General features: G+C 41.3%; 54 protein-coding genes. 16 read left to right on the top strand and 38 right to left on the bottom strand.

Annotation, left to right across the window (positions count from 1 at the left end; translation table 11 throughout):
* Window positions 1-319: 319 nt before the first annotated feature.
* From CYL18_RS15205 to CYL18_RS15225, 5 genes are all read right to left on the bottom strand, one after another.
* Entirely contained in the window at window positions 320-730 is a 411-nt protein-coding gene (locus CYL18_RS15205; RefSeq protein ID WP_104850381.1) for a VOC family protein, read from the bottom strand.
* Window positions 731-831: 101 nt separating this feature from the next.
* Complete coding sequence (locus CYL18_RS15210) at window positions 832-2,973, bottom strand: heavy metal translocating P-type ATPase (protein WP_104850382.1); 2,142 nt, start codon at window positions 2,971-2,973, stop codon at window positions 832-834.
* The gene (locus CYL18_RS15215) at window positions 2,966-3,334 is read right to left on the bottom strand and encodes an ArsR/SmtB family transcription factor (RefSeq protein ID WP_104850383.1); all 369 of its coding nucleotides are present in this window, start codon (window positions 3,332-3,334) and stop codon (window positions 2,966-2,968) included. Before CYL18_RS15215 ends, CYL18_RS15210 begins: the two co-directional genes overlap by 8 nt.
* A 136-nt stretch (window positions 3,335-3,470) precedes the next feature.
* Window positions 3,471-5,036: an acyl-CoA synthetase gene (locus CYL18_RS15220; RefSeq protein ID WP_104850384.1), complete on the bottom strand. Its 1,566-nt coding sequence runs from the start codon at window positions 5,034-5,036 to the stop codon at window positions 3,471-3,473.
* Window positions 5,037-5,334: 298 nt separating this feature from the next.
* Window positions 5,335-6,513 (bottom strand): acyl-CoA dehydrogenase family protein, encoded by a 1,179-nt coding sequence (locus CYL18_RS15225; protein ID WP_104850385.1) that lies wholly within the window; start codon window positions 6,511-6,513, stop codon window positions 5,335-5,337.
* Between the two features lie 317 nt (window positions 6,514-6,830).
* On the opposite strand from CYL18_RS15225, the gene CYL18_RS15230 reads away from it, so the two are divergent.
* Window positions 6,831-7,172 carry a zinc ribbon domain-containing protein YjdM gene (locus tag CYL18_RS15230; RefSeq protein ID WP_104850386.1) on the top strand — a complete coding sequence of 114 codons (342 nt, stop codon included), beginning with the start codon at window positions 6,831-6,833 and terminating at the stop codon, window positions 7,170-7,172.
* 354 nt (window positions 7,173-7,526) lie between these two features.
* Here CYL18_RS15230 and CYL18_RS15235 read toward each other — a convergent pair whose 3' ends face one another.
* Both CYL18_RS15235 and CYL18_RS15240 read right to left on the bottom strand, forming a co-directional pair.
* Window positions 7,527-8,120 (bottom strand): MEDS domain-containing protein, encoded by a 594-nt coding sequence (locus tag CYL18_RS15235; protein WP_104850387.1) that lies wholly within the window; start codon window positions 8,118-8,120, stop codon window positions 7,527-7,529.
* A 166-nt stretch (window positions 8,121-8,286) separates the two neighbouring features.
* Entirely contained in the window at window positions 8,287-9,045 is a 759-nt protein-coding gene (locus CYL18_RS15240) for an SDR family oxidoreductase (RefSeq protein WP_104850388.1), read from the bottom strand.
* A gap of 182 nt (window positions 9,046-9,227) precedes the next feature.
* Between CYL18_RS15240 and CYL18_RS15245 the strand changes: the two genes are divergently transcribed.
* Entirely contained in the window at window positions 9,228-9,824 is a 597-nt protein-coding gene (locus tag CYL18_RS15245; RefSeq protein ID WP_104850389.1) for a TetR/AcrR family transcriptional regulator, read from the top strand.
* A 156-nt stretch (window positions 9,825-9,980) separates the two neighbouring features.
* On the opposite strand, the gene CYL18_RS15250 is transcribed toward CYL18_RS15245, so the two are convergent.
* The 5 genes from CYL18_RS15250 to CYL18_RS15270 form a co-directional block, all read right to left on the bottom strand.
* Complete coding sequence (locus CYL18_RS15250) at window positions 9,981-10,697, bottom strand: DsbA family oxidoreductase (protein ID WP_104850390.1); 717 nt, start codon at window positions 10,695-10,697, stop codon at window positions 9,981-9,983.
* Window positions 10,698-10,781: 84 nt separating this feature from the next.
* Window positions 10,782-11,564, bottom strand: coding sequence for a Cof-type HAD-IIB family hydrolase (locus CYL18_RS15255; protein WP_104850391.1), 783 nt, complete (start codon window positions 11,562-11,564; stop codon window positions 10,782-10,784).
* A gap of 29 nt (window positions 11,565-11,593) precedes the next feature.
* Window positions 11,594-12,553: a LacI family DNA-binding transcriptional regulator gene (locus CYL18_RS15260; RefSeq protein WP_104850392.1), complete on the bottom strand. Its 960-nt coding sequence runs from the start codon at window positions 12,551-12,553 to the stop codon at window positions 11,594-11,596.
* Between the two features lie 150 nt (window positions 12,554-12,703).
* Window positions 12,704-13,054 carry a hypothetical protein gene (locus CYL18_RS15265; RefSeq protein WP_104850393.1) on the bottom strand — a complete coding sequence of 117 codons (351 nt, stop codon included), beginning with the start codon at window positions 13,052-13,054 and terminating at the stop codon, window positions 12,704-12,706.
* Between the two features lie 66 nt (window positions 13,055-13,120).
* On the bottom strand, window positions 13,121-13,585 hold the full coding sequence (locus CYL18_RS15270) for an NUDIX hydrolase (RefSeq protein ID WP_104850394.1): 465 nt from the start codon (window positions 13,583-13,585) through the stop codon (window positions 13,121-13,123).
* Window positions 13,586-13,748: 163 nt separating this feature from the next.
* Here CYL18_RS15270 and CYL18_RS15275 point away from each other — a divergent pair, with 163 nt between their 5' ends.
* Window positions 13,749-13,970 (top strand): hypothetical protein, encoded by a 222-nt coding sequence (locus CYL18_RS15275; protein ID WP_104850395.1) that lies wholly within the window; start codon window positions 13,749-13,751, stop codon window positions 13,968-13,970.
* Window positions 13,971-14,156: 186 nt separating this feature from the next.
* On the opposite strand, the gene CYL18_RS15280 is transcribed toward CYL18_RS15275, so the two are convergent.
* The 3 genes from CYL18_RS15280 to CYL18_RS15290 all read right to left on the bottom strand — a co-directional run bounded on the left by CYL18_RS15280 (window position 14,157) and on the right by CYL18_RS15290 (window position 16,977).
* The gene (locus tag CYL18_RS15280) at window positions 14,157-15,056 is read right to left on the bottom strand and encodes an acetamidase/formamidase family protein (protein WP_104850396.1); all 900 of its coding nucleotides are present in this window, start codon (window positions 15,054-15,056) and stop codon (window positions 14,157-14,159) included.
* 150 nt (window positions 15,057-15,206) lie between these two features.
* Entirely contained in the window at window positions 15,207-16,100 is an 894-nt protein-coding gene (locus tag CYL18_RS15285; protein ID WP_104850397.1) for a patatin-like phospholipase family protein, read from the bottom strand.
* A gap of 295 nt (window positions 16,101-16,395) precedes the next feature.
* On the bottom strand, window positions 16,396-16,977 hold the full coding sequence (locus tag CYL18_RS15290) for a TetR/AcrR family transcriptional regulator (protein ID WP_104850398.1): 582 nt from the start codon (window positions 16,975-16,977) through the stop codon (window positions 16,396-16,398).
* 149 nt (window positions 16,978-17,126) lie between these two features.
* Here CYL18_RS15290 and CYL18_RS15295 point away from each other — a divergent pair, with 149 nt between their 5' ends.
* Complete coding sequence (locus CYL18_RS15295; RefSeq protein ID WP_104850399.1) at window positions 17,127-17,861, top strand: glucose 1-dehydrogenase; 735 nt, start codon at window positions 17,127-17,129, stop codon at window positions 17,859-17,861.
* A 153-nt stretch (window positions 17,862-18,014) separates the two neighbouring features.
* Here CYL18_RS15295 and CYL18_RS15300 read toward each other — a convergent pair whose 3' ends face one another.
* From CYL18_RS15300 to CYL18_RS15335, 8 genes are all read right to left on the bottom strand, one after another.
* Window positions 18,015-18,569, bottom strand: coding sequence for a cysteine hydrolase family protein (locus CYL18_RS15300; RefSeq protein ID WP_104850400.1), 555 nt, complete (start codon window positions 18,567-18,569; stop codon window positions 18,015-18,017).
* A 27-nt stretch (window positions 18,570-18,596) separates the two neighbouring features.
* Window positions 18,597-18,875, bottom strand: a complete 279-nt coding sequence (locus CYL18_RS15305; RefSeq protein WP_407984582.1) for a DUF3784 domain-containing protein — start codon at window positions 18,873-18,875, stop codon at window positions 18,597-18,599.
* A gap of 187 nt (window positions 18,876-19,062) precedes the next feature.
* Window positions 19,063-19,479 (bottom strand): arsenate reductase (thioredoxin), encoded by a 417-nt coding sequence (gene arsC, locus CYL18_RS15310; protein WP_104850401.1) that lies wholly within the window; start codon window positions 19,477-19,479, stop codon window positions 19,063-19,065.
* A 28-nt stretch (window positions 19,480-19,507) separates the two neighbouring features.
* Window positions 19,508-20,563, bottom strand: a complete 1,056-nt coding sequence (gene arsB, locus CYL18_RS15315; protein ID WP_104850402.1) for an ACR3 family arsenite efflux transporter — start codon at window positions 20,561-20,563, stop codon at window positions 19,508-19,510.
* An 11-nt stretch (window positions 20,564-20,574) separates the two neighbouring features.
* Complete coding sequence (locus CYL18_RS15320) at window positions 20,575-20,883, bottom strand: ArsR/SmtB family transcription factor (RefSeq protein ID WP_104850403.1); 309 nt, start codon at window positions 20,881-20,883, stop codon at window positions 20,575-20,577.
* 138 nt (window positions 20,884-21,021) lie between these two features.
* Window positions 21,022-21,267 carry a hypothetical protein gene (locus CYL18_RS15325; RefSeq protein WP_104850404.1) on the bottom strand — a complete coding sequence of 82 codons (246 nt, stop codon included), beginning with the start codon at window positions 21,265-21,267 and terminating at the stop codon, window positions 21,022-21,024.
* Window positions 21,268-21,619: 352 nt separating this feature from the next.
* Complete coding sequence (locus CYL18_RS15330) at window positions 21,620-21,820, bottom strand: cold-shock protein (protein ID WP_066102120.1); 201 nt, start codon at window positions 21,818-21,820, stop codon at window positions 21,620-21,622.
* Between the two features lie 286 nt (window positions 21,821-22,106).
* Window positions 22,107-22,364: a TetR/AcrR family transcriptional regulator gene (locus CYL18_RS15335; protein WP_161497153.1), complete on the bottom strand. Its 258-nt coding sequence runs from the start codon at window positions 22,362-22,364 to the stop codon at window positions 22,107-22,109.
* Between the two features lie 433 nt (window positions 22,365-22,797).
* Here CYL18_RS15335 and CYL18_RS15340 point away from each other — a divergent pair, with 433 nt between their 5' ends.
* Window positions 22,798-23,502, top strand: coding sequence for a YwaF family protein (locus CYL18_RS15340; RefSeq protein ID WP_104850406.1), 705 nt, complete (start codon window positions 22,798-22,800; stop codon window positions 23,500-23,502).
* 61 nt (window positions 23,503-23,563) lie between these two features.
* Here the strand turns inward: CYL18_RS15340 and CYL18_RS15345 are convergent, their stop codons facing one another.
* Complete coding sequence (locus CYL18_RS15345) at window positions 23,564-25,330, bottom strand: glycoside hydrolase family 3 protein (RefSeq protein WP_104850407.1); 1,767 nt, start codon at window positions 25,328-25,330, stop codon at window positions 23,564-23,566.
* A gap of 472 nt (window positions 25,331-25,802) precedes the next feature.
* Complete coding sequence (locus tag CYL18_RS15350) at window positions 25,803-27,695, bottom strand: heavy metal translocating P-type ATPase (RefSeq protein WP_104850408.1); 1,893 nt, start codon at window positions 27,693-27,695, stop codon at window positions 25,803-25,805.
* 606 nt (window positions 27,696-28,301) lie between these two features.
* Here CYL18_RS15350 and CYL18_RS15355 point away from each other — a divergent pair.
* Window positions 28,302-28,817 (top strand): hypothetical protein, encoded by a 516-nt coding sequence (locus CYL18_RS15355; RefSeq protein ID WP_104850409.1) that lies wholly within the window; start codon window positions 28,302-28,304, stop codon window positions 28,815-28,817.
* 151 nt (window positions 28,818-28,968) lie between these two features.
* On the opposite strand, the gene CYL18_RS15360 is transcribed toward CYL18_RS15355, so the two are convergent.
* Complete coding sequence (locus tag CYL18_RS15360; protein ID WP_104850410.1) at window positions 28,969-30,375, bottom strand: SpoVR family protein; 1,407 nt, start codon at window positions 30,373-30,375, stop codon at window positions 28,969-28,971.
* 73 nt (window positions 30,376-30,448) lie between these two features.
* Window positions 30,449-31,402, bottom strand: coding sequence for a M14 family zinc carboxypeptidase (locus CYL18_RS15365; protein ID WP_104850411.1), 954 nt, complete (start codon window positions 31,400-31,402; stop codon window positions 30,449-30,451).
* A gap of 125 nt (window positions 31,403-31,527) precedes the next feature.
* On the opposite strand from CYL18_RS15365, the gene CYL18_RS15370 reads away from it, so the two are divergent.
* Window positions 31,528-31,773, top strand: a complete 246-nt coding sequence (locus CYL18_RS15370) for a YhdB family protein (RefSeq protein WP_104850412.1) — start codon at window positions 31,528-31,530, stop codon at window positions 31,771-31,773.
* A gap of 110 nt (window positions 31,774-31,883) precedes the next feature.
* Here CYL18_RS15370 and CYL18_RS15375 read toward each other — a convergent pair whose 3' ends face one another.
* The 3 genes from CYL18_RS15375 to CYL18_RS15385 form a co-directional block, all read right to left on the bottom strand.
* Window positions 31,884-33,611 carry a phospho-sugar mutase gene (locus CYL18_RS15375; RefSeq protein ID WP_104850413.1) on the bottom strand — a complete coding sequence of 576 codons (1,728 nt, stop codon included), beginning with the start codon at window positions 33,609-33,611 and terminating at the stop codon, window positions 31,884-31,886.
* Between the two features lie 119 nt (window positions 33,612-33,730).
* Window positions 33,731-35,272 carry a bifunctional GNAT family N-acetyltransferase/carbon-nitrogen hydrolase family protein gene (locus CYL18_RS15380; RefSeq protein ID WP_104850414.1) on the bottom strand — a complete coding sequence of 514 codons (1,542 nt, stop codon included), beginning with the start codon at window positions 35,270-35,272 and terminating at the stop codon, window positions 33,731-33,733.
* 402 nt (window positions 35,273-35,674) lie between these two features.
* Complete coding sequence (locus CYL18_RS15385; protein ID WP_104850415.1) at window positions 35,675-37,360, bottom strand: glycoside hydrolase family 13 protein; 1,686 nt, start codon at window positions 37,358-37,360, stop codon at window positions 35,675-35,677.
* Window positions 37,361-37,563: 203 nt separating this feature from the next.
* Here CYL18_RS15385 and CYL18_RS15390 point away from each other — a divergent pair, with 203 nt between their 5' ends.
* The gene (locus CYL18_RS15390; protein ID WP_104850416.1) at window positions 37,564-37,998 is read left to right on the top strand and encodes a disulfide oxidoreductase; all 435 of its coding nucleotides are present in this window, start codon (window positions 37,564-37,566) and stop codon (window positions 37,996-37,998) included.
* Window positions 37,995-38,459 carry a thioredoxin family protein gene (locus tag CYL18_RS15395; RefSeq protein ID WP_104850417.1) on the top strand — a complete coding sequence of 155 codons (465 nt, stop codon included), beginning with the start codon at window positions 37,995-37,997 and terminating at the stop codon, window positions 38,457-38,459. The genes CYL18_RS15390 and CYL18_RS15395 overlap by 4 nt, the downstream gene beginning before the upstream one ends.
* A 41-nt stretch (window positions 38,460-38,500) precedes the next feature.
* Here the strand turns inward: CYL18_RS15395 and CYL18_RS15400 are convergent, their stop codons facing one another.
* Window positions 38,501-39,565 carry a sulfite oxidase gene (locus tag CYL18_RS15400; protein WP_104850418.1) on the bottom strand — a complete coding sequence of 355 codons (1,065 nt, stop codon included), beginning with the start codon at window positions 39,563-39,565 and terminating at the stop codon, window positions 38,501-38,503.
* Window positions 39,566-39,784: 219 nt separating this feature from the next.
* The gene (locus CYL18_RS15405; protein WP_104850419.1) at window positions 39,785-40,177 is read right to left on the bottom strand and encodes a DUF5365 family protein; all 393 of its coding nucleotides are present in this window, start codon (window positions 40,175-40,177) and stop codon (window positions 39,785-39,787) included.
* 107 nt (window positions 40,178-40,284) lie between these two features.
* Between CYL18_RS15405 and CYL18_RS15410 the strand changes: the two genes are divergently transcribed.
* A complete protein-coding gene (locus tag CYL18_RS15410; RefSeq protein ID WP_104850420.1) occupies window positions 40,285-41,178 on the top strand; it encodes an RluA family pseudouridine synthase in 894 nt (297 codons plus the stop codon).
* A 73-nt stretch (window positions 41,179-41,251) separates the two neighbouring features.
* On the opposite strand, the gene CYL18_RS15415 is transcribed toward CYL18_RS15410, so the two are convergent.
* On the bottom strand, window positions 41,252-41,506 hold the full coding sequence (locus CYL18_RS15415; RefSeq protein WP_104850421.1) for a GlsB/YeaQ/YmgE family stress response membrane protein: 255 nt from the start codon (window positions 41,504-41,506) through the stop codon (window positions 41,252-41,254).
* Window positions 41,507-41,882: 376 nt separating this feature from the next.
* Window positions 41,883-42,710: an aldo/keto reductase gene (locus CYL18_RS15420; RefSeq protein ID WP_104850422.1), complete on the bottom strand. Its 828-nt coding sequence runs from the start codon at window positions 42,708-42,710 to the stop codon at window positions 41,883-41,885.
* 306 nt (window positions 42,711-43,016) lie between these two features.
* Between CYL18_RS15420 and CYL18_RS15425 the strand changes: the two genes are divergently transcribed.
* The 5 genes from CYL18_RS15425 to ald all read left to right on the top strand — a co-directional run bounded on the left by CYL18_RS15425 (window position 43,017) and on the right by ald (window position 49,780).
* The gene (locus CYL18_RS15425) at window positions 43,017-45,002 is read left to right on the top strand and encodes an LTA synthase family protein (RefSeq protein WP_104850423.1); all 1,986 of its coding nucleotides are present in this window, start codon (window positions 43,017-43,019) and stop codon (window positions 45,000-45,002) included.
* A 322-nt stretch (window positions 45,003-45,324) separates the two neighbouring features.
* Window positions 45,325-45,945: a DUF47 domain-containing protein gene (locus CYL18_RS15430; RefSeq protein WP_104850424.1), complete on the top strand. Its 621-nt coding sequence runs from the start codon at window positions 45,325-45,327 to the stop codon at window positions 45,943-45,945.
* A gap of 20 nt (window positions 45,946-45,965) precedes the next feature.
* Window positions 45,966-46,964: an inorganic phosphate transporter gene (locus tag CYL18_RS15435; protein WP_104850425.1), complete on the top strand. Its 999-nt coding sequence runs from the start codon at window positions 45,966-45,968 to the stop codon at window positions 46,962-46,964.
* Window positions 46,965-47,288: 324 nt separating this feature from the next.
* Entirely contained in the window at window positions 47,289-48,527 is a 1,239-nt protein-coding gene (locus tag CYL18_RS15440; RefSeq protein ID WP_104850426.1) for a PucR family transcriptional regulator, read from the top strand.
* A 122-nt stretch (window positions 48,528-48,649) separates the two neighbouring features.
* Window positions 48,650-49,780: an alanine dehydrogenase gene (gene ald / locus CYL18_RS15445; protein ID WP_104850427.1), complete on the top strand. Its 1,131-nt coding sequence runs from the start codon at window positions 48,650-48,652 to the stop codon at window positions 49,778-49,780.
* A gap of 49 nt (window positions 49,781-49,829) precedes the next feature.
* Here ald and arcA read toward each other — a convergent pair whose 3' ends face one another.
* Window positions 49,830-51,062, bottom strand: a complete 1,233-nt coding sequence (gene arcA / locus CYL18_RS15450; protein WP_104850428.1) for an arginine deiminase — start codon at window positions 51,060-51,062, stop codon at window positions 49,830-49,832.
* 335 nt (window positions 51,063-51,397) lie between these two features.
* Between arcA and CYL18_RS15455 the strand changes: the two genes are divergently transcribed.
* Entirely contained in the window at window positions 51,398-52,774 is a 1,377-nt protein-coding gene (locus CYL18_RS15455; RefSeq protein ID WP_104850429.1) for a peptide MFS transporter, read from the top strand.
* 58 nt (window positions 52,775-52,832) lie between these two features.
* On the opposite strand, the gene yhbH is transcribed toward CYL18_RS15455, so the two are convergent.
* The 3 genes from yhbH to CYL18_RS15470 all read right to left on the bottom strand — a co-directional run bounded on the left by yhbH (window position 52,833) and on the right by CYL18_RS15470 (window position 56,413).
* A complete protein-coding gene (yhbH, locus tag CYL18_RS15460) occupies window positions 52,833-54,002 on the bottom strand; it encodes a sporulation protein YhbH (protein WP_104850430.1) in 1,170 nt (389 codons plus the stop codon).
* Between the two features lie 217 nt (window positions 54,003-54,219).
* Window positions 54,220-54,414 carry a hypothetical protein gene (locus CYL18_RS15465; RefSeq protein ID WP_104850431.1) on the bottom strand — a complete coding sequence of 65 codons (195 nt, stop codon included), beginning with the start codon at window positions 54,412-54,414 and terminating at the stop codon, window positions 54,220-54,222.
* Window positions 54,415-54,517: 103 nt separating this feature from the next.
* A complete protein-coding gene (locus CYL18_RS15470) occupies window positions 54,518-56,413 on the bottom strand; it encodes a PrkA family serine protein kinase (RefSeq protein ID WP_104850432.1) in 1,896 nt (631 codons plus the stop codon).
* Window positions 56,414-57,671: the final 1,258 nt, after the last annotated feature.

Here is a 57,671-nt window from a genome sequence, read left to right on the forward strand (position 1 = left end):
ATAGATCAATGGAGAAGTTTTATTTTCACATCCAATAAACATTGTTTTTAATTTTACACAAGAATATGGACTTGACTCCCTTTCCCCACCTTTCATACCCCTTGCATGGGCATAGGGTGGGCTTTCTCTGACGATGACCACCTTTTGTCCACCCTTTCCCCACCCTTCATACCCTTTGCATGGGCATAGGGTGGGCTTTGCCTGGCTTTTCCCACCTTTCATACCCCTTGCCTAGGCATAAGGCAGGCTTTCTGTTATCCACACTAAAAAGAACGCAGAGTTTCTGCGTTCCCATCTATAAACTAGTTAATTAATTCTTTTAATTTTGTGCCTGCTTAAACACCGGACTCAGTACGCTCCATACATCAAAAAGATTGCCATCCGGATCAGCAAAAACAAAGTTATTGCCGGCATGTCCCCTGTCTTCTATTTCACCGACAGGCATTTTTCGCCTCTTGAAATCCTCATGAAGGTCAGTAAGCGCTTTCTCTCCATCGACTTCAAAGGTAAGAATGAAGTGTTTTTCTCCTTTTTTATCTACAAAATTCGTCGTTTGCCCTACGTTTGAATGAATTAGAAAGAAGCTATGTCCAGCCAAGTCTACAATAGCTTTTTCTTCATCAAGATGCTTTAATTCTGCCCCTAAATGATTAACATACCATTTTTGTGACCTGTCTACATCTGTTACGGGAATATAGATAGTACCTATCCTGTTAAGTTTTTCATGCATGCTCATTCATCCCCTTTTTCTCTGTTCTACAATAATAATTCGCTATTTCAGGCAAAGATTCCTTCAATTTCAACAAAAAAAAGCGGGCAACCCCACTTTTTTTATTTCTCTTTTATCTTTAATAATCGCATGCTGTTGAGCGTTACAATCAAGGTAGCTCCCATATCGGCAAAGATTGCGATCCAAAGGGTAAGCCAGCCTGGTATAACAAGAATGAGAGCGAATGCCTTAATACCGAGTGAGAAGATAATATTTTGCTTAATAATCTTAAGGGCTTTTCGGCTCAATTGGATTGTGTAGGGAAGCTTATCAAGATCGTCAGCCATTAAGGCAATATCGGCTGTTTCTAAAGCGGTATCTGTTCCTGCTCCTCCCATTGCGACACCGACGCTTGCGGCTGCCAAGGCTGGTGCGTCATTCACCCCATCACCAATCATGGCGACATGGTTATATTCTGCTCGCAGTTCTTTTATATAAGTCAATTTCTGCTCAGGAAGCAAATCAGAACGAACATCTGTTACACCCACCTGCTTTGCGACGGCTTCAGCGGTACGTCTATTATCACCCGTCAACATGACGGTTTTTTGGATTCCGGCTCGGTGCAGTCGCTTAATCGCCAAGTTGGCCGATTCCCTTATATGATCGGCAACCGCTATTAATAGCAGAACATTTTGCTCTGTTGCCAGTACCATCACCGTTTTTCCTTCAGCTTGAAGGACAGAAATCTGGTCATTAATCTCATCTGTGAGCAAATCGGCCTTTAACTCCTTAAAAAGGCTCGGACTGCCGACATAATAACATTGTTCGTTAATGGTGGCTGAAATTCCCTTCCCAGTAATGGATTGTACATCCTCTGTCTCAATAGAACTCAGATGAAGCTCTAATTGCTTTGCTTTTTCGACAATCGCTGAGGCAAGCGGATGACCCGAGCCCTTCTCAATAGCTGCCGCCAATGCCAAGGCATCGTTTTCCGTAATGCCAAATGCAATCAAATCTGTAACCACTGGTTTACCTTCTGTTAGTGTTCCTGTTTTATCAAATGCAACAACCTTTAAATGTCCTGCTTCCTCTAAATGAATGCCGCCCTTAATGAGGACACCATTTCTCGCCGCATTACCAATCGCTGTTACAACGGCAACCGGTGTTGAAACGACAAGTGCACATGGACAGCCGACCACTAATGCTGCCAGCCCTTGATATATCCAAGTACTCCAATCCCCATCCAATAGAAGCGGCGGAACAATCATAATCAGGAACGCGACAGCCATGATAGCTGGTGTATAGTATTTCGCAAATTTATCCACGAAGGCCTGTGATGGAGCTTTCTCTGCCTGGGCATCCTCAACTAATTGAATAATCTTAGCAATCGTCGTATCGTCAACGCGTTTCGTGACTTCAATTTCCAATAAACCTTCTTCATTCAATGTCCCGGCATACACCTCATCACCAATGGTTTTTGTTACAGCGATACTCTCACCAGTTATGGCCGCTTGATTTAATGATGAACTGCCTTTCCTCACTACCCCATCCATGGCAACCTTCTGCCCTGGTTTGACAATCATTAAGTCATGTATCTCTATTTCATCTACCGGTAAGATCATTTCCTCATTTCCTCGTCGAATCAACGCTTCATTTGGTGCAAGATTCATTAATAGCTCAATTGACTGACGAGCCTTATCCATTGAATAACGCTCAAGCGCTTCACTGAAGGCAAAGAGAATGACGACAATCGCTCCTTCTCTCCATTCCCCTATGAAGGCGGCGCCAATGATGGCAATCGTCATTAATGTATTCATATCAAAGGATAGCTTGCTTAGATTCTTCAGACCTGTCCAGAACAAGGAATACCCTCCAACGGCTATCGACAAGAAAAATCCGGTAGTCGGGATTATATGCCTTTCCCCATATACGACTGATAATACAAGGCTAATGAGAAGAAGAAAGGCAGAGGCATACACCTTCCAATTTTCTTTTTGTTTCCAAAATGGCACACGCTCAACGCGCTTTTCCTTCTCATTTCTTATTTTTAAATTTTCGAATGCGCCTGCCCGTTCAATCTCATGAATGGTTGTCTCCCCTTCCACATATATCTTCGAAGCGCCAAAATTAATCTTTGCATCTGTTACGCCTTCTAATTTTTTGACATTATCCTCGAATATTCTTGCACAATTGGCACAGCTTAAACCTTCTATACGATAGGTTTTCCCTTCTGGTTCATGCTGTTTCTGCTGAAGTTCAGCCATTTTCTTTCACCTCTTTTTTATGAGCAAGAGCAACCATCATGATTTGCTTGATGTGATCGTCATCTAATGAATAATAGACGAGTTTTTTCTGTTTCCGGTATTTTACGATTCCTTGCTTATAGAGGTTCCTCAAATGGTGAGATGTATTCGCAACGCTCGCAGCAATAATATTGGAAAGATCGCATACACAAAGCTCTTCCTCACAGCATAGGGCATAGACAATTTTGGTCCGATTCTCATCAGCTAGAGCCTTAAATAATTGTGTCATATCGCTTAAATTCTCCTGCTGTATTTTCCCCTGTACTTGTCTTACCTTCAGTTCATCTGAACAATCTATTTCACATATATCTTTCTCGTTCATGAACAATCACCCATTTCATTCAAGCGTTCATTTGATTAATTATATCAATGTTTACCTCATAGATTCAAACAATTACTTGAGTGAAAATCATAATAAAAAGGATAAGCGAATCTGCTTATCCTTCAATCAAGTTTTGTTAAAATTGTCCGGCATCTTCAAGCGCCTGTTTACGAAGCACTTGCTTCAGCACCTTGCCCGATGCATTTCTGGGCAGCTCTTTTGCAAACTCTACTTTCTTTGGTTTCTTATAGGAAGCTAGCTGAATGCTGCAATAAGCTATCACCTCTTCCTCCGTAAGACTCATGTCCTGTTTTAAGACCACGATGGCCTTAACGCTTTCACCCCAAACCTGATCTGGAATCCCGATAACGGCACAATCCATAATTGCTGGATGTCCTTGGAGTACTGCTTCAATTTCAGCCGGATAAATATTTTCCCCTCCGCTGATTAGCATGTCCTTCTTCCGGTCTATCACATAAATAAAGCCCTCCTCATCCATCCTGACCAGATCGCCGCTATGAAACCACCCGCCTTTAAAGGCTTCCATCGTCGCTGTCTCATTCTTATAATATTCCTTCATCACACTTGGTCCGCGATAAACAATTTCACCAATTACACCAATCGGAACATCATTCATTTCCTCATCTACGACCCGCAATTCAACATTTAAAGCAGCCCTTCCTACAGAATCTGTCTTTCTAATGGCATCCTCTCCTTTTAAAATTGTGGCTGATGATGCTGTTTCCGTCTGACCGAACGTATCAATCAGGAAGGCAGAAGAGAAATGTTTTAGAATCAGCCGTTTTAACTCTAGCGGACAAATCGCACCGCCTGTCGTGCAGCTAGTGACAGAGGACAAATCGAATTGTTCGATATTTGAAATCTGGAAAAGGTAGTTCCACATTGTCGGGACGAGCGCCAAGGTGGTAACTCCTTCTTCCTCGATTGTCTTTAGGACGGAAAGAGGTTGATATTCCTTTTGAATAATCGTTTTACCGCAGACCAGTACGGTCCGAATTAAGATCATAATGCCCGCAATATGGAATAAGGGAACCGTCGCCAGCTGAACTTGATGTAAGCTTGCTTGGCCCTCCCACATCATATTAAACCCATTCACGCATAAATTCTTATGGGTGAGCACCGCCCCTTTAGGAAGGCCAGTCGTTCCAGAGGTATAGACAATCATGACAGGGTCATCATCATCGATATTTAGTGGCTGGTACGTCACATCTTGTTCGAAAAGCTGTCTATAAGCCAGGAAGTCCATATGCTCAGGAATCTTCCCATTAACGATAATTGTTCGTACTTTAGGCAGTCTCTCCTTCATCTCCCAAACGATGTCAGCATATTCTTCATCAATAAACAGTATCGCACAGTCAGAATCGTTCAAAATATACTCAAGCTCCATCGCTCCCAAACGAAAATTGACGGGTACTCCGGCATATCCTGACAACGCCACGCCAAAGAACACCTCTACAATCGCAAGCGAATTCTTCATGATGAATCCAACCTTATCCTCCCGCTTCAGTCCCCTGGCCATTAGCCAGGCAGCCAGATGGCTTGCTCGCTGGTCAAGCTCTTGGAATGTCCTGGCCTCTGTCTCATACTTAAATGCATCCATGAATGCTGAACGATGGGTTGCGCGTTTCAAAAGCTCTCCCACTAAGAGCTGTGAAGAAGCGTTCAATGAAGAAGTTGTCATGACTCTCTCCTCCAATCTTCTAAATAATTGCATGCACTTTCTCACAATATCTTTCAGTAGTATTCTTTCGAAAAATATATTCAAAGGCCTTGTATTGTTCACATACATTGCTCTTCCATTAAGCTGCCTCATCAAATGACTGTTATTAAACCATCAGCCCCTTAAGGCTCTTCTTCCTCGTGGTTGCAGCAGTTTCTTTGATCATAGCAAGGACTAAAAAATAGTAACACCATAGCCTTTTGCCACAGGACCGCATAAGCGCTCTCTCAACCATTTACGTAGTGAAGCAGCATTATCCTTACAGACCCATTCTCTTTGCAATGATTACCTTCATGATTTCATTCGTGCCGGCAAAAATAGGAGAAACCGCGATATCACGATAACGTCGGGCAATCTTATATTCTTCCATGTATCCATATCCGCCATGAAGCTGCATGCATTTCGGCGCATTTCTCCTGGCCATATCAGTAATCCACCATTTTGCCATCGACACTTCAGTCTCAATCTGATCTCCATTAATATGCCTATGGATTAATTGATTAAGAAAGGTTCTTCCGAGCTGGACTTCTGTTGCTATTTCCGCCAAGATGAATTGTGTGTTCTGGAATTTTGCGATTGGCTTTCCAAACGCCTCTCTCTCCTTCACATAGGAAAGTGTTAATTCCAGCATGTCTTCAACAGCCACCTGACCGCCAATTGCTGCAAGAAGCCGCTCCTGCTGCAAGTTTTCCATTAAGTATTTAAAGCCTTCTCCTTCGTTACCGAGCAGATTTTCTGCCGGGACCTTAACGTCCTCAAAGATTAGCTCCGCCGTATCCTGGGCATGCATCCCTACCTTCCTAAGCTTACGGCCGCGAGAGAAACCGGGTGTGTCTTTTTCAACAATGATGAGGCTAATGCCTTTATGAGCCGGCTGTACATTTACATCGGTTTTACAAGCAACAATAACGACATCAGCGTGAATACCGTTTGTGATGAACGTTTTCTGCCCATTAATAATATATTCGTCTCCATGCTTCACTGCAGTCGTTTTAATGCCAGCGAGATCCGATCCTGTGCCCGGCTCGGTCATGGCTATCGCCGTAATGGTTTCTCCGCTAACACATCCAGGCAAGTATTTATTCTTTTGCTTTGCAGTCCCAAACGCTTCAATATAAGGGACCATAATTCCGCTATGTGCACCCGGGCCTGCCATGCCACCGCCAATCCTCCCCGTTTCCTCTGACAGGATTGCCGAGAAACCAAAGTCCCCGCCAGCACCCCCATACTCCTCACTGACAGATGGGCAAAGAAAACCGCTCTCTCCCATCTTCCGCCAAAATTCTCTTGGAACGAGCCGCTCTTCTTCCCATTGTTCAAAATAGGGCAGACATTCCTTCTCTAAGAATGTACGCAATGAATCCCGAAACATCACATGCTCTTCCGTATAATAGGGGCGTTCCTTCTTCTGCTTATCAGATATCGCTGTCTTGGCCATTATTTCTCCTCCCTCTTCTTTAACCCGCCCGTCACACCAGGTGCGACTTTTGTCAATTGGCTCTTGCCTATTAAAGTGCAATAATCATGCCAATTCTTAAGCCTCGTATCGAAGAGTGCCTAAACAGCTATATTCCGGATTTCCCTACATTTTCCCATAGGGCTGTCTGCTACTCCCAACACTCTAACATCCATTTTTTACATGCCATTGCCATATTGTCTTTCAGGAAAGACTATGACAGTATAAAAGCAGAGAAAATGCAGAGAATGAAGACGGCATTTTATGCCCTTCTCTCTATACACAACGGAGGAATCATCATGGAAAACTTACCAAATTGCCCGAAATGCGGCTCAGAATACACATATGAAGACGGAAGCATGCTTGTATGCCCTGTTTGCGCGCACGAATGGACACTAGAATCTGAAACTGAGAACAATGAGGATGTTAAGGTTGTCAAGGATGCGAACGGCAAAATCCTTAATGATGGCGACACCGTATCTGTTATTAAAGATTTGAAAGTTAAAGGCAGCTCGTCTGTCATCAAAATCGGCACAAAAGTAAAAAACATCCGTTTAGTGGATGGAGACCATGATATCGATTGCAAAATCGAAGGCTTTGGCGCAATGAAGCTTAAATCAGAATTTGTAAAGAAAATCTAAGTAAGAAACATCTGCCGGATAATTGAACGGCAGGTGTTTTTTCATGTAGGATATTAAAGAAAAGGCTACAGGCTAATCGCCCTACCGGCAGATTCTTCCTTTGAAGGATTTATTAAGAGAGGATTTTTCTATTCCTATATTTATCTAATCAAATCTGTCATAATAACATCATTCTTCCTATAGCGAAAGGGACCCTTCCCAGCTATTTAGTCTATGTGAATGGGCTAAGTAATGATTTCAGTTTCAAGCTCGCACTGGAGCAATCAGGGAATCTGATTTATGCGCAGCACGCCTCTTATTCCCAATTCTCTCGCTACAATTTCTGCTAGTACGGCTATCCATCACATATCTGTTTTATCCTTTTTTACATGATTTGCTCGGTTGTACATAAAGCTCGGAAACGACAATATCATTTTCTGACATGACATAGCCATGGCACTTCATTAGCTGTTCTTCAAGCGTAGCAGGCAAACGGCTTTGATCATAGGCACAAACCAAATATAGACCCTGCTCATTGACCACCATATCAGCTTCTGCTTCAAACTCTTCCAGAATAGCAACAATTCCTTCCTGCTGTCCCCATTCAACATGTGCCCAAATTCTAAACGAGATTCCTTTATCAAAGAAGGGCTGCAAGGTTCTCGATAGATGGCCGAAAATGATTTCAGGCTGGAAGCTGCCTGTTGAGACATAGTAATCGAAATTATTAATCATATGAAGAGAGCCCATCTGTTCGCTTGTCATTCTTATTTTCAGTTCATCCTTAAGGATATTGATAATTCGCTGGCTTTCTATCAACAAGACATGGTCTCCCTGCTCCAAGGCAGAATCAATAAAAGCGATTAAATGACAAATATATGTATCTTGTTCTTTAATATTATAGAAAATATGAACACCTTTCTTTTCTTGAATTATCTTGTTTAGCTTTGAGAATTTATGTTTTAGCAATTTTATCACTTCCCCGTATCTAATTGGATATTTCTATAAATATAGTGTAACATTTCCAGTTAGATGATTGGTTTGTTAAATTCCAAAAATCAGTCCAAGAGAAATAAAAAGGGGAAATACCCATTGCTGGTATTCCCCCTCTACTTAACAAGTTACACGTTCACAATCAATAAGCTGTCCAGCCGCCATCTACCGTTAAGACCGTTCCGTTTACAAAGCTAGAATCATCTGAGCCAAGGAACAGGGCAGCCTGAGCGATTTCTTCTGGTTTGCCTGCTCTTGGATTAATCCCCATTCCTGCTTGCATTCTAGATGCACCGAACTTGTCTACATTCATCATGGATGCCTGAATATTGGTCATAACGGCTCCTGGTGCAATAGCGTTGCAGCGGATGCCTTTTTGAGCATACATATAGCCTGTATTTTTCGTAAGACCGATGACAGCATGCTTGGATGCCGTATAAGCTGCACCGGCTCTTCCTCCATTAAGACCGCCTGCAGATGCAATATTTACAATGATACCGCTTTCTTTTTCAAGGAAGATTGGCAAGACTTTTCTTGTCATGCGCATGACGCTTGTTGTATTAACAGCAAAAACCCTTTCCCATCTTTCATCCAAAACATCTCCAGCCGGTTCAAATCCATCCATGATTCCAGCATTGTTGACAAGAACATCAACCGTTCCATATGCCTCTACTGTTGAATCAACGAGTGCTTGTACATCCTCTTCGACAGCCACATTTGTTTTCATGGCTATGGCTTCCCCGCCTGCCGCTTTGATTTCTTCAACCGTTTCATTTGCTCCGTCTAAATTTAAATCAGAAACGACTACTTTCGCACCTTCTTTTGCATACAGCTGGGCAATTTGTTTTCCCATACCTGATGCAGCACCAGTTACTATTGCTACTTTCCCTTGAAGTTTCATCGTCAATTTCCCCTTTTCTCATAAGTAAACAAATGTTGAAAAATATACACCTGTCTCTTTTTAGTATAAAATTTTACTGAGTATTCCTCAATATTCAAAAAACGTTTATTTGTTGACTAATAGACAGACCTTTATCATTCTGTTCATTATGATATTGATTTTGCACACAAAGGAGAATTTAGATGACAATGGATAGACGGGTTTCCAAATCCAGGCATGCATTGAAGCAAGCCTTAATTACCTTAATGAATAAAAAAACGTTTAAAAACATTACCATCTCGGAAATTGTCGAATTGGCAGACTTAAACCGCGGTACCTTCTACAAGCATTATCAAGATAAAGAAGACTTATTAAACGATCTTATCCACGACGTTTTATCTGATCTTACGGAATCATACCGGGCCCCATACCAAAATCAGTCTGTCTTTTATTTAGATCATCTCACTGCATCAGCCATCAAAATTTTTGACCATGTCACCAAATATTCTAATTTCTATACCATCGTCATTAATGATGATGCTCTCCCTGGATTTCTGAATAAGATTGGTGAATTACTAAAAGAATTAGCTATCTCTGACCATATGAAAGATGTAAATATACAAGATATCGACCGCAATCTTATAGCAAGTTATCAATCCTATGCAATATTAGGATTGATTGTAGAATGGGTCAAGGGCGGTTTTATTTATACCTCCTCTTATATGGCCACCCAGCTGCTAAACATCCTGACGATGGAGATCCCTAATAAATTCACGCTAAAACAAAATGAATTTAATTAGTCCCTTCTGCTTATCTGCGAGTAAGATGTAGGCTGGCTAAAAGACAGCAGTAAATAAAAAAACCGAACGATTATTTAAAACTCAGGTTTTAAAATAATCGTTCGGTTTTTGTTTTCAAATATCGAATGAATAGAAATTCTAGTTAAATCTGGAGCTTTATTCTTTATCTTCTACTTCACAGCTGTCGCCGGTACAGACATCCCCGCTCGGTTCAATCCGGCTTATTGAAGAAAGATTATTTTCCTCTTCCCACACCTGATTAAGGGTTTGCTGGAAAAGCTCAAGCGGTTGCGCCCCAGAGATGGCATACTTTCGGTTAAAGACGAAAAATGGGACACCTTTAACACCAAGCGTCTGCCCTTCAAGCTGATCACGTCGCACATCGGATTCATAGGCATCACTAGACAGTACTTCCTCGGCGCGGACTTGATCCAGTCCTGCTTCATGCGCAAGCTTCAGCAACGTCCTATGACTGCCGATAAATTCAGATTCGGTGAAGTGAGCACGGAAGAGCCGCTCAGTATAAGCTGAAGCCTTTCCGACGGTTTCTGCATATTTCAACAGACGGTGCGCATCTAATGTATTCGTTTGCTTCATAGAATCAAACTGATAGCGGAGGCCAACCGATGCGGCATGCTCCTTAACGCGATCGGTCATTGAAGCGGCTTCCTCGGCTGAAACGCCCATTTTCTTAGCAAGCATTTCATTCATGGAGATGCTTTCATCACTTTTGGCATCAGGCTGCAGTTCATAGCTTTTATAAACGACATCTACCTGGTCACTATGTTCAAAAGATTCAAGTGCTTGGTCTAGCAAGCGTTTCCCAATGTAACAGAATGGGCAAACAAAATCTGACCATATTTCTATTTTCATTTCGACATCCCACCTGTTCATCTAACATTATCTAGCTTCTACTTTCACAATAGTAGAGATATCGAAAAGAATCAATTGTTTAGCTTACAGGAGCCCGACCATTTGAAGACCATGCAGGATTCCTTCTTCATCGACCGGCTTGGTCACATATTTGGCCACAGCCTTCACACTCTCTAGAGCATTTCCCATTGCTACGCTATTTTCAATATGGGTAAGCATCTCAATATCATTCAGACCGTCGCCAAAGGCGTATTGCTGCCCTTTCGAAAAGCCAAGCCTTTCTGTTATCTTCTCAATTCCTTTTGCCTTGGAACCGCCGCTTGGCAGGATGTCAACAGAGAAGGGATGCCATCTGATGAAATCGAAGTCCTTAAAGGTCTCCTCATAGAAACGCTCCTCCCCTTCCGGACAGAAGAGCAGCGATTGATACAATTCCCTGCCTTGATGATATAGAGGATCATGTGCGGGCGAAACATCTAGCCGTAGCTCGCTGATGCTCTCTGTAATATACTTATGCTCCGGCGGAACATTTGCCCGCATATCCTCGTGGTCCATATACACAATCGGGTGCTCCCTCTCAAGTGCAGCCTTTGTCAATTGTTCCAGAGCAGCCGCCTTTAATGGATTGGCATAAATGACCTCACCTTGCAACACGACATACTGCCCGTTATAGCTGACGAATGTGTCGATTTCAAGCTCACGGCGTAAGCCCTCAAACATGAAAGGTGCCCTTCCAGTCGCAATCGCCACTTCATGCCCCTTCTCCTTTAATTTAAAAACCGCTTCCTTCGCCGAAGACGGAAGTTTTTTCTCATGGTCTAATAAAGTTCCATCAATATCAAAAAAGATAACACTTTTCTCTTTCATAGCCATTCCTTCTTCCAGTTGATAGTTTGTTAAACTGTCCCTCTCTCAATCAAGGAAACAGTGACTTCCTTACTGTTTACTCCTCCCCCTAATGCTTGTTCAAAGAGATGTTCTCCCATATGCTCAAGCGGGATTTCCATGGTAGTGATGTTCATCATCTTCGCGATCGGCTGGTTGTCAAAGCCAATAATCGCTAATTCTTCAGGCACCTTTATATGCATTTGATGGCAGCAAAGCATAACACCTGCAGCCACTTGGTCGCTTGTTGCAAGCAATGCGGTTGGAGGTTCAGAGATTGATTGGAGGTGCTCAATCACTTTCTTTCCATCTTCAAAATACAGACATTTGTCGATAATATAATCAGCACGGTACACCAATCCATGGCGCTTAATAAAATCCTTATAAGCCTGATCACGATCACGGCTGCTCGTCCCGGTTACCCGGCTGATGGTATAGCCAATTTTCCGGTGTCCTTTTTCATATAAGTAATCAAGGGCAGCCGTAAATGATGCATAATGGTCCACATAGGTTGCGGAAACAGGCTGGTCTTCCCTCTTTTCTGCTACTACGATGGGTCCATATTGCAAATGCTCTTCAATGATAGACCATTTACATCCCCTTGAACAAATAATCAAGGAATCAATTTGCTTTGTCTTTAGCATTTGCAGCGCTTCAAGCTCTACTCGTTTCTGATAATCTGTTTGGAATAAGACGAGCTTATAATTATGCTCCAGCGCCTTTTTGGCAATCCCCTTCAAAAGGAGTCCAAAATACGGATGGTCCGTATATGGAAGAACCACTCCCATTAGATGCGTCTTTCCTATACTTAAATGAACAGCATTGATATTCGGATAATAGTCCAGATCATCAATCGCCCTCAGTACAGCCTTCCTTTTTTGTTCACTAACATAGGGATGCTGATTCAACACACGAGAGACAGTCGTTACGGAAACGCCAGCCCTCGCTGCCACATCTTTAATATTTGTCATATTTTCACCTGAATATCGTTAGTTGACATAAGTTAAGTGTAAAGTATGAAACGCGTTTCATGTCAATGAGAGAAAATAAATTATTTTATAAGAAATAAAAACAAAAGGGGCGAAACGGATATCCGCTCGCCTCTAGTAGGAGATTTATGATTAGGTAGAAGACTTCAAAATACTTATTTCTATGTATCTGGCCATATCTCCAATCGTATGGAATTCATTAATTGCAGGTTCCTCTATCTTTGGAAATGACGATAGACTGAAATACTTTTGCATATGATGAACGGCACGGCAAAAAGCTTCTTCATCCATTCCATATAGATCTTGAATGGATGATTGGATGGACAGCTCCCTGGCATGGAGCTTCGCAGATGGCGGCATGCAATGCAGGAGCCATTTCATCGTTCCAATTAAAACTCTATATTCAAATTCGTTCATCCCTAGCTGTTTTCGATTCTGACGTTCCAGCAATGCCAGCTGGAAGTCAATAATTTTTTCATTCATGAGCTGCACTCCTCTTATTAACCATGACATGCCATAAGGTTCGCAAAGCTCATGAAATTTATACAATTAATTATTTTTTTGATGCTGGCTCAAATAATCCTCGATAACCATGCGATGACTCTTCACGATTTGGCTTGGAAGCTCATCAGGATTAAAAAAACGTACCTGATGTGATTCCGTTAAATCCGCATTCAGCTTACCATGAAAACAGCGAGTATGATAGGCACATGTCACCATATAAAATTCATCCCCATTCTCCGCAACTGCAAAATGATCCGGACCAGAATAAACATTAATCATCTTCAAGTTTTTGACCTCTAAGCCCGTTTCCTCCCGTACTTCTCTCTTCGCCGTTTCCTCTGCACGCTCTCCTAGCTCCATCAACCCTCCGGCTAGCCCCCATGTCTTGTCAGGATACACTCTTTCCTGCAGTAATAGCCTCCCTCTTTCATCCACAATCACGACTACACAGCCTACTAAAATTATTGGCCGATGTCCGACCAGACTTCTGATGTCTTCAATATAGCCCATCTTCATCTCCTCCACGCCACCAATAAATAGACTAATTAGAAAAACAGAAATTATGTGCAAACTCACAATGAGAATGCCCGGCTAACAGCTTTGTTAGATAGAGCAAAATTGACTCATTTTGATGATATTATACAAACATAGTTTAAATATATGAGGTGCAAGTATGAAATCACTAACAAAAAACAGCTTAAAATATATGATTGATTTAGAGATATTAAAGGCCGAAGAGGCAGTCAATTCAGCTAACACAGTTAGAAACTATTCTCGTAAACTAATTGAGTATAAAAAAGCAAAACAACTCAAACAACTGGCCAAGGAATTAGACATGGGCCAAGATTATGTTGTCTCTCATCTTGCGAAAATCACCAATCAAGCTATTATATAATTATTTTTTGAAATGCCACCTTTCGGCATTTCTTTTTTATAGCAATAAAACACAGAAAGTAAAATCCTATCTTTCTCACAGCCCTGTTTAAAGAGATGTAGCCTTCACTAATTTAATCTTATATAGACAACGCACTAATAACCAAGACAGACTGGACATGTTCGTCATCTCCAGTCTCAATAACTATTAAAACAACGTTACCTCATAGGCATCAAAGACCTGTGTTGGAACAAAAAATCTAGCTGTCATTAAAGGGTCAACTATCTGCGAGACCTGCACATGCCCGCTTACACTGAAGAGCATAGACAAATCACCTACAGATAGCCCAGTCAGCGGCTGCATGAGATCAACAAAACACTCCACAGCCTCTTTCGCAGCTTCATCCAATGTTGGCATGGAAACGATTATAGCTACTCCTTCCTCGTTAACGACAAATGGATGGGGAATCGATTTTCCTTTAATGACCTCTAAAGTAACCGTTACCTTTCCTGCCACCTCAATGCCAGAGACACCTATTTCACCATCACCCATCGCTGCATGCAAATCTCCCAATCCAAAGAGCGCTCCCTCCTGGAAGACCGGTAAATAAAGTGTAGCCCCCTTTGTAATCAATGTCGTATCCATATTTCCCCCATGAGCTCCTGGAGTTCCGCAGGAGATTCCCTCATCTGCAGGGGCAACGCCTATGACTCCAATCATCGGGTTTATAGGCAATCTTAGCCGTTCATTAAATACATATGTATGATCCTCAATATCCACTTTCTTTATCGTGAATTCCTCCAGGCGATGACCCATGACTCCTAATTCCTTGCCAGTTGCGATGATACCTGTTTGAGCAATCTCCAAATCATCAATGGTTACCTTTAATATATCCCCTGCTTTAGCACCCTCCACATAAATGGGGCCTGTAGCGGGATTAATTTGCTCCCAGTCGATGGCATGATACGATGTCTCCTCTGATTCGATCTGACCTAAGAAACAATCATGCGTCTCAATTATCACTTGGGTGCCTGAAGATACGACTAATGCTGGCTCATGTTTCTTATCAAAGGAATAGATAAAATGCTCTTTATGGAGTATATCCATTTTCTTTCCCTCCCGCTCTATAATTGATAAAATATTCAGTTATTTTATTCATCATACTAGAATTAGCCTGCTTTAGACAAGATAGCGGCTTAAACAAACCCAAAACAAAAAGCCGGGCGAATCATTTCCCTGGCTTTCTATGTTTTATAATTATAGAGACATTTCTTTACGTTTCCCAACGTAATTACTTGCAAGAAACTCTAGCAGTTCAGGAGCCCGGTCGTAAAATTGCTCCATCCCTATCTTATGCGAGTTCCACATCACCTTGGTATCCTTCTCGAAGCTTTTCAAGGCATGCGGCGGGCGGTAGACAAATGCTCGTCCTTCCTGCTCCATCTTTTCAATCAAGTCCATGGTCTTATTGTAATTGTCCGCACGCTTTTCCATCGCTCGTACCAATTGCGGATACTTCTTGCGGAAAAGCTTCATCGCCCATTTCGTTTGGCTATCAAGCACCTTTCGATAACCCCGTTCACGTGTCAGGATAATGACATGCTTATCATACCCATCCGCAATAGCCTTCTGAATTGGGATTGGATCCGCCAAACCGCCATCATAGTAAGGAATGCCATTCAGTTTGATTTCCGGGAACAATAAAGGAATGGCACATGACGCCCGTAGAATTGTCGCTCCCTTATCCATCGTTTTCCCATCCACATATTCAACCTCTCCTGTATAGGCATTAGTCACGCCAAACAGTAAAGTGCCCTTAAACGATTGGAAAGTTTCCCAATCGAAAAGATCTATTTGGTTAGGAATAGTATCATAAGCAAATGTTAGCCCGAACAGGCTCCTCTCTGTAAGAAAATTTCTCATCCCAACATAACGTTTATCATTACGGTATGTAGAGAGAAAGCGAATCGTCCGATTTTTCTGCTCAGACACATAGGAACAGGCACTGATAGCGCCCGCAGAAATTCCCAATATGTAAGGAAACATGATTTCACTCTCAAGGAAACCATCCAATATCCCTGCCGTATAAACTGTGCGAAATGTTCCGCCCTCAAGTATTAAGCTTGTATTATTCACATTGATTGGAATCATGAAACCCGGCCTCCTTTTTCTTTGATTATTATAAATGGTAAACCGCTCAATTTTAAGTCATAAATCTTTACCGGTTTACACCAGTCCCTTTCATTTAAATGACAATGTTCTAATACTTCCTAAGAGTAATCATTAATCTCCAAATAATCCATTGCTCAATGCCATAGGAACGAACGAGATTTTTTCATTCCTTGAACATCTCACTCCTTCTGCCACAGACCAGCCCTTGACCTTTCTGCCGATAAAGGTCCATCTTTAGAAACCAAAGAACATCAGCAGCATGCTGATGTCCTTATTATGTGCGCACTTTCGCTTCTACGAACATTTTCCCCTGCAGATAGGCTAGTTTCTTTGCCATAACCTCAGGTGGCTCCTTGAAATCCCCCATCGCCCAGTAAAGAAAGAAGCCAAGGCTCCCATAGGTAGAAAAGTAATTTAATACCGGTATTTCTACAACCGATTTCTCCTTTAACTCAAGCTCTGTACCCGATACCTTCACGAGACTTTCACAAAATTGATTCTGCGAACCTGGAAGCACGACACCTTTTAGAATCAACGAGAAAATAAATTGATTCTCATAGATGAATTCAAAGATCGGAAGCTGCCTATCTACATCGTTTGCCGCAATGCTCTTCTGGTTTTTGAAGCTTCTTCGAAAGTTATCAACCAAACCCTCCAAATAATCATCAACGATAGCTGAAAGCAACGCCTGTAAATCTTTATAATGTGAGTAAAAAGTCACCCGATTACACCCAGCTAATTGAGCTACCTCAGTGATTGTTATATCGAGTAAATCCTTTTCCTTTAATAAGGCTAGTAAAGCCTTCTTAAGATTTCCCTTCGTCCTTACTGCTCGGCGATCTTCATTACCAGCCATATACACCCCTCCTCATCTCCTAAATACAGACATATTCTTGTATTTATTATGACATCAATCCTTTTATTGGACAAACACCTTACTTATCTGTTAATTTACAGATGTAAAGTAATTTAATTATTTAGGAATACCATAAGGGGGGAATCGTTATGAAACGATTAGAGGGAAAAGTAGCGATTATCACAGGCGCTGCTCAAGGTATGGGTGCTTCACATGCACGTAAATTCATTGAAGAAGGCGCAAAGGTCGTACTAACAGACTTGAACAAGGAAAAAGGGGAAGCATTATCTGCAGAGCTAGGTGAAAACGCTTTATTTGTCAGTCAAAATGTCACAAGTGCTGAAGATTGGGCAAACGTAGTCGCAGAAGCTGAAAAAACGTTTGGCAAAGTGGATGTATTGGTCAATAATGCCGGCATCACGATGGCGAAGTCCATTCTGCAGACTACAGAAGAAGAGTATCGCCGCATTGTCGAGATTAACCAAGTGTCTGTTTTCCTTGGTATGAAGACAGTGATTCCTGCCATGCAAAAAGCAGGCGGAGGCTCCATTGTCAATATCTCTTCCATGAATGGTCTTGTAGCAGGAGCAATCGGCTATACTGATACGAAATTCGCCGTGCGCGGCATGACGAAAGCTGCTGCCATTGAATGTGCTAATTATGGCATTCGCGTAAACTCTGTCCACCCTGGTGTTATCGCGACACCAATGGTTGTACAAGAGGATACAAAAGCAGCTGTAGAAGCATTCTCTAAACATATCCCGCTCAAACGCGTCGCTGAGCCTGAAGAAGTTTCTAACCTGGTTCTTTACTTGGCATGTGATGAATCTTCTTACTCTACAGGATCTGAATTCGTCATTGATGGCGGAATGACTGCGATGTAATACGAGGAACATGGGGACTTTCACACAAGGTCTCCTTCCAAATGCCAGCTGTTTCTAAGCCTGTTCATACGGCTTAGGGACAGCTTTTTTATATTCAAGACAGGATCTTGATTCGACGAGAGAGATTATTAAAAACCGGGAAATCATCCTCTTTTACCCTTTACTTCTCACGCAATCTGATTTCCCCATACTCCCTACAACCTCATCACTCGAGCAGACATCCGCAAACCACCTCAATATCCGATTATGATGATTAATGATACCCTGTGCTGTCAGATCGTCAGAATCCCAAGTGCTGTGTGCATCTGAAACAAGTGTAACCTTATAACCCAGGCTGAAGGCTCTCCTGCATGTCGTATCAACACACACCTCTGTTTGAATCCCCATCAGGATGACATGCTCAACCTCTTTCTTATTCAATTCTGCTTCTAATGTTGTATTCAAGAAGGAATCCGGACTCTTCTTTTGAATGATTACATCTTGATTACAAGGCTTGATTTCAGGATGAATTTCCCACCCCTCTTTACCGAATTCTAATGGCCAGCCGGCTGGCTCGTTATGCTGGATATAGAAGATGGGCATCTGATATAATCGCGCTTGATCAATAACCTTATTTATCTTTCTTAACAGTCCCTCACCTTTATAAACAGCCTCCCCTTCCTGGAACATACCATTTTGAACATCAATAACCAGCAGTGCTGTCTTCATTTTGCCTCTCTCCCTCAATACGCCTATTTAATCAAGCATTTTCGTATTCACGTAAGCAATCAAAATCACATAACCAATGACTAATATCGGAATCAAAGCCTGTGCATCCGGGTGTTTAATAAAGGCCCCGCCAACCATGACCATCCCCATAATGAGATTAAAAGAACCGACTAAACTAGCAAGCTTATCCTTATCCCTCACCTGCTGTTCATTAAAACCGGACAATAGCCTTGTTTGCTTTTTCACACCAATCAAATAAGCAAGAATAAACAATATCATCGCAATGATAATAAATGATTGGTTCACAACTCTCCCCCCTCATTTACTGGTTCTTCTTGACTCCCCCTTTTTCCTGCAGGCTACCCGAAAAAGAATTTCTCTTCCTATAAACTGAATCCCGCATATAAAGAACAGGCATTATATTAGATAACGCCCTAAAATCAATTAAAAAAAATCAGCCAAGGAGAATCTCTCCTGGCTGCCAATTCTCATTTCATTCACCTGTTTCTGCAAAATGTTTGATTCGTTCCCCAATCTCATCACGCACCCGCTGAAAGAATGCCCATTTCTCTGCTTCGGTTCCTTCTGCCTTTGCCGGATCATCAAATCCCCAGTGCACACGCTTAACATGTGGGGGCGTGACCGGGCAATGCTCATCCGCATGTCCGCATAAAGTCACGACTAAATCGGAATTATTCAAGATTTCCGGATCGATCACATCTGATGTATGTGCAGATATATCAATATCAACCTCTGCCATTGCTTTAACCGCATTCGGGTTCAGCCCGTGCGCTTCAAGTCCTGCGCTTTTCACTTCCCACCCAGGCAATAGTTTTTTCGCCCAGCCATCAGCCATTTGACTGCGGCAGGAATTTCCCGTACATAAAAAATAGATTGTTTGTTTCCCCATTACCTCTAATGTCCTCCTCATTATGTAATCATAGTTCCGTTCGAAAATATTTCCTCTGCCATCGAAGCGCTACATGAACAAGGGCAATTAATACCGGTACCTCGACAAGCGGACCAATTACTGCCGCAAAGGCAACACCACTATCGATGCCAAAAACCGCGACAGCTACCGCAATCGCCAGCTCAAAGTTATTGCTGGCTGCCGTAAATGACAGTGAAGCCGTAACTGGATAGCTCGCTCCTGCCTTTTTCGACGCGAAAAAGGATACAGCAAACATAATCAAGAAATAGATCAATAATGGTATGGCAATACGAATAACATCCAACGGAAGTTCAATTATTGTATCCCCCTTCAAGGAGAACATCATGACAATTGTAAATAGCAAGGCAATTAACGTAAGCGGAGATATTTTCGGAAGGAAGGATTCCTGATACCATTTTTCTCCCTTCAGTCTTAATCCCAAATAACGTGTGACCATCCCTGCCACAAAAGGAATACCCAAATAGATGAGAACACTTTTAGCAATTTCCCACATTGAGATGACGACCGTAAGATTCTCCATGCCAAAGACACCCGGCAGCACATTCAAAAAGAAATAGGCAAAGACGGAATAAAACAAGATTTGAAACACAGAGTTAAAGGCCACAAGCCCTGCGACATACTCCCGGTCGCCACGCGCCAAGTCATTCCAAACTATTACCATGGCAATACAGCGTGCGAGGCCAATCATAATCAGCCCAGCCATATATTCCGGATAATCATGCAAGAATATTATGGCAAGGAAAAACATCAAAACTGGACCAAGAAGCCAATTTTGGAACAAAGAAAGCAAAAGAACCTTCCAATCCTTGAAGACTCTCCACATCTCTTCATAACGCACCTTTGCAAGTGGGGCATACATCATCAAAATCAAGCCAATAGCCACTGGAATCGAGGTCGTTCCCACAGAAAATGCATCTAACATGTTTTTGAAATCCGGAACCATCACAGCAATCAAAACACCTGCTGCCATAGCTATAAATATCCATAAGGTTAAATATCTATCCAAAAAGGACAGTCTTTTTGTAACACTTTTTTCTTTCATATAAATCTCCTTCAATTTTTGCATTCGCTCTGGCAGCACTTCACATCAATTGCTTCAAGCTCATCAATAATTGCTTGAATATATGGCTTTTGTTCCTCATTCAACCGAAAATGCTTCCACGTCCCCTTCTTCCTCTCAAGTATGATGCCTGCATCCTTCAGCTTCTTCAATTGCTGGCTGACAGCAGGCTGAGATATTTGCAGGACTTCGACGAAATCACAGACACATACCTCTCCCGTCTTTAGGCACGCTAATAGCTTTAATCGATTCGGATCACTAACCGCTTTTAATTGCTGGATCATTTTTTCCATCGGTTTCATGTTTATCTCCTCTTTTTATATAACCTGTCACTTATATAATTATACTCTTATATTAAAGGTTATTCTCACTCAAATCAACATAGAACCTTTCCTATTAGAGTAAAAAAGCCGCCAATACAGGCAGCTTAACCAGATATATTACCTTTCCCCTATCCCCATTCCAAGCACCAAAAGGCTGAAGAATACCAAAGCAGCTCCATTCAGCAAAATTCCTCCGATAATGGAGGACCACTTTTTCGAAAGACAAGCAAATACTATTCCTGCTATAGAAAAAAGGGCGAATCCCAACAAAAATGGACCCACATATTCCGGTCTCAGAAAAAAAGATAGGATCAGACTTAAGCCGACCATCAGCAAGGAAAGCTTCCCGAAATTATTGTTCATTCGTTCTCCTCCTTCATAAAATGTATTCGATTAATTTATGGGTACTCCTTCTTCCATAAATTAATCGATTACTATAGCTGACATGCTGTGATATAGCTATAAGGATTGGTCTCATGCTTCCGTCATCTAATGGAGGGAATAATTGTATGATAAAATAAAGCCTGCCTATTGTTAGTTTAAATTAGGGATTATTCAAACACTGTGCTATACTTAGCCTACCATTTGATCTTACTAGTTTTAAACGTTTGTTGCAAAAGCCCTATTCATTTTATCGAATAGGGCTTTTTTTGATTTGATTAAATGAACGCAAAAAAGACCCTGCATATAATGCAAGGTCTTTCTTTAGCTATTATTAAGCTTTTTGAACGTTTGTAGCTTGTGGGCCACGTTGTCCTTGTTCTACTTCAAAAGTTACACTTTGACCTTCGTCTAAAGATTTGAAACCTTCGCCTTGAATAGCTGAGAAATGTACGAATACGTCTTCTCCACCTTCACGCTCGATAAATCCAAAACCTTTTTCTGCATTAAACCACTTAACTTTACCTTGTTCCATAATTGTTGCCTCCTAGTGTGAATCCACACAATATGTTACTATCCTTGCTCAAATACCTTAGACGAAAATCAAAATCTCTTCTCAATCTGCGAACGAACAAAAATAATTCTTCTTAAGAATAACAGAGGAGTTTTAAAATAGCAAATAATAAGACGATAACCTTTCTGTATCGTGCTCCGACTCTCAAGTACTATATCCGTCTCATGCTGTCCTCATTGAATTCATCCATGCCAAGCCAATTTTTAATGACCCATCTATCTTTCTTGTGAATGAGCATTATGCAGTCCTATTTATGAAAGTTCATGAAAATGAAATGTTCTTTCGCTGAATCAGCTAAAGTGTATTCGCGGGCCCAAGCTTCAATCTTTTCAATCATCTCATTTTCGAAGCTATCCATCATGTCATATTTATCAGCGAAATGCAGATAGAATATTCCTCGGTTAAGATCTGCACGGCCTAGTACCTCATTAATAGTAATATGTTTAAAGTCCTTTTCCTGTACAAGCTCGACACATGCATCAAATAGAGCCTTCTTGAACTTCAAGTTCTCCAACTCCAAAAACTGACATAATTTCATATTCAAACTGCACTTAAATCAACATTACGTTGATTAATTAAAATGTTACTTAACATTGTCTTTTAATTTGTCCATTAATGAATAAAGACGCAGGTATTAACTATAGTCACTATAATGGGCCACTAATATAATCAAGTTAAGATAATAGACATCGTGTTCATTAAAAGGAAGTCTTTAATTTGGGGGAATTGGAAAATTCTAATCATTTATTTTATGTTCTGTTTATCGTTATCTTAATATTAGGAATTATTTTTACGAGGGGGCTGTATTGCCAATAGTGAAAATGTATCCGAAAAAGTTGCCCATCGGTTTAGTCTTTGCAGATGAAGATACAATGGGAGAAACATTAGCAGATCCATTGGGCAAATAGAATTTCTTCAAAAATAAGGAAGGTAGTAAAATGGGATTTTCACTATATGGACCATATCATATTGGATGGCTCATTGTCATAACGTCATCCGTCATCGTTGTCAGCAAGCATTTTAAAAGTCTAGATACCACAGGACAAACTTTTGTACAGCGAATGCTTGCATGGTTTATATTGCTCTTTGAGATTATGAAGGATATTTATCTAGTTAAGGTAAATGTATTTTCAATCGACTATCTCCCCTTTGAATTATGCGGGTTAGCCATTTTTGCGATTTTTTATCATGCATACACAAATCATTCAATGATTGGAGAAATGCTCTATAATTTATTTTTGCCAGGTGCCATTGCAGCTTTATTATTTTGTAACTGGACGCACCGCCCAATTTATGAGTTTATGAGTATATTTAGCTTCATTTTTCATTTAGCTCTTGTTATGTATTGTGTGATGGTGCTGCATGCGGGCATCGTGCAGCCGAATAAAAAAAGAATAGGTGGCTCAGTTCTATTTTTAGGGATAGCAGCATCGATTATTTACCCATTAAACAAACTATGGGGTACGAACTTTATGTTTTTAAATGTTCCATCACCTGGTTCTCCGCTTGTTCCGCTTGAGTCTATTTTTGGGAATCCAGGATACATATTTGGTCTAATCTTAATTATTCTTCTCTTATGGGGCATTATGTATTTACCTTGGAAAAAGCGGAAAACTGCTTTTGTTAAATCACTTGTGAAATAAAAAAGGGACTAACCCTAAGAGTGTCATAAACATCTCTTAGGATAGTCCCTTTTACTTATCATTAGATACGAGTATCCATTAAACCGCAATATGCATCAACAGGGTCTTTCCCTTTGAATGGTGATTTACCCATCAATTTTTCAACTAACACTTCAATTGTTTCTTTATTTCCATCGTACGTATTAATGTACGTTTTCACTTGTGGAACATCCGCTAAGTGGAATGGATTGTTTACAGAAACGAAGATTGTTGGCACTTCATGAACATAGAATGGAATATCAGGAGTTCCTTTTAAAGCATTCCATGTCATACGTTGTACTACTTCACCCATTTTAATGTTAGCAATGTTAATGATTAAATCATATTTGTCCGTTAATTCTTTAATCGGACGTTTTGCTGCATATGCATTCATAATGCTCTTCATTTGCTCTTCTGGTGGCAAGTCAGCGATTTTGTCCATTGGAGATTCGTGGATTTCCACTTCGAAGCCTTTAGACTCAAGCTCAGCTTTCAAAAGATCGATTGGCTTAGGTTTGTTTCCGCTAATCAATTTACTGAAAGCACCTTCAGCCGTTTTTACGTTAACCAATAATACTCGTTTGTATTTCTCAGGTGTAACAGGCCAGATGTCTTGTTTGTCTTTTACCAATGTAATGGCACGATCAGTGACTTCCTTAAATAGCGCAACATTTTCAGGAAGACCGATTTGTTTAAGCGCTTCTTCTTTCGGCATCATGATTTCTGTTTTTGCTTTTTTGTGAAGGCCTAAAGATGCTTTAAGACCTAGGATACGAGTTAGAGCAGCTTCTAGGCGCTCTTCAGTGATAATGCCTTTTTTGTATCCTTCCATCATGTAACCGAAGTCTTCATCCGGATCGTTGAAGAATAAGAATAAGTCACAGCCAGCCGCAATAGCAGTTGGAAGCATTTCGCTGCGCTTCATGGCAGATGTCATTGCAACCATGTGGCTCGCATCTGTTACAACAACACCATTGAACTCTAATTTACCGCGTAGTAGATCAGTGATCAATTCTTTAGAAAGTGTTGCAGGAAGCATATCTTCCTCTTTCAAGCTAGGGTTGAAGTGCTTAGAGTAAGCAGGCATATGGATGTGACCAGCCATGATAGAAGGCAGACCTGCATCGATTAAGCCTTTGTATACTTTACCGAATGTTTTATCCCATTCGTCGCAAGATAAGCTGTTAGGTGCGAAGGATAAGTGTTGGTCACGCTCATCAACACCATCTCCTGGGAAGTGTTTAGCAGCAGGAGCGATTCCGCTTTCCTGGATACCTTTCATATAAGCCAAGCTCATTTCTAGCACTTGGTCTGGATCAGAACCGAAAGTACGGCTAGAGATGATTGGGTTACGCCAGTTCATGTTGATGTCAACGATTGGCGCAAAGCTCCAGTTACAGCCGATAGCGGAAGCTTCCACACCAGACACGCGTCCCATTTCATAAGCCCATTTCGCATCTTTTGTCGCACCGATTTTAACTTCTAGGCCAACTTCTGTTCCATCTGTACAAGCACCATTTCCGCCTGCTTCTGTGTTTGCAGCGATAAGCAATGGAATTTTGCTGTTTTCTTGAAGGATTTTATTTTGATCGTAAACTTCTTCAGCTTTACCTGGGTTGTAACGTACTGCACCAATATGGTAGTTGTTAAGGATATCTGTTAAATATTCTTCTGTACGGCTGGCACCCATGTTTACGAATAATTGACCGATTTTTTCTTCGATTGTCATGGAGTTGATTGTATCTTGTACCCATTGAATATCTGAGTCAGATAAATGATAAGGTTTTGCTTTTAAATCGACTTTAGTCATTCTGCATGATACTCCCTTGCTGATGATTTGAGAAAATGTTCACCATGTAGTATGCACTGTTTTGCTTCATTACATGTTTTTTGTATTAAGAAATTAAATTCAATCTTTTATGTAAGAGCCTTCTGTTATACATTATAAGGTCATTTTTCCCACTAGTATTCTAGCATACAAGATAAGTAACATCTACAGCATTTTCCTTCCATTTGTGAAGAAATTCACATCTTTGTCTTTGTCCATTAAATAAGTATTCCCTGTATCAGACTTGCCTAGTTGGATGACAACTAAAACTGGCCATTAGTCTAGTTAACGGTTGCCGTGAGTCATCGTATTCTAATACCAGTATTCATGTTTAACAGCACTAAACTAACTAAAAAGGCTGAACCATTTTAAACTGCGCATTAAAATGGTTCAAGCCTTTTTAGTTGTTACAAACCTTTGTCCCAGCCTCTTTTAGATAAAAGTCTGCGTGACCTTATTCTTTTATTGTTTTTAACAGCCGAAGTCCATTAAGAATAACGAGAATCGTGCTTCCTTCATGACCGATGACACCTAAAGGTAAATTAATCGTCTGCAGGAAATTCGAACAAACTAACAGCATGATAACTGTTATAGAGAAAATAACATTTTGCTTGATGATCTTATTCATTTTTCGTGAAAGAAGCACGGCTTCTGCAATTAGTGATAAATTATTCTTCATCAGGACTACATCAGCTGTTTCAAGGGCTACATCCGTCCCTTCCCCCATCGCAATCCCAATCGAAGCTGTCGCTAATGCAGGCGCATCATTAATACCGTCTCCAACCATCGCAACTGTTCCATACTTTTCTTTTAACTTTTTCAGTTCTTCGACCTTGGTCTCAGGCAAACATTCAGCGACAAACCCGTCTACTCGGCTTTCCCTTGCTATTGCCTGTGCAGTCGCTTTACCATCTCCTGTAAGCATAAATGTGTGCACACCTACAGATTTGAGCTTTTCTATCGCCTCGAGCGTTTCTGGGCGAACCGTATCTTTTAATGTTATGAGACCAGCTATTCCCTTATCATCACTTGCAAATACAATTGTTTTACCTTCCTCCGCCAGCTGATTAGCGATACCATTCTGGAATTCAGCGGCAGCATCTGCTCCAACAAAATCTGCTTTGCCGACCTTCCATTCAACTCCCTGCAAAATGGCCTTCGCTCCAAAGCCTGATATATCCTCTGATGATTCAGGTTTAATCAAGGATAAACCACTATTTTCGGATGCATACTTCACGATCGATTGTGCCAATGGGTGATTAGAGTATTTTTCAACAGACGCAACGAACTGAAGAAACCCCTCTTCCGTCAGATCATCCCTAAATAACACATCAGTCACTTCTGGTTTCCCTTTGGTTAATGTACCGGTTTTATCAAGGGCAATCGCCTTTAAATTGCCTAAATTCTCTAAGTGGACACCGCCTTTAAATAAAATCCCTCTTCTTGCGCCATTCGAGATAGCTGATAATGTCGCTGGCATAACAGAAGCCGCTAAGGCACACGGGGAAGCAACAACTAAGAGAACCATGGCACGATAAATCGTTTCATTCCATGTCCATCCTAATAAAAAATGAGGTAAAAATAGCATTAAACCAACAACAATCAAGACAATGTTTACATATGTCCCTTCAAATCTCTCAATAAATAATTGTGAAGGGGATTTTTCACTTTGCGCTGATTGCACTAACTGAATGATTTTTTGGAATAGGGTCTCCTCTTGCGGTTTAGTAATTTCAACAGTAATCGTTCCCCGAAGATTAACCGTACCCGCAAACACTTCATCGTTAACCTGCTTACTAACTGGAATAGATTCACCTGTAATGGCCGCTTCATCAATATTGGTCGTACCTTGAATAATGGTTCCATCTGATGGAACTCGTTCACCCGCTTTAATGAGAATATGATCGCCTAATGTTAAATCGGCAACCTTCACAATTGTCTCATTTCCTTCATGATCAATTAAAAGTGCTTCTTCCGGCTGTAAATCCATTAAAGCAGATATTTCTTTATGACTCTTATTCATTGTGTATGTCTCAAGAGCACCGCTTAAAGAGAAAATAAAAATTAAGATGGCTCCTTCTGTCCAATAACCAATAATAGCTGAACCAACCGCCGCTAATATCATCAGTATTTCAACATTCAATCTCTTTGTTTCAATCGTATCCGTTATCCCTTCTTTTGCCTTGGCATATCCGCCAATCGCAAAAGCGAGCAAATACAAAAGAATGGATATTGTCCCAAATTCATTCTTAGATAATATCCAGCCGAGTAAAATAAACAGACCGCTTAATAATGCAGCAATAAGTTCAATGTGCTCGCGCCACTTGCTCCATATTGAAGTGTCCATAAAAATCCCTCTCTCTCTGAATCCCAATTCATTATGAAAAAATAATATTTATTGTAATCCGTTCTTTAATCCAAGCATAGCAACCCTATAATCGAAAGTCAATCTAATTGAGAAAATAAAAATCTAATTGAGAATGATTGTTGATTGCACTAACATAATAGGCTGTTCTTTTAATAATAAATATTAATAATGGTTCTCATTCGCAATTAGATTTTTATTTGAATAATTAGTATTCCATCAGAAAATCTTATGTTAGTCTGTTAAGACTTGCGTTTTTTCAACAAAACTTAATGAAGGGACATCCCGATTAAATTTAAAGAGTCATTTTACAGAGGTTTTATAAAAAATGCTCTGCAATGATAACCATCATGACCTCATAAAAGATATACAAAAATGACTACTTCTTCTTTAAATAAACTGCCCCGTTTGTTCAAGAAGGCACTCTAAATGCAATTGTACAGAAAATGGATAGCAGCTTCCCTTTTTATTCAAAAGCAACAATCTTTACGAAAACAGCCTTTTAAAAGAGGCCATTCATTTCTCAATAAACTTAACAATATAATTAATAAACGAATAACCTCTTCTTCATAGAAAGGAAGATGTACGATGAAAAGCGGTGTACTGGCCATCATTTTAGGCTCGTTGTTCTCGATGGGCTTAGAAGGGTGCTTAGCCCAGAAGGACCTGATGAAAGAACGGACACTGGAAGGAATCATTGTTTCACAGCCAGGAAATTATGAAGAGTATAGTGGTAGACTGGAAGAGTGGGAGCCGAACGATTTATCCACGCTCGAGGCCTTTCAAGGGGTCATCGACCGAGCCGAGAAAATGGAAGGCACGGTTGAATTAGGCGATCCTGACTATGAAGTGAAAATCGAAGATAACCGTGGACGTAACCAAACCATCGTGCTTTGGGTAGGAGAAAAAGGCGAAAAAAGCGCCTTGGCAGTCAAAGGTAACTCCTCCGTCGTCTACACAGTCAGTGAAGAGGATACGCTCATCCTTCACGAATTGTTTGTTTCCCTCTTCTATCCGACATATGAGACATCTTTGCAAAGGCTTATTTTCCCCCAAGAAGGATCCCATCAAGGTGGACTCCCTTTCTACATGCATCAATTGTGAATCCTCTTCGAAATTCCTTATTCTTCATTGCCTTTATGTATTAAACATAGGTTTTATTATCCGCTTAGCATATAAACTGAAGCAGACACCCCCTAAAGGCTATACTTTGGCCAAAAAAAGAAGCCAATTTCTCTTGGCTTCTCCTCATCTCTTATAAATACTTCCGATTCACACTCTTCCCATCATAATTAAACACAATCTCCTTGCCCTCAAGGATCGTTTCAATATGCACCGTCCGCCCCCATAAATAATGCAGATGAGGCAAGACTTTTTCGAGGTACTTCACATCTAGCTCAATATCCTCAAACCAATGCTTCAAGTACAGCTCACCGTTCTTGAGGTAATCCCCATCAGTGACCGTGATGTAAGGGAAGCCTCCATTGACGCGCATACTGACGAGCTGATCACGGACGGATTTCCAGTCCTTGTCGACAATCTTGTAGTCGCGGCCCTTCTTCTGGAAGAGATACATGTCCTCGCGCATAACCAAATCCTTCGTGAGGTAATTGCGGAGGAAGGAAATATCGGATTCGATTTCGCGGACCTCGAACATTTTTTCGCGGCCTGAGTTTGGCATGACGCCACGCCTTTTCATTTCCTCTGTTGGGTTATTATAGCGTTCCTCGATGTCCTCAAAGATTTTGATACCGAGGTAGTACGGATTAATTCCTGTCTTTGACGGCTGCACGACCCCTGCATTTAGCTTTGCGAATTCAATCGATTCGCCGCTTGTTAGGTCGAGCTCGCGGAGGATGCGCTGGTGCCAAAAGCTGGCCCAGCCTTCGTTCATAATTTTTGTCTCCAGCTGTGGCCAAAAATAGAGCATTTCTTCGCGCATCATCGTAAGGATATCACGCTGCCAGTTCTCCAGTGTTCGGCTGTATTGCTCAATGAACAGGAGGATATCTTTTTCAGGCTTTGGCGGGAATTTCTTCGTCTTTTTTTTCTTTTCTGGTTTCTTATGCTCATCTATGCCCCAAAGATCATCATATGGCGTCACAATATGTGGTGATTCATCCTCATCATCTTCATCCATTGACCAGCTTAGTTTTGGCCTTAATAGAGATGGGTCAATATGCTCTTCTATTGAGAGGACAGAGTCAAGGAATTTTTCCACCTCTAGCTTTCCGTATTCAATTTCGTACTGCCTGACCCTTTCCGCTGTTGCAGCCATACTTTCGACCATATCGCGTTTTGTATTGACAAAGCGGATATTGTTCTTGAAGAAATCACAGTGAGCAAGCACATGGGCAACAATCAGTTTATTTTGGATAAGGGAATTGCTGTCGAGCAAGAAGGCATAGCATGGATTTGAGTTGATTACTAATTCATATATTTTACTTAAGCCGACATCATAATGCAGCTTCATCTTAAAAAATTGTTTTCCAAAGCTCCAATGGGAATAACGAGTCGGCATTCCATAAGCACCAAAGGTATAAATGATCTCCGGCGGACAAATCTCATAGCGCATCGGGTAAAAATCAAGACCAAACCCTTGCGCAATTTCGGTTATCTCATCTATGGCATACTCCAAATCCTTAAATTCATCTGCTATCATTTTTGTTCCACCTCCACTATTGGTCCTTATATCAATGTATGAAGGAATAGCCCAAAAATGACGCAAGCCTTTGTTATTTCTGCCCTGAGTCCAGCGCCTCTTTAAGAAGAAGCCAGCCGATATCACGATTTGCCTTCCACTCTGCTTCAAATTCCCGTAAAGGGACCTCTGTATTTACTCGTTCCTTTCCAATCTCAATGGTCATAGCAGGAATCTTAATTTCAGCTATCAGCCAATCAGTAAATCCTGACCCCACGGCATTCTTATCAGGCTGGGAAAGATGGTAGCCTGTCTTATCTGCGACAGCTTTTGCCAGGCGATAGTCACGCTCTTTCTGCTGGTCGCTTGTTTGATAATGCCAGAAGATTTCCCGGCCTGTACTATGATAAGCCGCGGAGATAACAGGCTTTAAGGACTTCGTGAACCGAGCGAGTGCTTTCGTTTCAGCCTCACTTATCGCGTGTGCTCCCTTATAGAATTGATAGGAGGGGTGATCAACACCAGTCTTCATCTCTTTCCAGCCTGCAGGATATTGACGATTCAAATTCACTCCTCGCCCGTTTGCCTTCCATCTCGTAAACGAAAAGGAAAAACGGTTCATCCTCCATAAGGAGATTCGGTCTTTCCATGGGATCCCGCGAAAATCTCCCTGCTGGATGCTGACTCCATCAGGATTGACCATTGGCACAATCCAAATTGCCCCTTTCTCAAGCAGGGGTTCTTTCTCTATTTCGCCTGCATAAACAGTCGCCATCTTCATCAAAAGCATAGAGGTCATCCATTCCCTTGCATGATGGGCACCGCTAAGCAGGATAGCTTTCTCGCCATTTCCGATTCTTAATGCATAAATCTGACGGCCGTAGCTTGTCTTCCCTATAGAACCGTAAAAAATTTTCTCTGGATATCGCTCATGAAGTAACACCAAGTCATGCTCCAAATCATTATATGTATAAGGAGAATCTGCCATGGCATAGGAACCAATAAAGAAATAGACATAAATACTTAAAAGCATGGTCCTTCGCAGCATGGCATTCTATACCCTCCTTATATCAGGTTTCTCATTTAACAAACACCCCAACTTTTACAGGGTGATAAAACGGTCCCTTTGAACAAACTATTTATAACTCCTCGACATGAAGGAGAGTGATTACATTGAACAAGGTTGATTATGACCGGGCATTGTATTACACGCACCGTTCGGAATGGGATAATCTTCTCATTTTGATGGTCCGTACGCATGACCACTTTTTATCCAAGAAGATTGAACACTTCTTGCATGCCTATCACTTCTCGAAGGATTATCGGTCCATCGAGAAGACGCTGACCGACCTTTTGCAATACATTGACCACGCTAGCTTCCTTCCTTATGAGGAGGAATGGGCAAACCAAACATTCTAGTTATCGTTATTTTTTTCTGTGGTGGGAAAATTATACGGTTAAAAGCTAACAATGAGACAAGAAAAAAAGGAGAGCTGATGACTAAGTCGCCAGCTCTCCTTTTCGTTATTTTAGATTTGTTCGACTTTCTCCATCATTTCATTCATGAATTGTTGAAGCTTCTTCTCGCTTCCTTGTTTACTTTCATCCTTCACTGCGAAGTAGAATTTGATCTTCGGCTCTGTTCCAGATGGACGCAGGCAGACCCATGATTCATCCTCAAAGAAATACTTGATAACATTGGATTTCGGCAGATGAATTTCTTGAGTCGTATCTGTACCGATTTCTTTTCTCACGCTTTCTTTATAATCCTCTACAGCTGTTACATTTACACCTGCCAAAGAATCAAGTGGCGTGCTTCTGAATTGGGCTAGAATATGCTGGATTTTCTCAGCACCTTCTTTTCCTTTCAGCGTCAAGGAACGCATGCCTTCTAGATAGTAGCCATGCTTCTTATAAAGGTCTTGCAGTGCCTCATAAACGGTTTTTCCTTGGCGTTTGTAATGAGCGCAAATTTCAACCGCCATGACTGCTGCTTGTACCGCATCTTTATCACGGGCAAAGTCCTTAATCAAGGAACCATAGCTTTCCTCATAGCCGAAGAGGAATTTATACTCCCCTGATTCCTCATACTGCTTGATTTTCTCACCAATGAATTTGAAGCCAGTCAAGACATCCTCTGTCTTCATGCCATAGCTCGAGGCAATTTCACGCCCAAATTCAGATGTTACGATTGTTTTGAAGACAATCCCATTAGCTGGTAGCTCACCTTTTTCTTTCTTTTGGGAAAGAATATAATCAAGGAACAAAGCGCCTGTCTGATTCCCCGTTAATACGGTATACTCACCGGACTCATTCTTAACAGCGATACCAACACGGTCAGCATCCGGGTCTGTTCCAACCAGGATATCCGCATTCGTTTCCTTGCCCTTTTGGATGGCAAGTTCGAACGCCGCGTGCTCTTCAGGGTTTGGTGAAGAGACAGTCGAGAATTCAGGGTCTGGAAGCTCTTGCTCTTTTACGACTTCAACATTCTTATAGCCAAGGTCAGCAAGGGCACGGCGGACAGAAAGGTTAGCTGTACCGTGAAGCGGCGTGAAGACAACATGCACATCCACTTCGTTTGCCAAATTAGGCTGTTCAGAGATTGTTAATACTTTCTCATTATACGCGTCATCGACCTCTGGTCCGATGATTTTGATTAAGCCTTTATCCTGTAAGGATAGCTCGTCCTCTACTTTGATGGCCAATTCATTTTCAATGGCATTGACCATATCAATCAAACGGTCAGCATCAAGAGGTGGAAGCTGTCCTCCATCTTCATTGTATACTTTGTAGCCATTGTATTCAGGAGGATTATGACTCGCTGTAATGACAATACCGCCTGCTGCATTTAGATGGCGGACCGCGAAGGATAATTCTGGAGTAGGGCGAAGGCTGTCAAACACGAATGCCTGAATGCCATTCGTCGCTAACGTTTTCGCAGCTTCCATCGCGAATTCCGGGGATTTATGTCTGGAATCATAAGCAATGACAACACCGCGTTTTTTCGCTTCCTCTCCAAGCTCTCCGATATAGGAAGCGAAGCCTTGGGTAGCTTTACGGATGGTATAAATATTCATGCGATTTGTACCGACACCAATCTCACCGCGCATACCGCCAGTACCGAACTCAAGGTTTTTGTAAAAAGCATCTTCTAAAGCCTTTTCATCATCTGCAAGAGCCGTTAATTTCTCTTGCAGCTCTTTATCTAAATCCAGATAATCATTCCATTTTTTATAGGTTGCTTTCCAATCCATATTGGTCAATTCCTCCCAAATAGTACAACTTGTAATATACCTTTAATATTACTAAAAAATACACTCAAATTGTATATTATTTAGAAATATCGACTATTTAAAAATATTCCATTTTTCAGTCACCCATTATACTTGACCTGATACAGATCCTTCCGCCTATCCTTAAGCTGGCGAACAGTCCCGGATAGGCGCTGCCTTCTTAGGATTTCTAAATCGACATCCCCAATCAAGACCATTTCAATATTGGCATTTGTTTCTCCAACAATCCCATCACGTGCAAATTCAAAATCAGATGGAGCAAATATGGCTGATTGAGCATACTGGATATCCATATTTTCCGTTTGCGGCAGATTGCCGACCGTTCCAGCGATAACGGTGTATACTTGGTTTTCCACTGCTCTCGCCTGGGAACAATAGCGGACACGTAAATAACCCTGGCGGTCCTCCGTACAAAACGGGGTAAAGATAATATTCGCACCCTTATCTGTCGCTATCCGGGCCAGCTCAGGAAATTCGATGTCATAGCATATGAGCATGGAAATTTTCCCGCAGTCCGTATCAAAGACATTGACCTCGTCCCCTGCACTGATTCCCCACCATTTCCGCTCATTCGGTGTGATATGAAGCTTATACTGCTTCTCGATAGTGCCGTCTCTTCTGAACAGATAAGCGATGTTATAAATATTTTCATCCTCTTCCTTCACAAAGTGAGACCCGCCAATGATGTTGATGTTATAGCGGACAGCTAGCGTCGTGAACAATTGGATATACGGCTCTGTAAATTCTGTCACCTTGCGTACAGCCTGACTTGGTGATTTTTCATTTAGAAAGGACATAAGCTGCGTGGTCATGATTTCCGGGAAAACCGCAAAATCAGATTCCGCATCCGCCGCCACATCCACGAAGTATTCTACCTGACTCGCAAAATCCTCGAATGATGTTATTTTCCTCATCATGTATTGTACGACACAAATTCTTACTGGATGGGCTGTCTTATAGAAACGTTTTGTTTGCGGATGATAGTCCACATTATTCCATTCCATTAATGTCGCATATTTCCGCGAAGCCAAATCATCCTCTAAATAATTCGGATTAATACGCATTAATGTAAACTCATTTAAGAGCTGGAATGATAAGACTGGATCATATATTTTATGTAAACGCACTTGCTCTACATATTCTCTCGGTCTCATTTCATCCGCATATTGATGATAGTTCGGGATGCGACCCCCGATAATAATGCTCTTTAAATTCAATCTGCGAGCAAGTTCCTTCCGTTCCTCATACAAGCGGTAGCCAACCTTCATCTTCCGGTATTTAGGATGAACCATCACTTCGATTCCGTATAAATTATATCCATCCGGATTATGGTTCGTAATATATCCGTCATCGGTAATATCAGACCATGTATGGCGGTCATCATATTCATCAAAATTGATAATCAAGCTCGAACAGGAGCCAATGATCTCTCCGTTAAGCTCTGCACAAAATTGGCCCTCAGGAAAAATCTCTAAATGGCTTTCTAAATGCTCCCTCTTCCAAGGCTCCATCCCTGGAAAACAAACAGACTGAAGCCGAATGATTTCATCAATATCCTTATGCTCGGTCTGCCTAATTTCTAGCCGATGCTCAAATTTCGTTAAATCTAACTCTTCACTCATGAACCTTCACTCCTTCTTCCACCTTAGCCGACATATCACTATTACCTGTTTATTTTCCCTTTTCAATTTTTCTGTAAACCAAGCGAAGAAGAGATTTGTGTCCATTTGGAATGAGCGAGGGCAGCAAGTCTTAAAGACCTCATTGTCATCCGCAACACTAGAACCCAGTTCATCTATAACGCTGATATATATGTACTTACACAAGAATCAAATCCGATATTTCCCTTCTAAAATCTCAAAAGCTGCTCTTTGCTGAATATATATAGCGGACATGCTAAGCGTGCATTTAAGTGAAATACAGCTTATTTATCTAACATAAGTTTTCAGCCAGCTATCTAGAAGCTGCTTAAATTAAAAAAGAGGCGAAGTGAACCTACCTTCGTTCACTTCACCTCTATCATCTTATTTCTTAAAGCGATACACGACCGTTTCCCAAGGGCGCAGCCAAATGACGCCATCAGTCGCTTCTTTCTTTTCATCCGCATAATTGCCAATCAGCTTCTCCGCTTCAAGTCCCTTCAAGCTTTCAGGCCACTCAGCCACCTGTTCCGATGCCGTGAAATTATTCAGTACGAGTAGGGTTTCGTCCTCGTAGTGCCTCATATAAGCAAATAGAGATGTGCTTTCCTCATGAATTAACTCAAAGCTTCCCTCCACCATGATTGGCAGCCTTTTCCTCATGGCAATCAGTTCCTTGTAATAATAGAAAATGGAGTTCTTATCCTCTAAAGCCTGATTCACATTGATTTCACGATAATTCGGATTCACAGCTATCCATGGCTCACCATCCGTAAACCCGCCATTGTCGCTGCCATCCCATTGCATTGGTGTCCGTGCATTATCACGACCCTTTGCATATATCCCCTTCATTATCTCATTCAGATCATCGCCGTTGGCGATTCGCTCGTTGTACATATTGATTGTCTCGATATCCCGGTAATCTTCAATGGACGGGAATTGGACATTCGTCATGCCGATTTCTTCCCCTTGGTATATATATGGCGTTCCCTGCATGAAATGGAGGCAAGTTGCTAACATTTTCGCCGATTCGACCCGGTATTTGCCATCATCCCCAAAACGGGAAACAACTCTTGGCTGGTCATGGTTGTCCCAATACAGACTGTTCCAGCCACGGCCATGGAGCTCAATTTGCCATTTGGCGAGGATTTTCTTTAAACGCACCAAATCAAGCGGAGTCACATCCCATTTTCCTAGCGGTCCAGAATCGACATCCATATGCTCGAATTGGAAAATCATATTGAGTTCCTTCCGCTCCGGGCTCGTATATAAAATTCCGTGCTCCGGCGTCACTCCGCCTGTCTCACCGACTGTCATGATGTCATAATGTGAGAGAACCTGCTCATTCATCTCTTGAAGGAATTCATGCACTCTTGGACCATTCATATAGTACTGGGCGCCAGAAGCATAATCGAATCCCGGCCTTACATTCCCATCCGGCAGACCTGGCACTTTGGAAATCATGTTGATGACATCCATCCTGAAGCCATCTACACCTTTATCAAGCCAGAACTTCATTAAATCGTATACCTCAGCGCGAACTGTCTCATTCTCCCAATTCAAGTCAGGCTGCTTCTTGGAGAACAAGTGTAAATAATAGTCCCCGGTTGGCTCATTATATTCCCATACAGAGCCGCTGAAGAAGGACTCCCAGTTATTTGGCTCCCTGCCATCCTTTCCATCACGCCAAACATAATAGTCACGATAAGGATTATCCTTTGATTTCCTTGCTTCCACGAACCAAGGATGTTCATCTGAGCTATGGTTAACGACAAGGTCCATTACGAGCCTGATGCCACGCTTATGCATTTCCTCAAGCATCCGCTCCCAATCATCCATCGTGCCGAACTCATCCATGATGGCACGATAATCACTTATATCATATCCATTATCATCATTAGGAGATTGATAGACTGGTGATAGCCATATGACCTCCACTCCTAATTCAGCTAAGTAGTCAAGCTTTGAGGTAATCCCTGGGATATCTCCAATCCCATCCCCATTAGAGTCCATAAAACTTCTCGGATAAATTTGATAAACAACTGCATTCTTCCACCATTGTTTGCTCAATTTCCTGCTCCTTTCATTTAAAAGATAGGCCGGCTTCTTATCCAATGCTCTTGAAGCGCTTACAGACTGGCTTCAATAATGGAATTCACAACCTCTCGTCATGCTCTCTTCATGTTTTTTGACACGTGTTGAAAGAGTATTTCTTTTTACAATATTATGATATCATACTATAATTTGAGAAAGAGACTAGAAGGCGGTATCCCATGAAAAAAATAATCAATCGTGAAAATGCGTTATTTTTGGCATTCGCTGCCGGATTGATCGCAACGTTGGGCAGCTTGTATTTTTCTGAAATCAAAGGGTATGAACCTTGCTCACTTTGCTGGTATCAGCGAATACTCATGTATCCGTTCACCATCATCTTGGCCATCGCCATCATTAAGAAGGATTATGAAATCGCGATCTATTCAACTGTTCTATCATTAATAGGCGCATGCATATCCACCTACCATGTACTCATTCAGAAGGTTCCATTTTTCACGGACAAAGCAGCTTCTTGCGGACGAATTCCATGTACGGGCGACTATATCAACTGGTTTGGTTTCATAACCATCCCAATGCTTGCGCTAATAGCCTTCGTCATTATATTGGTCTGCAGCATCTACGTTTTGAAAACAAATAAAGGGGAGTCAAAATGAAAAAAGTATTTATCTTCTCCGCTGTTGTGATTTTAATTTTCGCTGTCATCGCCATTCTTACGAACCAGCAGAAGGCAGAGCAAACTGCTGGTAACCCGTATGGCACGGATGATTTGAAATCTTCCACCATTGATTTACTCGATGATGAGAATTATCAAAACATTATCACCCCAGATGAGCTTGATCAGAAATTAGAAGAAGAGGAGTCCATCATTGTCTACTACTTCAGCCCTGAATGTATTCATTGCATGAATACTACACCGGTTCTTATGCCTGTAGCAGAGGAAATGGACAAGCATGTGTATCAATATAATTTGCTTGAATATGAGAATGGCTGGAATGAATTTAACATCCAGTCTACCCCTACTCTCGTGAAATATGAAAACGGCAAGGAAACAAGCCGGATTGTTGGAGAACAGCCGAAGGAAGAATTTGAAGAATGGTTCCAGGCAAACAAATAGATATAGATAAAGAGGCAGGATTATTCCCCCTGCCTCTTTTGCTAATAAACGAACACCCTCACGTGATCCATCGCATTATATCCATATCCTTTCCGGTTCCAAAATGCCTTCCGCACTTGGGTCCTCCCAATTGAGTCTGTCGCCCTGGAGAGGATTGAATACTCTCCAGACTTGCCTGGATTCCATACATATTGCCATGAGACCCACTCATATGATGAGGCGGGTGGATGGAAATCCGCATCGAGCCAGCTTTCCCCATTGTCCAAACTGATTTCTACACGTGTAATCATCCCTTTTCCTGTCCAGGCAATCCCCCTAATGCAATGCCTGCTGCCATCAAGCACTTCCATATCGAGCGGAGTTTGTATAGTAGAGTTGACATTCAGTTCGGTAACGGGAAAGGCCCCCTCATCTGTTTCCTGACTAGGATAATACATATAATCATTTGTTTGAAATGCTCCCTTAAAAGATGTGCCTATCACGCTGATCTGTCTCACCCATTTAACGGAGGCCATTGCATACCATCCAGGGACAATCAGCCTCAATGGATAACCATGCTTATAGGAAAGCGGCTGCCCATTGTATTCAAAGGCGATTATCGTATCCAAATGAAGAGCTTTCTCAAGCGGCAAACTCCGGGCATAAGTTTCGTTTTTCTCTGAGCCCTTTCTTACCCCATGATCATACCCCTTCACCACAACCTCTGCCGCATGACTGCTGAACCCAGTAAGATCAAGAATATGGGCTAAAGGTACTCCTCGCCAATATCCTTGGCTAATGGCCCCCTTACCCCATTGCTCTCCATATGTTTTTGGTTCAAAATGCCCCCTTTTATTCCCTGCACACTCGAGCGCGACCTTCAATGTTTTGGCAGGAAAGCGAGAGAGGTCCTGCAAAGACAGGCTTAGCGGACGCTTTATCAAACCGCCAAAAAGCAAACGATAATTCGCTTGATTTAAGGAAGGATAATCAAAATGATTACGCCGGAAGAACTGATAATTATTCATAGCATCTGTCTGCAGGTATTCCAGCGGGGTTTCCTGATTCTCTGGCGATAAGCCTCTAGTCGTTAAGGACGGCTTCACTGTGAATTTTCTTTCAGGCATCTCATCCTCCAGCTAATCGTAATTATCCTACATATATGTACAAGACTCCTCTTTTAGACATATACTTTTTCTTCAAGGAATAGAGCATCTTTAAAAAACCGCCTTTGGTCATTTTATCTAAAGGCCCGATAGTGATAGTATACATATAGGTTAGCTTCATGGCTAAAACATGAAAAAGCCCATCCCCGTTGCATTTGGAAATGGGCTTTGAAACTTGGTCTAGATTAGATACACATTGGCTGCCTGTGCAGGCTGCAATGGCAATTCCAATTGTTTGTCATCCATAAAGAATTGCTCATGATTTAATGGGAAGAACACGCCAAGCTCGTTAAGCATCCGTGAATTCCTGTTGAACAGCCCAATCGCTTCTTCGCTTGTCTTGCGCTCCTCAAGAATAATAGTAATCGTTTGAAGGCAAGCCATGATCTCAAAGGCCCCTTTTAAGGTGCCCCCATGTGAGTTCGCGTCCGGCAATGCGAGAACACGGTTCTTCTTAAGTTCTTTAATAACAGCATCGGAGAAATAACAAGGGAAAACTTCCTCATACAACTTGTAAACAGAACGACGCATTTCTTTTTCCTGCAACGGGAGTGAACCTTGCATAATCTTCATGATGCATCAACCTTTCTATGGTGCAGGTGACCTGCCCCTCACCATAAAAATACCATAGATTTACTTTGAATGAATAATGATAAACCTTGCGAAAATGAGGGAAACTTATGCTCAAAATAAATAAAAATGACAAATATGCAAATATTACGGTACCCAACAAATGGGTTGGCAGAACAATTGAAGATCTGCTAAAAACAGAATTGCATGTGCCAAAAAAAATGCTTCATCATTGGCGTATGAATAAGAGCCTATATTATAAGGAAGAAACTCTCCCCTGGAGTGTAAAAGTGACGCCAGGCGACACTCTCTCCATCCCGATTTATGAGGAGGAGGATAACCCGATTCCATCTTTAGACCTGCCCCTGGATATTCTTTATGAGGATGAGGATATTCTTGTAATCAATAAACCGGCAGGCCTAAATACACATCCGGTAAATCATGAGGATACACAAACTCTGACTAATGCTGTATCCCATTACTTTTTGGTTAACAGCATAAAAACAAAGCCCCGGCATATCCATCGCCTGGATAAGGATACGTCCGGCGCTATCCTCTTCGCCAAGCACGCCTATGCAGGGGCCATATTAGACGAGGCATTGGCTGACGGACAGATTAAGCGAACCTACGCGGCGCTTGTATGCGGAATTATGAAAAAGGATTACGGGACAGTGAACGCGCCTATTGGGCGGGACCGGCATACAGCAGGGAGAATGCGTGTCTCTCAAAGCGGAAAAAATGCAATCACCCATTACAGGGTGGACAACCGGATTATGCGCGCTAATCGCACACTCGTTTCCTGCCGCTTGGAAACAGGACGGACCCATCAAATACGTGTTCATATGAGCCATATAGGACATCCGCTCGTTAACGATGTTCTTTATGGAGGGAAGAAAGATTCACATATGAAAGGACAGGCCCTCCATGCATACAAGCTTAATTTCCTACAGCCATTGACGAAGGAACGCCTTCAGGTGGAGTGCCCGATCCCTTGGTCTTTATAATAGACATAACAAAGAAGCGCTCATTTTCATGAGCGCTTCTTTGTTTGACGATTAGAACCCTTGTTATCATTTGTTAGGCAGTTCCTCTAACAGCTTTCATAATCATGCTGACGATGAAAATCAAGATAATCGCACCAATTAGGGCTGGGATAATCGCATACCCTGCAATTGCTGGCCCCATATCACCAAAGATTGCTGTACCTAACCAAGAACCAACTACACCTGCGATGATATTACCAATAATTCCGCCTGGTACGTCACGTCCAATGATCAAACTTGCTACCCAACCTAATAGTCCACCTACGATTAAAGAAATAATAAATTCCATGTTAAATTCCTCCTAGTTTTTTTATCTTTTATTTGGCCTGTTTGGCCCTTCCCAAATTTGTTTAAAGAAAGTCTATCTAGAGCTCATCTTTAGAGTATGCCAATTGGCGTATCGATATCCCTAAATGCGAGTGACTAGTTTTCCATTTTATTATTTTATGCTCTTACACAAACTATTTTATGATTCAGGTTCTAACGTTTGATTTAATTAACGGCGCCGTTTGTACTCTATAAATTCCCGAGATTGACTCCAATAAACATTTCTTCCAAACTTTTCACGTTATTTTTTTTAGATGGATTAATTCTTTCAAATGAAGGGTATATTAGCTTCTTTATTTTTCGATGACAAAAAAAAGAGAGGGATATCTCCCTCTTCCTTAAAATTTAAAATGGTCCGGATGCTGGCCAAATCGTTCATTCATATTTAGTTGATTCAATACATTCATATCTTCCTGACTTAATACAAAATCAAATACATTGGCATTCTCTACGATTCGTTCAGGAGTGACCGATTTAGGAATGACGACCAGCTCATTTTGCAAATGCCATCTGATAATCACCTGTGCTGGTGTCTTCCCATACTTCTTAGCTACATACTCAATGGTGGGCTCTTTAAGCAAGTTCCCCCGTCCAAGCGGTGACCAAGATTCCACTTGAATTTTCTTTTCAGAACAATAGTTTCTCAGCTCTATTTGCGTCAACCGAGGATGGAGCTCTACTTGATTCACCGCAGGAACTAGAGAGCTGTTCGCAAGCAGCTTCTCCAAGTGATGAATTTGGAAATTGCTCACACCGGCTGCTTTGATGTATCCTTCTTCATATAATTTCTCAAATGCTCTCCATGTATCCAGAAAACGGCCTTCTACCGGCCAGTGAATTAAATATAAATCCAAATATTCTACGTCAAGTTCCTTCAATGTTTTTTGAAAAGCATTTAAGGTCGATTCATACCCTTGGTCTGTATTCCATACTTTTGAGGTGATGAAGATATCCTCTCTATTTATGCCGGAATTTTTCACCCCTGCTCCTACCCCTGATTCATTTTGATAAAAGGATGCTGTATCAATGAGGGTATATCCGGCTTGAATGGCTGCTTCTACTGCATTTGTTACTTCCATTCCGTTTTCCGCTTTATATACACCTAAACCAAATTGGGGCATTTCGACGCGATTATTCAATCGTACCCTTGTCTTAATTGTCTTCATAATTTCCACCTCTTTCAATTTGAATATGTAATTTCACCCAACAGGAGATTTCTATCATCCTATCTAATATAATATTAATAATGTGATAAAATTGCATATATATCAACTCAGGAAAACAGAGGAAGATTCATAAGCTGACAAATATTGATAGGATGCCTGTTTAGCCGGATAAATTGTCGACATTATGGCATTTGACTTTTCCTGAATTCAGTTTATAATTCAATATTGTTATTCCTTTTTAAAAGTGAATTTTACAGGCATGATAATATGCTAAATTTCTATATATTTAAACTCAGAGGTGAAACAATGCGTGCATTTTACAACACACTAAAGAAGAGTGTAAGTGGACCTGTTGGTTTCCTAATTGTTGCTGTCTTCCTATTCTGGCTGAAGACGTATGCAGGCTATATTGTAGAATTCAATTTAGGAATATCCAATTCCATGCAGGAGTTTTTACTTCTGTTTAACCCGATAAGCACAGCTGTTATTTTCTTTGGTATTGCTCTATTTGCCAAAGGCAGAAAATCATTCATTTGGATGATTATCATAAATCTGCTGCTATCGATTGTACAATATGCAAATATCGTCTACTATCGCTTCTTTAACGATTTCATTACTTGGCCGACCTTAACACAAACTTCAAATATCAGCCTTGACGGAGGCATGTTGGGAAGCATCGCTGAATTGCTTCGTATATATGACCCACTGTATTTCGCAGATACCATCATCCTGATTCTTTTAGTTGTGTTCAAGAAATTCAAGCCTAGTGAAGGAAGACTAAAGCTTCGAAAGACTGCCGCTGTCATGGCGACAGGTGCAGCACTATTAGTTATCAACATTCTATTGGCAGAAATTGATCGTCCACAGCTATTAACTAGAACGTTCGACCGTAACTATCTTGTGAAATATTTAGGGACGTACAACTACACTATTTATGATGGATTGAAAACAATGAAAACAACGGCACAGAAAGCTTCTGCAGATTCAGATGATCTCGTCGAAGTTCAAAACTTCGTTCAAGCAAATCATGCAGAACCTAATGACAAGTATTTCGGTGCCGCTGAAGGAAAGAACGTCATCTATATCCATCTCGAATCTTTCCAAGAGTTCCTGATGGATTATCAATTAAACGGCGAGGAAGTTACACCTTTTATTAACTCCATGGCCAAAGACAAAAACACCTTGTATTTCGAGAACTTTTATCATCAAACAGGACAAGGAAAGACTTCTGACTCAGAGATGCTGCTTGAGAACTCCTTATTCGGATTGCCTCAAGGTTCTGCTCTGACAACAAACGGCATGAACACATACCAGTCTGCCGCAGCTATTTTGGATCAAACGAAAAATTACTCATCTGCCGTTTTCCACGGCAACACGGGAACATTCTGGAACCGGGATGAGGTGTATAAATCATGGGGTGTCCAAAACTTCTTTGATTCCAGCTATTATGATATGAACGAAGAAGATGTGGTAAGCTACGGATTGAAGGATAAACCATTCTTTGAACAATCCATGGATTATTTAAAGTCACTACCACAGCCGTTCTACACAAAGTTTATTACGGTAACTCATCACTTCCCTTATACGATTGATGAGGAGGATGCGACAATCGGGCCTGCAGCAACTGGTGACGGTTCCGTAGACCGATACTTCCAAACAGCTCGCTATATGGACGAAGCCATTGAGGAATTCGTTAATAGCTTAAAAGAATCCGGATTATATGAGAATTCCATTCTTGTGTTCTACGGTGACCACTATGGAATTTCTGAAAACCACAATGAAGCGATGGCTCAAATTCTAGGCAAGGAAGAAATCACTGAGTTTGACAATGCTGAGCTTCAAAAGGTTCCGCTTCTTATCCACATTCCTGGTGTAGAAGGCGGTGTTCAATCACAATATGGCGGTCAAGTGGATCTGCTTCCAACACTGTTGCATCTGCTTGGTGTTGAAACAGATGATTATATTCAATTAGGCACTGACCTATTATCTGAAGACCATAAAGAAATCGTGCCATTCCGTAACGGAAACTTCATGAGCCCGACGATTAATAAAATTAACGGCAAGTATTATGATTCGGAAGGTAATCTGATTGAAGAGACGGAAGAAGCGGTCCAAATGGCCGATTATGCACAGACCGTACTTGATATGTCAGATAAGATTATTTATGGAGATCTGCTAAGATTCTACACTCCTGATGGTTTCACGGCTGTAGATAGATCCAAATATAATTATAATATTGACCATGATCAATTAAGTAATACAGACGAGAAGAACGCGACAGAAACCAAATAATTTATGAAAGGCAGCTGCAATACCACCACGGAGGTATATTGCAGCTGCCTTTTTGTTTATTTCTGATTCAAATTATCTTGAATGGGTACAATACTTTTATGCAAAAATACTAAAGGGCATGAACAAGAACATTACAATTGTTACAATGAATCAACCGAATGTAAAGACAGTGTAAAGGAATATTACAATAAACATGTTTTATGTAAAGTTTTTATAAATTCATTCTTAATTTAATTTTTTCTCTTTTCAAGCGTTTCTAAAAGGATTAAAATAAGTTAGCATCGAAGAGTTACTATATTGTCGAATGAAAGTGGAGGTAATTATGGTATTCAAATCAAAAAAGGATAAATTTGCAGTCATGCTGCTAAATATCTCTTCAAACTTAAAGGAAGCTTCCGATTACTTTGCCGATTATAAATTAAAAAACATTAGTGATTTGAAAATCTTCGCGGATACTATGAAGCAATATGAAACCACAGGTGATGAGCATATTCATGAGGTGATCAAGGAATTAAACAATGCTTTCATCACACCAATCGAGCGTGAGGATATCTTAATGCTTGCCATGACTATGGATGATGTTCTTGATGGGTTAGAGCACTGTTCCGCTCTATTTGAGATGTACTCCATCGTTAACGCAAATGAATATATGCTCAAATTTGTTGATGAGATACGTAACGCAGCCCATGAAATCGATCGTGCGGTTGATTTATTGACAGTGAAGAAATTAAACGACATCAGACCAATTGCCATCAAGATTAAAGAGCATGAATCTGATTGCGATACTTTACATCGTCAGTCTGTCAAACACTTGTTCAGCGTCGAGAAAGACCCAATCCGTATCATCCAATATAAAGAGATATACGAAAACCTTGAAGAAATCGCTGATTACTGCCAATCCGTAGCGAACACACTAGAAACAATCGTCATGAAAAACGCTTAATGAAAGGTCTCTGAACAAATATGGATACATTATTAATCATAACCGTCATAATCGTGGTCTTAGCCCTGTCCTTTGACTTCATTAACGGGTTTCATGACACAGCTAATGCCATTGCTACCGCGGTTTCAACGAAGGCTTTGAAGCCTAGACATGCTATTCTGATGGCAGCTATCATGAACTTCGTTGGAGCCATGACATTTACTGGAGTAGCGAAGACAATCACGAAGGATATTGTTGACCCGTTCACATTAGATAACGGTTCAGTCGTTATCATGGCAGCCCTTATATCAGCCATCGCATGGAACCTGGTCACATGGTATTATGGCATTCCAAGCAGTTCCTCTCATGCCATTATCGGATCCATTGCCGGTGCAGCTATTGCCGCTGCCGGTTTTGGCGCCATCCATTTCGAAGGTTTTATGAAAATCATCTTTGCGCTTCTTTTCTCGCCAGTCATTGCCTTTGTTGTCGGGTATACTGTTTACAGCATCTTCAAGGTTATTTTCAAGAATAATAACCTGACGAAGACAAATAAGCGATTCCGTTATCTGCAAATAGGGACTGCGGCCTTGCAGGCATACTCCCACGGTACGAATGATGCGCAAAAAGCAATGGGAATTATCACTCTCGCTCTTATTGCCAATGGCTTTGTTACTTCCACTGACATTCCTTTTTGGGTTCAAGTATCCTGCGCCACGGCTATGGGGCTTGGAACATCAGTAGGCGGCTGGAGAATTATTAAGACTGTTGGGGGAAATATCATGAAAATACGACCAATCAATGGGGTAGCTGCTGATGTATCTTCTGCGGCCATTATTTTCGGAGCCACCTTCATTCACCTTCCAGTCAGTACGACTCATGTTATCTCCTCTGCTATCATGGGTGTGGGTGCTTCACACCGTGTCAAAGGAGTTAAATGGACTACGGCACAGCGTATGATTATTACATGGATTATTACCATGCCAATTGCTGCAACGCTTGCTGGAGTTATTTACTTGATTTTGAATTTATTCTTTTAATACTTTGAGGGGCTTTCCCATAAGCCTCTTATAAAGGCAGGCTGCGAAAACAGAATCGTTTTCGCAGCCTGTTTTTAGATTTTCCTGAAACTAGCCCAGACACCTTTAGAACGTTATAGGTGGCATAGCTATCTATAATTTGATGTTAATCGTTGATAATCTGTTGATAACATTGTTACGGACTTGGAAAACGTGAAATGAGATGGGCTACCCTAACTATTCATAGACTTACATCAGCTCACAGTTCCCTCTAATGTTTATTCGCTCCACTCCTTCCATTTCCTGTATAATAAAAACATACAGGTTCGTTAAAGGAGCGCAAAAATGGAAAAAGATTTTCATTCAAAGGATTATTTCAATGAAGTGTACGCGAACTTGGATGAATTCGCAGAAAAAGTCAGCCTGCTCATTGGATGCCCCGTTACAATAGAAGACTCAAACCACCAGCTTCTCGCTTACAGTACCCATAGCTATATAATGGACGAAGCCAGAATTCTCACCATAATGGGCAGAAGGGTTCCGGAAAAAGTCATCAATTCACTCTGGAAAGAAGGCATAATTCCCACCCTCCTCAACAGCAGCGAGCCCGTTATCATCCCTTCTAAACAACAGGTTGGCCTTGGCAAAAGGATAGCGATTTCTATCCGCAAAAATGAGAATGTGCTCGGTTTTATTTGGGCTGCCTTAGAGCCCGAGTCAGAACTTTCTCCGCATGCCCTCTCCATTCTTAAATTAGCTGCTAAAGAAGCTAAAAATCAGTTATTGCTCGTTCAATCTCGCCTTAAACGCAAAGAAGAAAGCTACCAAGAATATTTCTGGAAACTCATCACTGGTCATTATAGCTCTGAAAAGGAATTCCGCACTCAATTGGCAAATTTCCCAATTATCCTTCCGAAACAGCACTGCATCGTCGTCTTTCACTTTGAACAGCTAATCACAGCTGAAACAGAAAGGCATATCCATTACTTAATTAATACAACTCAAAAGATAAAAACCATTTTCCATACGATTGATTCAGATAAATTGATTATCCTCGTTGACTCTTTAACTGCTGATTCAACACATGCAATCAGCTCCTTCATTGAATCATTTATCGCTAATATGGAGGAACGGTTCAATATCAAGGTTCCAATTGGCGGTTTCGGCAGATCCTATCACCAGCTCATTGACGCACAAAAAAGCTACACAGAGGCGATGATGGTCATCAGTCTCAAGAAACGATACAAGCAGGAACTTGGCTTAATTTTTGACTACGAGCACCTTGGCGTTTATCAGTACCTTGAGTCTCTCTCTCACCAAAGAGGCAGCCTGAATGAATTGCCTGCAGGACTTACTATACTAAAAGAATACGACCTTAAACATCAGACCAATCTCTTCCATACACTCGAGACTTTTTTAAGCTGTAATTCCGATCCAAATGAAACATCATCCATCCTTCATATCCATACAAATACTCTTTCCTACCGCTTGAAAAGAATATCCGAAATCAGCGGGTATAATCTGAAGGATATGAATATGAGAGCCTATCTGTATATCGAATTCAAGTTAGCAAAATTTGATTAAACATTCACAATTTGTCATATTTCACAAATTGTTTATTTTCCTTTTTTTCTTTTTCACATAGAATTATCTGAAAGTTAACATTATACTATTGGTACAAACGTATGTCTGGAGGAGAGAAATAAATGCGGATAGGAATACCTAAAGAAATTAAAAACAACGAAAACCGAGTTGCCATCACTCCAGCTGGCGTGTTAACCTTCATAAACGCTGGCCACGAGGTAATGATTGAGTCATCAGCCGGTGTTGGCAGCGGCTTTTCAGATGCTGATTACGAAGCCGCAGGAGCAGTCATTACGAATGCTCAAGAGGTTTGGACTAAAGCTGAGATGGTCATGAAAGTCAAAGAACCGATTCAAGAAGAATATCAGTATTTCCGCCCTGGTCTTATTCTTTTCACATATTTGCATTTAGCTGCGGAACCTGCCCTAACTAAAGCGTTAGTCGATAACCAAGTCTTTTCAATCGCCTATGAGACTGTAAAGAGCGGCAACAAGCTGCCACTTCTGACCCCTATGAGCGAGGTTGCTGGAAGGATGGCTGCACAAATTGGCGCACATTTCCTTGAAAAGCCTGAGGGCGGCAAAGGAATTCTTCTAAGTGGAGTACCAGGCGTAAAGAGAGGGAAGGTTACAATCATCGGAGGCGGTGTTGTTGGCGTGAATGCAGCGAAAATCGCCATCGGTCTTGGTGCTGATGTCACGATTATCGACCTCAATCCAGAGCGCCTGCGCGAAATTGACGATATATTCGGAAATCAGGTCTCTACATTGATATCCAATTCACTTAATATCGCCAACGCAGTTGCTGAATCAGATCTTGTGATTGGAGCCGTATTAATTCCGGGAGCAAAGGCTCCAAAACTTGTCACAGATGCGATGGTCCAAGCTATGACGCCAGGTTCAGTTATTGTAGATGTTGCCATTGATCAAGGAGGCATATTCGAGACAGCTGATCATATTTCTACACATGACCAGCCAACTTACGTGAAGCATGGAGTCGTGCATTATGCCGTAGCTAATATGCCAGGCGCTGTTCCTCGCACATCAACGATTGCCCTGACAAACACAACGATTCCATATGCAGTTCAAATTGCTAATAAAGGGGCATTAAACGCTGTCCAAGAGAATCCTGCTCTTGCCGAAGGGGTTAATACGCTCAATGGACATGTTACGTATGAAGCTGTTGCGCGTGACTTAGGCTATTCTTATAAACCTTTAAAAGACGCCATCGTCTTACCACTACAGCAAGCATAAATAAAGAGGCCTGCATCACTATCATAATGTGATGCAGGCCTCTATCTTTTTAACTCCTGACAAGGGGCATACTCATGCAGCGTGGGCCTCCCCTTCCTCTCGAAAGTTCAGCACTCGGAACCTCAATGACCTCTATTCCATACTCGGCCAAGAGTTCATTGGTCACTTGATTGCGATCATATGTGATAACAACTCCCGGCGCAATGGCAAGCGTATTCGAGCCATCATTCCATTGCTCTCTTGGGGAGAATATTGTGTCCCCTCCGCCACATGGAATTAAAGCAATCTCCGGCAAATGCAGTACCTCTTTTAATGCTTCGGAAAGATTGGACCTTCTGGATATTTGCACTTCCTTCTCCCTGTCGAGTTCAAGTATAAAGATATTCATATGTCCATTTAATCCTTCTATCTCTGGATGAATGGTAAATTTATCACGATCCACCATTGTAAACACCGTATCTAAATGCATAAATGCCCTTTTCTTGGGTATCTCTACGGCCATTACCCTCTTATAGGAGGTACCGGCCAACAGCAAGTTATGCGCCAATTGTTCAATGGCCCGGGCAGATGTCCGTTCGCTTACGCCTATTGCGATGACCTCATCGCTCAACACAAGAATATCACCGCCCTCCAAGGCGAACGGATAATTGCGCTTTAGCCATTGCGGATGGCTGTGCACACGATAATTTGGATGGTATTTCATGATGAATTCCCAAAAAAGAGACTCACGTTTCCGCGCAGAAGTAGACATCTTATGGATCGTCAATCCCTCACCTATAACGGCAGCCGCATCGCGTGTAAAGTATAGGTTTGGAAGCGGATCAATATAGAAAGGATAATGAGCTGATATTAGATCGTCTAATTGAAGCTTTTGATGGTGGTTAATATCCTTCTTTAAAACACCCTCCATCAGTTTCTTCACAAGACTTGGAGTGTCTAGCGAATCCAAATATTCACGCAGTATGCTATATCCTTTGTGCAAATGATTTTTGCTTTCCTTTAAAAAGGCCTCAATCAATTCTCCTTTTACGACCTCATCAAGGATTGACTCTTCTACCAACCTTTCCAAATAAACAACCTCTGTTCCCCGCTCCTGTAAAGCAGCAGCAAAGGCATCATGCTCCTTTTGCATTGTTGGCAAAAAAGGAATGTCATCAAATAATAATCGTTCCATATTAGATGGGATAAGATGCTCTATTTCCTTCCCTGGCCTATGTAAAAGAACCCGTTCTAGTTTTCCAATCTCCGATGTAACATGAAGGCTTTTTACCGTTTTCTCCAAAACAATGACCCCCTTTGTCTAGTCCATCTTTCTCTATAGTTTATCATAATATATTTTCCATTTCTGGTTAAAAGCAACATAACAACGTCCAATTTATGTAAAAACAAAAATAAACTATTTCGATATAAGATTATGTGGTAAACTAATCACAGTTTTAATAATGTATAAATATACAATTAAACCTTATTAAAAGCTCAATTTTTCGATAACCTCGATAAATTGTTGAATACTTATGAATATTTTTACTTTGGTAAAGCGTTAAAAAAGCATTGTTCTTTTGTATAAATTTTTTTAAAATAATTTTATGCTTTAATATGGAGAAGGAGAGAATATTTATGTCAGCAAATACATCGGCACTAAATAATAAAAAGCATCCTCCAGGGCTCTACCTCTTATTCCTAACTGAAATGTGGGAGAGGTTCAGCTACTATGGTATGCGCGCCATCTTAATTTTATATTTAACAACAGAGCTTGTTAGCGGTGGTTTAGGCATTGACAGCTCAGTTGCATTAAGCATCTATGGTTTCTACACTGGTGCAGTATATTTCACACCAATTGTTGGCGGATGGTTAGCAGACCGCTACCTCGGACACCGGTTATCCATTACAATCGGTGGTTCCTTAATGGCGTTAGGGAATATCGCCCTTTTTGCTCACCAAAGCAAGACGGCTTTATTCATCGGGCTAGGTTTGATGATTATCGGTAATGGCTTCTTCAAGCCAAATATCTCTACATTACTTGGAGACCTATATAAAGGGAACGAGTCCCGCCGCGATGCAGGATTCACTATTTTCTATATGGGAATCAACATTGGTGCATTCTTTGCTCCTCTATTGATTGGTTTCCTTTCAGAGGATTTATTCGCTAGCACAGCTAACGGTGTTATGCATTATGGATTCCGCTATGGATTCTTGGCATCTGCCATTGGTATGATTATCGGACAAGTTCTATTCAATACCCTAGCGAACAAATACCTTGGAGACATTGGCAAACGCCCAGCTGTTGCTCAAATTGCCAATAAAACTGGAGCAAAAGATAAACAGCCGCTTACGAAAGCAGAAAAACAACGCACAATGGTTATTCTTATTATCACATGCTTCGTTGTCTTCTTCTGGGCTGGCTTTGAGCAAGCAGGAAGTTCATTAACCTTATATACAAAGGATTTCGTTGACCGTGAAGTGTTCGGCTGGACAGTGCCGATTTCTTGGTTCCAATCATTGAACCCGCTCTTCATTGTTCTATTGGCACCTGCCATTTCTGCTCTTTGGATTAAGCTTGCAAACTCTAAACGCGGTGATCTTCCTGTACCGACAAAAATGGGAATGGGTATGATTACTTTAGGCTTAGGCTACATCGTTCTTTTGTTTGCTGTATTCCAAACAGGTAATGACGCAGCTACAATGGCACAAAAAGCAAACATGATGTTTATCATTGTTACTTACTTGATGCACACACTTGGTGAGCTATTCTTGTCACCTGTCGGGCTTTCCTTCGTAAGTAGAGTTGCTCCTGTGAAATTAGCATCCTTACTTATGGGTGTATGGCTTGCATCTTCAGGTGTGGCGAACATCCTTGCTGGACAGCTTGCAGCTGTCACTCAATCCCTAGGATACTTTGAAGTATTCGCCGTTATCGGCGGATTGGCAATCTTCTTTGGACTATTGCTCTTGGCATTGTCTAAGAAGCTTGTTGCCATGATGGAAACGAAATAATTCATCTTCATACTCAAAGAGGCAGACGGATCAATCCATCTGCCTCTTTTTTTATGAGTCAGCGTCCCGCCGCATGATTAGGCTCCTTTTTGAAGAAGCTTCTCATCGCATGAAATACATCGGCCTTTTGCTTTAGAATATAGTACTGGAATTTCTCATCCTTAATGTTTTTATAAGCAGACATTAATGTGGAGTTGCGATTATATTGATTAACCTCTCCATAGCCGAACATATTAGAGACCTTCATCAGCTCACCAACAAGCTTGATACAGCGAGGATTATCTGAGGTCAGATTATCCCCATCAGAGAAGTGGAATGGGTAGATATTATACCGCTCTATCGGATACTTCTCCTCAATAATCTCGAGAGCTTTCCGGTAGGCAGATGAACAAATCGTTCCCCCGCTCTCCCCCTTCGAGAAGAAATCCTCCTCTTCTACGACCTTCGCTTCTGTATGATGGGCAATGAATTCGATATCAACTGTTTCATATTTCGTGCGAAGGAAGCGTGTCATCCAGAAGAAGAAGCTTCTTGCCATATACTTTTCCCAAAGGCCCATGCTCCCTGAAGTATCCATCATCGCGAGCACAACAGCCTTTGACTCCGGCTTCTCAATCGTGTTCCATGATTTGAACTTCAAATCCTCTTGGAAGATTGGCACAAATCCCGGTTGCCCGCCTAAGGCATTTCGCTTAAATGCACTGATCATCGTCCGTTTCTTATCGACATTTCCCATTAAGCCTGTTTTACGAATATCATTGAATTCATAATGCTCCGTTACATGGTCTCCCTGATCCTTCTGCTTCAGGTTAGGAAGCTCAAGCTCCGAGAACAATGCCTCCTGGATTTCAAGCAAGGATACTTCTGACTCTACATAGTCCTCCCCAGCCTGATCTCCTGCTTCTCCGCCTTTACCCGGGGCTTTTTGGCCTGCCCCGTCTCTAGCGACTACATCCCCGACCTGGGAATCGCCGTCACCCTGCCCCACATGCTTATTCTTGTCATAATTATAGCGAATTTTATATTCATCAAGAGAACGGATTGGTATTTTCACGACATCTTTTCCATTGGACATGATGATGCTTTCCTCTGTTATCAAATCGGGCAGATTGTTCTTGATTGCCTCTTGCACTTTCTCCTGGTGTCTTTGCTGATCGTCGAATCCTTTTCGATGGAGGGCCCAATCTTCCTTTGAAATGGCAAACTGATGGCTGCTGTTATCGGACATTTCTTATCCCCTCCTGTATATCCCTCATGAAATAGATAAAGGTTAACCCATTATTAATAGATTACTCTATCTTATGCGAAAGGCGGGAATTATTTCCAAAATATTCAATAAATAAGACAAAGATAGCAGCTAAAAAATCTGTTCTAATGAATCAGAATAAATGAAAACAGGCAGAGAAACCTTCACTGTTTTCTCTGCCTGTTTCATGTGTAATTCCTTACTTATCGTCTAATTCCTCTTCCTCATGCTGGATAGGATCCGGTGACTTCCCATAGTCATTTGCCAGCTCTTCATTGGTCCGCAAATTCTCCATTTGCTTGCCCAATTCCTTCATCCCCTTTAAATCAGGTGCCATTTGACCATTTTCCGCCCTGCCCTCTGCAATCGTTTCGGCCTTTTCTGTTTTCTTCATATTCTATCACCTCTAACCCATCATTTCCCTTTTTCAGGAAAAAACAAACGCAGTAAGAGAGGGACTCAGGAAAACATCGGCAAAGCAGAGAGACCACCAATGATTACCGGTTCAAGAGGCTACCGACATAGCGTAAAAGTTCATTCGCAGAAGTTGAATTATAACCATGCTCATCGATTAAACGGGCAACTACCTCATTTATTTTCTTCAATTGTGTCTCATCCGGTGTCTTTGATGAAGTAGTGATTTTCACAACATCCTTCAGGTCTGCAAACAATTTCTTCTGGATGGCTTCTCTCAGTCGATCATGGGAATTATAATCAAATCGTTTTCCTTTGCGCGCATAGGCAGAGATACGAATCAGGATTTCTTCCCTGAATGCCTTCTTCGCATTCTCGGAGATACCGATTTGCTCTTCAATTGATCTCATTAATTTTTCGTCTGGATTGATTTCCTCACCAGTCAGGACATCACGAATCTTGGATTTATTGCAGAATGCCTCCACATTATCAAGATAATTATTCATCAATGTCTTCGCAGACTCCTCATAGGAATACACGAATGCCTTCTGAACCTCTTTCTTCGCAATATCGTCATATTCCTTGCGGGCAAGAGAGATATAATTCATATACCGCTCTTTTAATTCGGTTGTTATCGAGGCATGCTGGTCCAGTCCTTCCTTAAGTGAACGCAGAACATCAAGCGCATTGATCGATGGCGTATCTTTTCGAATGATGGTCGATGAAATACGATTGATGACATAACGCGGGTCAATACCGCCCATCCCCTCATCTGCGTATTCCTTCTTCAGCTCCTCGACATCAGCTGAGTTGAATCCTTCTACGTTCTCCCCATCATACAGGCGCATTTTCTTAACGAGGTCAATATCACCCTTTTTCGGCTCCTTTAATCTCGTCAACGTCGTAAACATCGCTGCCACTCGTAATGTGTGCGGCGCGATATGAACACCGGCTACATCACTGTCTTGAATCATCTTTTCGTAAATCTTCTCTTCCTCAGAAACCTTCAGATTATATGGGACTGGCATGACAATAATCCGTGAATGCAAGGCCTCATTTTTCTTATTGGAAATAAATGACCGATACTCTGTCTCATTTGTATGGGCAACGATTAACTCATCCGCACTGATAAGCGCGAATCTTCCAGCCTTGAAATTCCCTTCCTGAGTCAACGATAGCAAATGCCACAGGAACTTCTCATCACATTTGAGCATCTCTTGGAACTCCATCATCCCCCGGTTAGCCTTGTTTAATTCTCCGTCAAAACGATAGGCGCGCGGGTCAGACTCTGATCCATAGGTTGCAATCGTCGAAAAATCAATGCTTCCCGTTAAGTCCGCAATATCCTGTGATTTCGGATCTGACGGACTGAAGGTCCCGACACCAACCCTTCTATCCTCTGACAGGAAGATACGTTCCACTGGCATATCCTCAATCCGATTATGATAATCCTTTTCCAGCCTCATCATATTGAGCGGCGACAGATTTCCTTCAACACGGATGCCATATTCATCAAAGAAGTCATTTCGCAAATGCGTCGGAATCAAATGAAGAGGGTCCTCATGCATCGGGCATCCCTTAATGGCATAAATCGCCCCCCTGTCTGTTCGCGAATATTTCTCCAGCCCTCTTTTTAACAAAGTTACTAAAGTCGATTTCCCGCCACTGACAGGTCCCATCAATAACAAAATTCGCTTTCTGACATCTAATCGTTTAGCAGCTGGGTGAAAATATTCCTCTACTAGTCGCTCAAGCGGCTCTTCAAGGCCAAATAATTCTCCTTTAAAAAAGCTATACTTTTTCTTGCCATTCACCACTTCCACGCCCGCATCCTTGATCATGTTATAAACTCGCGAGTGAGCTGATTGGGCTACCAAGGGCCTCTCCTTCAATAATTGCAAATAATCACCGAATGTTCCTTCCCATCTCAATTTTTCCTCTTCATCTCTGAATTGTTCTATTTTTTTTAAGATATCCATTCAGTATAGTTCCTCCCCTAGCCATGATTCAGCTGCTATTGATACATATGCTTGTAAGCGGGCAAACATGTATGATATGGGTGATGGTTCATGATGTTAAAGCCCAATTTCTCTATCACCAATATATTCTTGGACAAAGAAAAAAATACTACAATATGGTATACTTTTCTAAAGTGACCAAAATAAGGAGGAAGGCACAGTGAACGTTGCTATTATTCTATTAGTATCCCTCACATTCTTGGCAGCCATTTTTACGGCTGGATATAATGATAAGCCTAGATAACTCTTCATTTTGTACATAAAAAGCGATTCGCCTCACTCTCCTTTTGAGTGCTGTGCGAATCGCTTTTTTCTTTTCTCCAGTGCATCTTTCTATGTTGAAGAATCACACTTATTTAGTTGTTTTCAGCTGCCCATTTTATGCAGAAAAACCAGTAGGTTAGCATACCTAGGATATACGCAACAACATCCCAAATATCAGCAGTGCTCGATTGCATAAAGATGGGGGTTATGACCTCCCAACAAATCCCGCAAAATAAGCCAGCAACCAAGAAGTGCCTGATTTTTGTTAGCTGAAACGAAGTCCAATTACTTAGAGACAGAACAAAGTTAAGGTATGCCGCAAATGAGATTCCTCCAAAGTAATCATTTAAATGACATCGCAGCAGATATCCAAGCACAGGAATCTGTATATCAGCTTTAATCAGTTCATTTAATTGAAATAGAATCAATGGCACAATGAAAAACAACAGATCCTTTTTCTGTTTCTTATTTAACCGCATATCGAGAATAAAACCAATGCGACAATAATTGCGAAGACAGTTGACCAGAAACCCATAAGGGAGCCTCCTTTACCAGATAATATTCCTATCTATATGCTTCCATAGCCCACCAATACCCTAGACATTAATGGGAAAAAGAATAAACGCTAACTCTTATCATCATTCCTGTGCTTATAGTAAATAATGCTCCAATTTTCTAATACCCTTTTGACTCAAGAATAATCGTATTTTTATATATTAAAAAAATAAATTATTATATCAATATATTTATATCTTCTATATAAAGACCATTACATTCTTTTATTTAACACATCTTATCCTAAATGAAGATTTACTATTATAGATATCTGATACAAAGATTTTATTATATTTTAATATCATATTCCTTTTTAAATTTCACCAGACGAATAGTTTCGATAGACACTAATTTGAGCTGCCAATCGGTTCCCCATTCCATATAATATTTCCTGATGTCG

This window comes from Pradoshia eiseniae (genome assembly GCF_002946355.1).
GTDB classification, from domain to species: Bacteria; Bacillota; Bacilli; order Bacillales; family Pradoshiaceae; genus Pradoshia; species Pradoshia eiseniae.

Coding starts and splice junctions, on each gene's coding strand:
- CYL18_RS15205 (WP_104850381.1), bottom strand. CDS start 730: ATGCATGAAAAACTTAACAGGATAGGTACTATCTATATTCCCGTAACA.
- CYL18_RS15210 (WP_104850382.1), bottom strand. CDS start 2,973: ATGGCTGAACTTCAGCAGAAACAGCATGAACCAGAAGGGAAAACCTAT.
- CYL18_RS15215 (WP_104850383.1), bottom strand. CDS start 3,334: ATGAACGAGAAAGATATATGTGAAATAGATTGTTCAGATGAACTGAAG.
- CYL18_RS15220 (WP_104850384.1), bottom strand. CDS start 5,036: ATGACAACTTCTTCATTGAACGCTTCTTCACAGCTCTTAGTGGGAGAG.
- CYL18_RS15225 (WP_104850385.1), bottom strand. CDS start 6,513: ATGGCCAAGACAGCGATATCTGATAAGCAGAAGAAGGAACGCCCCTAT.
- CYL18_RS15230 (WP_104850386.1), top strand. CDS start 6,831: ATGGAAAACTTACCAAATTGCCCGAAATGCGGCTCAGAATACACATAT.
- CYL18_RS15240 (WP_104850388.1), bottom strand. CDS start 9,045: ATGAAACTTCAAGGGAAAGTAGCAATAGTAACTGGTGCTGCATCAGGT.
- CYL18_RS15245 (WP_104850389.1), top strand. CDS start 9,228: ATGACAATGGATAGACGGGTTTCCAAATCCAGGCATGCATTGAAGCAA.
- CYL18_RS15250 (WP_104850390.1), bottom strand. CDS start 10,697: ATGAAAATAGAAATATGGTCAGATTTTGTTTGCCCATTCTGTTACATT.
- CYL18_RS15255 (WP_104850391.1), bottom strand. CDS start 11,564: ATGAAAGAGAAAAGTGTTATCTTTTTTGATATTGATGGAACTTTATTA.
- CYL18_RS15260 (WP_104850392.1), bottom strand. CDS start 12,553: ATGACAAATATTAAAGATGTGGCAGCGAGGGCTGGCGTTTCCGTAACG.
- CYL18_RS15265 (WP_104850393.1), bottom strand. CDS start 13,054: ATGAATGAAAAAATTATTGACTTCCAGCTGGCATTGCTGGAACGTCAG.
- CYL18_RS15270 (WP_104850394.1), bottom strand. CDS start 13,585: ATGGGCTATATTGAAGACATCAGAAGTCTGGTCGGACATCGGCCAATA.
- CYL18_RS15275 (WP_104850395.1), top strand. CDS start 13,749: ATGAAATCACTAACAAAAAACAGCTTAAAATATATGATTGATTTAGAG.
- CYL18_RS15280 (WP_104850396.1), bottom strand. CDS start 15,056: ATGGATATACTCCATAAAGAGCATTTTATCTATTCCTTTGATAAGAAA.
- CYL18_RS15285 (WP_104850397.1), bottom strand. CDS start 16,100: ATGATTCCAATCAATGTGAATAATACAAGCTTAATACTTGAGGGCGGA.
- CYL18_RS15290 (WP_104850398.1), bottom strand. CDS start 16,977: ATGGCTGGTAATGAAGATCGCCGAGCAGTAAGGACGAAGGGAAATCTT.
- CYL18_RS15295 (WP_104850399.1), top strand. CDS start 17,127: ATGAAACGATTAGAGGGAAAAGTAGCGATTATCACAGGCGCTGCTCAA.
- CYL18_RS15300 (WP_104850400.1), bottom strand. CDS start 18,569: ATGAAGACAGCACTGCTGGTTATTGATGTTCAAAATGGTATGTTCCAG.
- arsC (WP_104850401.1), bottom strand. CDS start 19,479: ATGGGGAAACAAACAATCTATTTTTTATGTACGGGAAATTCCTGCCGC.
- arsB (WP_104850402.1), bottom strand. CDS start 20,563: ATGAAAGAAAAAAGTGTTACAAAAAGACTGTCCTTTTTGGATAGATAT.
- CYL18_RS15320 (WP_104850403.1), bottom strand. CDS start 20,883: ATGAAACCGATGGAAAAAATGATCCAGCAATTAAAAGCGGTTAGTGAT.
- CYL18_RS15325 (WP_104850404.1), bottom strand. CDS start 21,267: ATGAACAATAATTTCGGGAAGCTTTCCTTGCTGATGGTCGGCTTAAGT.
- CYL18_RS15330 (WP_066102120.1), bottom strand. CDS start 21,820: ATGGAACAAGGTAAAGTTAAGTGGTTTAATGCAGAAAAAGGTTTTGGA.
- CYL18_RS15340 (WP_104850406.1), top strand. CDS start 22,798: ATGGGATTTTCACTATATGGACCATATCATATTGGATGGCTCATTGTC.
- CYL18_RS15345 (WP_104850407.1), bottom strand. CDS start 25,330: ATGACTAAAGTCGATTTAAAAGCAAAACCTTATCATTTATCTGACTCA.
- CYL18_RS15350 (WP_104850408.1), bottom strand. CDS start 27,695: ATGGACACTTCAATATGGAGCAAGTGGCGCGAGCACATTGAACTTATT.
- CYL18_RS15355 (WP_104850409.1), top strand. CDS start 28,302: ATGAAAAGCGGTGTACTGGCCATCATTTTAGGCTCGTTGTTCTCGATG.
- CYL18_RS15360 (WP_104850410.1), bottom strand. CDS start 30,375: ATGATAGCAGATGAATTTAAGGATTTGGAGTATGCCATAGATGAGATA.
- CYL18_RS15365 (WP_104850411.1), bottom strand. CDS start 31,402: ATGCTGCGAAGGACCATGCTTTTAAGTATTTATGTCTATTTCTTTATT.
- CYL18_RS15375 (WP_104850413.1), bottom strand. CDS start 33,611: ATGGATTGGAAAGCAACCTATAAAAAATGGAATGATTATCTGGATTTA.
- CYL18_RS15380 (WP_104850414.1), bottom strand. CDS start 35,272: ATGAGTGAAGAGTTAGATTTAACGAAATTTGAGCATCGGCTAGAAATT.
- CYL18_RS15390 (WP_104850416.1), top strand. CDS start 37,564: ATGAAAAAAATAATCAATCGTGAAAATGCGTTATTTTTGGCATTCGCT.
- CYL18_RS15395 (WP_104850417.1), top strand. CDS start 37,995: ATGAAAAAAGTATTTATCTTCTCCGCTGTTGTGATTTTAATTTTCGCT.
- CYL18_RS15400 (WP_104850418.1), bottom strand. CDS start 39,565: ATGCCTGAAAGAAAATTCACAGTGAAGCCGTCCTTAACGACTAGAGGC.
- CYL18_RS15405 (WP_104850419.1), bottom strand. CDS start 40,177: ATGAAGATTATGCAAGGTTCACTCCCGTTGCAGGAAAAAGAAATGCGT.
- CYL18_RS15410 (WP_104850420.1), top strand. CDS start 40,285: ATGCTCAAAATAAATAAAAATGACAAATATGCAAATATTACGGTACCC.
- CYL18_RS15415 (WP_104850421.1), bottom strand. CDS start 41,506: ATGGAATTTATTATTTCTTTAATCGTAGGTGGACTATTAGGTTGGGTA.
- CYL18_RS15420 (WP_104850422.1), bottom strand. CDS start 42,710: ATGAAGACAATTAAGACAAGGGTACGATTGAATAATCGCGTCGAAATG.
- CYL18_RS15425 (WP_104850423.1), top strand. CDS start 43,017: ATGCGTGCATTTTACAACACACTAAAGAAGAGTGTAAGTGGACCTGTT.
- CYL18_RS15430 (WP_104850424.1), top strand. CDS start 45,325: ATGGTATTCAAATCAAAAAAGGATAAATTTGCAGTCATGCTGCTAAAT.
- CYL18_RS15435 (WP_104850425.1), top strand. CDS start 45,966: ATGGATACATTATTAATCATAACCGTCATAATCGTGGTCTTAGCCCTG.
- CYL18_RS15440 (WP_104850426.1), top strand. CDS start 47,289: ATGGAAAAAGATTTTCATTCAAAGGATTATTTCAATGAAGTGTACGCG.
- ald (WP_104850427.1), top strand. CDS start 48,650: ATGCGGATAGGAATACCTAAAGAAATTAAAAACAACGAAAACCGAGTT.
- CYL18_RS15455 (WP_104850429.1), top strand. CDS start 51,398: ATGTCAGCAAATACATCGGCACTAAATAATAAAAAGCATCCTCCAGGG.
- yhbH (WP_104850430.1), bottom strand. CDS start 54,002: ATGTCCGATAACAGCAGCCATCAGTTTGCCATTTCAAAGGAAGATTGG.
- CYL18_RS15465 (WP_104850431.1), bottom strand. CDS start 54,414: ATGAAGAAAACAGAAAAGGCCGAAACGATTGCAGAGGGCAGGGCGGAA.
- CYL18_RS15470 (WP_104850432.1), bottom strand. CDS start 56,413: ATGGATATCTTAAAAAAAATAGAACAATTCAGAGATGAAGAGGAAAAA.